The following is a 57671-nucleotide window of genomic DNA, read 5'->3' as shown; positions in this document are numbered from 1 at the left end:
GTTTTAGGTTTTATTGGTGGTACTAAAGAAAGACCTGCACCCATTTCACAAAAAGAGGCGGATCGAATTTTACAGCGCCTTGAAGACACTGACAAACCTAAACCTAAAACATTGTTTGAACCAGGCGAAGTGGTACGCGTTATTGACGGTCCATTTGCTGACTTTAACGGTGTTGTTGAAGAGCTTGATTACGAGAAAAATCGCATTAAAGTATCGGTGCTTATTTTTGGTCGTTCAACACCTGTTGATTTGGAATTTGGGCAAGTCGAAAAAGGCTAGCATTACATATTCCCTAAAAAGCCAGAGTTCTACTCTGGCTTTTTTATATCCTCTGATCTATTGCTTCTCCTGTAGTCCTCCTGCTTTTCTTCCGGTGAATTATTTTATTGATTTTTACAGGAAGGAAACAATGAGAAAGGAATGAGTCGATATTTACAAATCTAAAGACTTTTGATCTATTGCTTCTCCTGTATTCCTCCTTCTTTTCTCCCTGTAAATTATTTTATTATTTTTTATAGGAATAAAGTAATGGGCAGGGCATGAATAGAGACTTAACAATTATAACGTTTCTTGATCTACTGCTTTGTTAAAGTCGACCTGCTTTTTTTCCTTTGAATAATTTTATTATGTTTTTATAAGCAGGAGCTGATGAGAAAACAATGAGTAGATCCTCCGTTTGCTTACTGATTACGTTTGTCGCTCTTTTTTTATACAAATTAAGCATGATGTCTTGCACTACCCCCTTTGAATAATATATAATCCGCTGCCGATTTTATCTGATGAAGAGAAAATCGATTTTTTGTTAACGGGGAGCTGATTCTAATTATTAGCGTTTGAACCCATACTAAAGGTATTAAAACCATGGCTAAAAAAGTCACAGCTTTAATCAAGCTACAAGTTGCTGCTGGCGCAGCAAACCCGTCACCGCCAGTTGGTCCTGCACTAGGTCAACACGGTGTTAACATCATGGAATTTTGTAAAGCGTTTAACGCAAAAACAGATTCTTTGGAAAAAGGCGCTCCAGTACCAGTAGTTATTACTGTTTATGCTGATCGTTCTTTCACATTTGAAACAAAAACTCCACCTGCTGCTTACTTACTTTTGAAAGCTGCTGGTCTTAAGAGTGGTTCAGGTCGTCCTAACACTGATAAAGTTGGTACTGTTACTACAGCTCAACTTGAAGAAATTGTTAAGATTAAAGAAGCTGACCTTACGGCGAGTTCTTTAGAAGCGGCAGTACGTACTATTGCGGGTTCTGCTCGTTCAATGGGCTTAGTGGTAGGAGACGAATAAATGACTAAATTATCAAAACGTACTCGTCTTATCCGTGAAAAAGTAGACGTATTAAAAGAATATGACATCACTGAAGCACTTTCTTTGTTAAAAGAATTGGCTACTGCTAAATTTCGTGAAAGCGTAGATGTTGCCGTTAACCTTGGCATTGATGCTCGTAAATCAGATCAAAACGTACGTGGCGCAACGGTATTACCAAATGGTACAGGCCGTGATGTTCGTGTTGCTGTATTTACGCAAGGCGCTAACGCTGATAAAGCGAGAGAAGCCGGTGCTGACATCGTAGGTATGGAAGATTTAGCCGAGCAAGTTAAAGCCGGTCAAATGGACTTTGACGTTGTAATTGCTTCACCAGATGCTATGCGTGTTGTTGGTCAATTAGGTCAGATTTTAGGTCCACGTGGTCTAATGCCTAACCCGAAAGTTGGCACAGTTACACCTGACGTTGTTACTGCTATAAACAACGCAAAAGCGGGTCAAGTCCGCTACCGCAATGACAAAAACGGTATCATCCATACTACGATTGGTAAGGCTGATTTCGACGATGCTAAATTGCAGGAAAACCTTGAGTCATTATTGGAAGCGCTTAAAAAAGCAAAACCAGCTAATGCTAAAGGCCAGTACATTAAGAAGATTTCTGTTTCAACGACTATGGGTGCCGGCGTTGCCGTTAACCAAGCTAGCTTGACGCAGTAATTTTCTGTGAGGTGTTGATTATCGACACTTTACAAGGGCGAAGTTGTAGACTATAATTTCGCCCCTTAAATTTTGGTAGGTGTTGTCTACTAAATAAGCATTAATTTGCTTTAGACAACCCCGTCAAAGACCGTAGGTGCCAAAACGATTCTTCGTTAAAAGCTTAATTTTCCTACGTAGATGGTGATTACCCAGTATTTCCTAATTCTGGTCCTCGCCGTAACGGCCTAGGTAAACATTAGTTTACTTAGGGATAGTAAATACCGGTTTCTTATTGCCGGTGAACCAGGAGTAAAGCCAATGGCTATCAATCTTGATGACAAAAAAGCAATTGTTGCTGAAGTTCAAGAAGCTGCTAATGGCGCTCAATCAGCTGTAATCGCGGATTCTCGCGGTGTTGCAGTTGAAGCAATAACGACTTTACGTAAAGAAGCGCGTATTAACGGTGTATGGATGAAAGTTATCCGTAACACGTTAGCACGTCGTGCTTTACAAGGTACTGACTTTGAATGTGTTGCTGACACATTAGTTGGTCCATCGTTAATTGCATTCTCAAACGAGCATCCAGGTGCAGCAGCGCGTTTATTTACAGACTTTGCGAAGAAAAATCCATCGTTTGAATTAAAAGCAGCCGCATTTGAAGGTAATGCAGTAGACGTAAACATGTTAGCTAAGCTACCAACTTACGACGAAGCAATTGCCCGTTTAATGAGCGCAATGAAAGAAGCATCTGCAGGCAAATTAGTCCGCACGATTGCTGCAGTACGCGAACAGAAAGAACAAGAAGCGGCTTAATAATTGTTTACCTCTGCTATTACTTAAACATATGCAGAGCACAATTCGCACTTTTTGTATTTATAGTTATTTCAAACAGCCAAAGGCTGTTTATTAAAAAACAGGAAATTTAAAATGTCTATTTCTAAAGACGATATCCTAAACGCAGTTGCTGAAATGTCAGTAATGGACGTTGTTGCACTTATTGAAGCAATGGAAGAAAAATTTGGCGTATCTGCATCAGCTGCTGTTGCCGCTGCTGGACCTGCTGAAGCTGTTGAAGAACAAACTGAATTTGATGTAGTAATGACTAGCTTCGGCGAGAAGAAAGTTGCTGTAATCAAAGCAGTTCGTGGCGCTACAGGTCTTGGCTTAAAAGAAGCTAAAGATTTAGTTGAATCAGCTCCAAAAGCAATTAAAGAAGGCGTTGATAAAGCTGAAGCTGAAGCGCTTAAGAAAACTCTCGAAGAAGCAGGTGCTTCTGTTGAGATCAAATAGTCTGTTTTTAAACAGATTATTTGCCTGAAAAGGCAATGGCTGGTGATTTAAACGTCACCGGCCTTTTTGCGCTAAAGAAAGTGGTTTTTTTTTAAACCAAAACAGTGCATTATTTGATGCTTGATAAAAAAAGTATCACTGCTATATCCTGTCTTTTTTAAGACAGATTCGGCCATAACCAGCAAGCTGAGGAACCCCATGGTTTACTCTTACTCTGAAAAGAAACGTATTCGTAAGGACTTTGGTAAAAGTGTTCAAGTAATGGATTATCCATTCTTGTTATCAATCCAACTCGAATCTTTCCGTAAGTTTATTGATATTGATCCAACAGGTGAAACAGGCCTAGAGGCTGCATTTCATTCTATTTTTCCAATTAAAGCTTATTCTGGTAGCTCAGAATTACAATTTGTAAGCTATCGTTTGGGCGAGCCGTTATTTGACGTTAAAGAATGTCAAATTCGCGGTATCACCTACTCTGCGCCATTACGCGTTAAATTACGTTTAGTCGTTTATGATAAAGAAGCGGCGGCAGGCACAGTAAAAGATATCAAAGAACAAGAAGTATACATGGGTGAAATACCATTAATGACTGACAACGGTACGTTTGTCATCAATGGTACAGAGCGTGTTATTGTTTCACAATTACACCGTTCTCCAGGTGTGTTTTTCGATCACGATAAAGGAAAAACGCATTCATCAGGTAAAGTGTTATATAACGCTCGTGTTATTCCTTACCGTGGTTCATGGTTAGATTTCGAATTTGATCCAAAAGATAACTTGTTTGTTCGTATTGACCGTCGTCGTAAATTACCTGCGTCGATCATTTTGCGTGCTTTAGAGTACTCAACAGAAGAAATTCTAGCTATCTTCTACGATACAACAGACTTTACTATTAAAGGCGATAAGCTAGTAATGGATTTAATTCCAGAACGCTTACGTGGTGAAACGGCTACTTTCGATATCACATTACCTAAAGGTGATGTTTTAGTTGAGCAAGGTCGTCGCATTACCGCTCGTCATATTAGGTCGTTAGAAAAAGCTAAGCTTGAAAAACTAGAAGTACCTGCTGAATATATCGTCGGCAAAGTATTGTCTAAAGCTTATATTGACAAATCTACCGGTGAAGTGATTGCTGAAGCAAACGCTGAGATCACACTAGAAATGTTAGCCGAGCTAAGTCAAGCTGGGCATAAAGTACTTTCTACTTTATATATGAACGAATTTGATGTTGGTTCATATATGTCAGACACCTTGCGTGTTGACAATTCAACCAACCGCTTAGAAGCGTTAGTTGAAATTTATCGTATGATGCGTCCAGGCGAGCCGCCAACAAAAGACGCAGCAGATACACTATTTAACAACCTATTTTTTGCATTAGAGCGTTATGACCTATCAACAGTAGGTCGTATGAAGTTCAACCGTCGTGTTGGCAATGCAGATGATATTGGTACCGGTGTGTTGTCTAAAGAAGATATCATTTCTGTAATGAAAACCTTAATCGGCATACGTGACGGTAAAGGTGAAGTTGATGATATTGATCACTTAGGTAACCGTCGTATTCGCTCTGTTGGTGAAATGGCAGAAAACCAATTCCGTGTTGGTTTAGTACGTGTTGAACGTGCTGTTCGTGAGCGTTTAAGTCTTGGCGACTTAGATGCGATCATGCCACAAGATTTAATTAACGCTAAGCCGATTTCTGCTGCCGTTAAAGAATTCTTTGGTTCATCACAATTGTCACAATTTATGGATCAAAACAACCCATTATCAGAAGTGACACATAAGCGTCGTATTTCTGCTTTAGGGCCAGGTGGTTTGACCCGTGAACGTGCCGGTTTTGAAGTTCGTGATGTACATCCAACTCACTATGGTCGTGTTTGTCCAATTGAAACACCGGAAGGTCCAAACATTGGTTTGATCAACTCGTTATCGTGTTATGCACGTACTAACGATTTCGGTTTCTTGGAAACACCTTACCGTAAGATTGTTGATGGTTTAATCACTGACGACATCGATTACCTTTCTGCTATTGAAGAAGGTAACTTTGTTATTGCACAAACCACAGCTAAAGTGGATGCTGAAGGCAAATTAATTGCTGGTTTAGTGGCTTGTCGTCATAAGAACGAATTTACTTTGATGTCTGCTGAACAAGTTCAGTATATGGATGTTTCTCCACAACAAATCGTTTCTGTTGCTGCGTCACTTATTCCATTCCTAGAGCACGATGATGCTAACAGAGCTTTGATGGGTTCTAACATGCAACGTCAAGCGGTACCAACATTAAGAGTGGATAAACCTCTTGTTGGTACGGGTATGGAGAAAATTGTTGCTGTTGACTCTGGTGTAACTGTTGTGGCAAAACGTGGCGGTGTTGTTGCCTACGTTGATGCTTCACGTATTGTGGTTAAAGTTAATGAAGATGAAATGCACGCTGGTGAAGCGGGTATTGATATTTACAACTTAACTAAATACACCCGTTCAAACCAAAACACCTGTATCAACCAGCGTCCATTGTGTCGTATGACTGAACCGGTAGTGCGTGGCGATGTATTAGCTGATGGTCCTTCAACCGATATGGGTGAATTGGCACTTGGCCAAAACATGCGTATTGCGTTTATGCCGTGGAATGGTTACAACTTTGAAGATTCAATGTTGTTATCTGAGCGTGTAGCTACTGAAGATCGTTTCACTACGATCCACATTCAAGAGCTAACGTGTATCGCTCGTGATACTAAGCTTGGTAGCGAAGAAATTACCGCTGATATTCCAAACGTTGGCGAATCTGCATTATCTAAATTAGATGAAGCGGGTGTTGTTTACATTGGCGCTGAAGTTAATGGTGGCGACATCTTAGTGGGTAAAGTTACTCCTAAAGGTGAAACACAGTTAACACCAGAAGAAAAATTATTACGTGCTATTTTTGGTGAAAAAGCAGCTGATGTTAAAGACAGCTCTTTGCGCGTACCTAACTCAGTGTCTGGTACCATCATCGATGTACAAATCTTCACCCGTGACGGTGTTGACAAAGATGCTCGTGCCGTTGAAATCGAAGAAATGCAACTTAAACAAGTTAAGAAAGACTTGGGTGATGAGTTTAGTATTTTAGAAGATGGCATCTATGCACGTGCGAAAAAATTATTGTTAGGCTCAGGGTTAAATGAATCTGATCTTAACAGCATGTCTCGTGATAAGTGGTTAGTTCAAAACTTGGCTGATGAAGGTCAACAGTCTGAGCTTGAACAAATCGCTGAACAATACGACAACATTAAAGCAGACTTTGATAAAAAGTATGAAGTTAAACGTCGTAAAATCACTCAAGGTGCTGATTTAGCACCAGGCGTGTTGAAAATTATTAAAGTGTACTTAGCGGTTAAGCGTCGTATCCAGCCAGGTGATAAAATGGCCGGACGTCATGGTAACAAGGGTGTTATTTCAAACGTAGTACCTGTTGAAGACATGCCTTACGATCAATACGGTGTTCCTGTTGATGTGGTACTTAACCCATTGGGTGTACCATCACGAATGAACATTGGTCAGATCCTAGAAACGCATCTAGGTATGGCAGCACGTGGTATTGGTGAGAAAATTAACCGTATGTTGGAAGCTCAATTAGAAATTCATAAATTACGTGAATTCTTAAAAGAAGTTTACAACCTAGGTGAATCTCGCCAAGAAGTCGATATTGATTCATTCTCAGACGACGAGATTATGCGCTTAGCGGGTAACTTACGAGCAGGTCTTCCTATTGCTACACCAGTATTTGATGGTGCCAGCGAGAGAGAAATTAAAGACTTATTTAAGCTTGCCGATATGCCTGAAAGTGGTCAATTTACCTTGACGGATGGCCGTACTGGTCGTAACTTTGAGCGTCCTGTGACGGTTGGTTACATGTATATGTTAAAACTAAACCATTTAGTTGATGACAAAATGCATGCACGTTCTACGGGTTCATACTCGCTAGTAACGCAACAGCCTCTAGGTGGTAAAGCACAGTTTGGTGGTCAGCGTTTTGGTGAGATGGAAGTATGGGCACTTGAAGCATACGGTGCTGCTTACACCTTGCAAGAAATGTTAACGGTTAAATCTGATGATGTTAACGGTCGTACTAAGATGTATAAAAACTTAGTTGACGGTGATCATCGCATGGAGCCGGGTATCCCTGAATCATTCAACGTATTGTTGAAAGAAATTCGTTCGTTGGGTATCAACATCGAATTAGATCAGGATTAAGCTACCTCAAGCTACATTGCTGACTTTTAGCACCAGCTGAAGTCAGTACAGGGAGAGAACAGATAACTGTTCTCTCCGGTATTTAACTCCGACAGGAGAGAGTGTGTGAAAGATTTACTTAAGTTTCTTAAGCAACAAAATCAAACAGAAGAGTTCGATGGTATTCGCATCGGACTAGCTTCACCTGACATGATTCGTTCATGGTCATTTGGTGAAGTAAAGAAACCTGAGACGATTAACTATCGTACTTTTAAGCCGGAACGTGATGGTTTGTTCTGTGCGCGTATTTTTGGCCCAGTTAAAGACTACGAATGTCTTTGTGGCAAATACAAACGCCTTAAGCACCGTGGTGTAATTTGTGAAAAATGTGGCGTTGAAGTTACATTGACTAAAGTTCGTCGTGACCGCATGGGTCATATCGAGCTAGCAAGTCCAGTTGCCCATATTTGGTTCTTAAAGTCATTACCATCTCGTATTGGTCTATTATTAGACATGACGTTACGTGATATTGAACGTGTGCTTTATTTTGAATCTTACGTTGTTACCGAACCTGGTATGACAACATTAGAAAAAAGCCAAATTCTAACCGAAGAAGAATATCTTGATGCGTTAGAAGAGCACGGTGACGAATTTGACGCGCTAATGGGTGCTGAAGCAGTACTTGCGTTATTGCAACAGATTGACCTTGACGGTGAAGTAGCGCAAATGCGTGAAGAATTACCTGAAATTGGCTCTGAAACAAAACGTAAGAAAATCACTAAACGTTTAAAGTTAATGGAAGCATTCGCGGCATCAGGTAATAAACCTGAGTGGATGATCATGAACGTTTTGCCAATTTTGCCACCAGATTTACGTCCGTTGGTACCATTGGATGGTGGTCGTTTTGCTACTTCAGATTTAAACGATTTATACCGTCGTGTTATTAACCGTAATAACCGTTTAAAACGTCTGCTTGATTTAGTAGCACCAGATATCATTGTACGTAACGAAAAGCGTATGTTGCAAGAATCTGTTGATGCTTTGCTAGATAACGGTCGTCGTGGTCGTGCTATTACCGGTTCTAACAAACGTCCGCTTAAATCACTTGCCGATATGATCAAAGGTAAGCAGGGTCGTTTCCGTCAGAATCTATTGGGTAAACGTGTTGATTACTCTGGTCGTTCTGTAATTACCGTTGGTCCAACACTGCGTTTGCATCAATGTGGTCTACCTAAGAAAATGGCATTAGAGTTATTCAAACCATTTATCTACGGTAAATTAGAAGCGCGTGGTTTAGCCACTACAATTAAAGCGGCTAAGAAACTGGTAGAGCGTGAAGGCGCTGAAGTTTGGGATGTGTTAGACGAAGTTATTCGTGAACACCCGGTTATGCTTAACCGTGCACCCACACTACATAGATTGGGTATCCAAGCGTTTGAACCGGTACTAATTGAAGGTAAAGCGATTCATTTACACCCGTTGGTTTGTGCGGCCTATAACGCCGATTTCGATGGTGACCAAATGGCGGTACACGTACCGTTGACCATCGAAGCACAAATGGAAGCACGTACGTTGATGATGTCAACGAATAACGTACTTTCTCCAGCGAACGGTGACCCTATCATCGTACCATCACAGGATGTTGTATTAGGTTTATATTACCTAACACGCGATCGTGTCAATGGTTTAGGTGAAGGTATGGTTTTTACCGACATTAAAGAAGCTGAAAAAGCCTATCGTACAGGCTTTGCTGAACTTCATGCCCGAGTGAAAATTCGTATTACTGAGCATGTACGTAACAGCGATGGTGTTTTTGAACCGGTAACTACGCTACGCGATACTACAGTTGGCCGTGCAATCTTATGGCAAGTATGTCCAGACGGCATGCCTTATGATCTTATCGATCAGCCACTAGGTAAAAAGCCAATTTCAAAACTGATTAACCATGCGTACCGTAACTTAGGTCTTAAAGATACTGTTATCTTTGCTGATCAAATTATGTACACAGGTTTCCATTACGCGATGATCGCGGGTGCTTCAGTGGGTATCGACGATATGGTTATTCCAGCGGCGAAATACACCATCATCGAAGATTCAGAAGAAGAAGTTAAAGAAATTCAAACTCAGTTCGAGCAAGGTCTTGTAACTCAGGGTGAAAAATACAACAAAGTTATTGATATATGGTCATCTGCCAACGAGAAAATCTCAAAAGCGATGATGGACAACTTATCAAAAGAAACTGTTATTAACCGTGACGGCGAGCCAGAAGAGCAAGACTCTTTTAACTCAATTTACATGATGGCCGATTCAGGTGCTCGTGGTAGTGCTGCTCAGATACGTCAGCTAGCTGGTATGCGTGGTTTGATGGCTAAGCCAGATGGTTCAATCATCGAAACACCAATCACCGCTAACTTCCGTGAAGGTTTGAACGTATTACAATACTTCATCTCTACTCATGGTGCGCGTAAAGGTTTGGCTGATACGGCATTGAAAACAGCTAACTCCGGTTACTTAACTCGTCGTTTAGTTGATGTTGCACAAGATTTAGTGGTTACCGAACATGATTGTGGCACACTAGACGGCCTACAAATGACGCCATTAATTGAAGGTGGCGATGTTGTTGAACCGTTACGTGAACGTGTGTTGGGTCGTGTTGTAGCTGAAGATGTGGTTAGACCGGGTACGAATGAAGTTTTACTTCCTCGTAATACTTTAATTGACGAAGCTTTATGTGATTTCATTGAAGAAAATTCAATTGATCAAATGAAAGTACGTTCAATTATTACTTGTAAAACCGATTTTGGTATTTGTGCTCATTGTTATGGTCGTGATTTGGCTCGTGGTCATATGATCAACCAAGGTGAAGCGATTGGCGTTGTGGCAGCACAATCTATCGGTGAACCTGGTACTCAGTTAACTATGCGTACGTTCCACATTGGTGGTGCGGCATCTCGTGCATCAGCAGAGAACAATGTACAAGTTAAGAACACAGGTACGCTGAAATTACAAAACGCTAAATTTGTAACTAACTCTGAAGATCACTTAGTGATCACTTCACGTTCATCTGAGCTAACAGTAATTGATGAGCTTGGTCGTGAGAAAGAGCGTTATAAAGTACCTTACGGTACCATTCTTAATAAGAAAGATGGCGAAGTACTAAATTCAGGCGATATCATTGCTAACTGGGATCCGCATACGCATCCTATTATCACAGAGGTTGCTGGTAAGATTCGATTCGTTGAGCTTATTGATGGCGTAACTATGGTTCGTCAAACTGATGATCTTACCGGTTTATCAAGCATTGTAGTTACAGATGTTGGTCAACGTAATACTGCAGGTAAAGAAATGCGCCCAGCGGTTAAATTGATTGATGCTAAAGGTAATGATGTGATGATTGCTGGCACTGAAATTCCAGCACAGTACTTCTTACCGGGTAACGCGATTATTAACCTAGAAGATGGTGTAGAAGTTGGTATTGGTGATGCGTTAGCGCGTATTCCTCAAGCGTCGTCAAAAACGCGTGATATTACCGGTGGTTTACCACGTGTAGCTGATTTATTTGAAGCGCGTAAGCCAAAACTTCCCGCTATATTAGCTGAGAAAACAGGTATTATCGCTTTCGGTAAAGAAACGAAAGGTAAAGTACGTTTATTAATCACTCAACCCAGTGGTGAAGTATACGAAGAGATGATCCCTAAAATGCGTCAGTTAAACGTCTTTGAAGGTGAATCTGTACTTAAAGGTGAAGTTATTGCCGATGGTCCAGAATCTCCACATGATATTTTACGTTTACGTGGTGTGGCACCAGTAGCTAACTATATTGTCAACGAAGTACAAGAAGTATATCGTTTACAAGGTGTTAAGATTAACGATAAGCACATTGAAGTCATTGTCCGTCAAATGATCCGCAAGTGTGAGATCCTAGATGCTGGTGATAGTACCTTCCTTAAAGGCGAAATCCTGGAAGTTGCTCGTGTCAATATCTCTAATCGTGAATTAGAAGCTGCAGGTAAGCAACCGGCTGAATACGAAATGCAAATGATGGGTATTACTAAAGCATCATTAGCCACTGAGTCATTCATCTCGGCAGCCTCTTTCCAAGAAACGACACGTGTACTGACTGAAGCAGCGGTAGCTGGCAAGAAAGATAAACTTCGTGGCTTGAAAGAGAATGTTATTGTTGGTCGCTTAATCCCAGCAGGTACAGGTTACTCTTACCATCAAGAACGTGCGCGTGCTAAAAACGCCGTTCCTGTAGAAGAAGTCACTGTATCAGCTGACGACGCAGCGCAAGCATTAACGGACGCTTTGAATGCAGATTTGTCATCTTAGTAAATAGTTTTGATAAATCGGTTAAAGCAGATGATTAACCTGTCTATTGCGAGTAAAGCTTGACAGGTTAAAGCTTGACCTATAGAATTCCGCGACCCCGTATTCCCTACTTTTATGTATTGAATACGAGGTCGCGGATTTTCACGTTTATAAGGGTGTAAATTTCCCCATTGATTGGAATTTACACAAATTTAACTAATCGGGAGCTATTTAATGGCAACTATTAACCAATTAGTACGTAAACCACGTGTAAGACAAGTAACTAAAAGTAACGTACCAGCGTTACAAGCTTGTCCACAACGTCGTGGCGTATGTACTCGTGTGTATACAACTACACCAAAAAAACCTAACTCAGCATTACGTAAAGTAGCTCGTGTTCGTTTAACTAACGGCTTCGAAGTAACTTCATACATCGGTGGTGAAGGTCATAACTTACAAGAGCATAGTGTTATCTTGATTCGTGGTGGTCGTGTTAAAGATTTACCAGGTGTGCGTTACCACACCGTTCGTGGTGCACTTGATTGTTCAGGTGTAAGCGACAGAAGACAAGGCCGTTCTAAATACGGTGCTAAACGACCTAAATCTTAAGCTATTTTATTTCTTTAATTAGAGATAGAAAGCGTTAAGTAAGGCCAAATAAAATATTAAATTTTGGGTTATACCTGAAAACAACGGAGAATTAAGATGCCAAGAAGACGCGTCGTAGGGCAACGTAAGATATTGCCAGATCCTAAGTTCCATAACGAACTTTTAGCAAAATTCATCAACATCCTTATGGTTGATGGCAAAAAATCTACTGCAGAAAAAATTGTTTACGGTGCATTAGACATTTTAACTGATAAAAACACTGAGAAAACTCACCTTGAGTTATTCGAAACAGCATTAGACAACATCCGCCCACAAGTGGAAGTAAAGTCTCGTCGTGTTGGTGGTTCTACTTACCAAGTTCCAGTTGAAGTTCGTCCTGTGCGTCGTAATGCACTAGCCATGCGTTGGTTAGTTGAAGCATCTCGTAAACGTGGTGAAAAATCAATGGCTCAGCGCCTAGCTAACGAAATGTTAGATGCGTCTGACAGCAAAGGTTCAGCGGTTAAGAAACGTGAAGACGTTCACCGTATGGCCGAAGCTAACAAAGCATTCGCTCACTACCGTTGGTAGGCACTATGAATTAGCAAAAATTGCTAATTCATAGTAACAAGTGTAATGCCGTGGTTATCACCAAATATCATTATTGATATCAAGTGATAACCACAACAGTTTTATAATCTGAGATAAAGTCTCAGAAAGAGGAAGATATTGTGGCACGTATAACCCCTATTGAGCGCTACCGAAATATTGGTATTTGTGCTCATGTCGATGCCGGTAAAACGACAACAACAGAAAGGGTACTTTTCTATACTGGTCTTTCACATAAGATCGGCGAAGTTCATGATGGCGCAGCCACTATGGATTGGATGGAGCAAGAGCAAGAGCGTGGTATAACCATAACTTCTGCGGCAACAACTTGTTTCTGGAAAGGCATGCAAGCCCAGTTTGAAGACCATCGTATTAATATCATCGACACCCCTGGCCACGTAGATTTTACAATTGAAGTAGAACGTTCATTACGTGTATTAGATGGTGCGGTATTAGTATTATGTGCATCTTCAGGCGTTCAACCACAAACAGAAACGGTTTGGCGTCAGATGGAGAAATACTCTGTTCCACGCTTAGTTTTTGTTAATAAGATGGACCGCACAGGTGCAGACTTCTTATTAGTAGTTGAGCAACTTAATTCTCGCTTGAAAGCTAATGCAGTGCCGATTCAATTAGCAATTGGCGCTGAAGAAGATTTTACTGGTGTTGTCGACTTAATTAAGATGAAAGCCATTAACTGGAACGAAAGTGACCAGGGCATGACTTTTACTTATGAAGACATCCCAGCAGAGATGCTAGAGCAAGCCGAACATTGGCATGAACACCTAGTCTCTGAAGCTGCAGAAGCCTCTGAAGAACTAATGGATAAATACCTTGAAGAAGGCGATTTATCCGAAGCAGAAATAAAATCTGCGCTACGTACCCGTACGCTAAACAATGAAATTGTCCTTTGTGCTTGTGGCTCAGCTTTCAAAAACAAAGGCGTACAAGCAGTACTTGATGCTGTCGTAGAATTTTTACCTTCGCCAACAGATGTTGAAGCGATAAAAGGTATTAATAATGACAAAAACGAAACTGAAGGTCATCGTGAGGCTAATGATAAAGCACCATTTGCTGCTTTAGCATTTAAAATCGCCACTGACCCATTTGTCGGCACGCTAACGTTCTTTCGCGTATACTCAGGTGTAGTAAAAACTGGTGACAGTATATACAATCCTGTGAAAGGCAAAAAAGAGCGTTTAGGTCGTATTGTACAAATGCATGCAAATGACCGTAAGGAAATTAAAGAAGTAAGAGCGGGTGATATAGCTGCGGCTATTGGTCTCAAAGATGTCACTACCGGTGATACTTTATGTGATGTAAATCATGTGATAACGCTCGAACGAATGGAGTTTCCTGATCCTGTCATTTCTGTAGCAGTTGAGCCAAAAACTGTCGCTTCCCAAGAAAAAATGGGCATTGCGTTAGGTAAATTGGCCGCAGAAGATCCGTCATTTAGAGTCGTCTCTGATGAGGAAACGGGTCAAACCATCATCTCAGGTATGGGGGAATTACACCTCGATATTTTAGTTGAACGTATGAAACGTGAATTTGGCGTTGAATGTAATGTCGGTAATCCACAAGTGGCTTATCGCGAAACTATTCGTTCAGCAGTTGAAGTGGAAGGTAAATTTGTTCGTCAATCAGGTGGTCGTGGTCAATTTGGTCATGTTTGGTTGAAAATGGAGCCCTTGCCAAAAGGTGAAGGCTTCGAGTTTGTTAACGAAATTGTTGGTGGTAGTGTTCCAAAAGAATTTATCCCCTCAATTGAACAGGGCTGTAGAGAGCAAATGGACAGTGGTGTGTTAGCGGGATACCCGTTACTAGACATCAAAGTTACGCTTTTTGATGGCTCTTTTCATGACGTTGACTCAAACGAAATGGCGTTTAAAGTCGCTGCATCAATTGGTTTTAGACAAGGGGCGCTAAAAGCGTCACCGGTAATTCTTGAGCCTATGATGAAAGTTGAAGTTATTACGCCAGACGCAAACATGGGTGATGTTGTTGGTGACTTAAACCGTCGCCGTGGCATGATCGATGGCATGGACGAAGGTCCAGCTGGTTCGAAGATAGTGAATGCATTCGTGCCACTATCTGAAATGTTTGGTTACGCTACAGCGTTACGTAGTGCAACTCAAGGTCGCGCATCATACTCAATGGAGTTTCACGAATACAGTGAAGCACCAAAGGCTGTTGCCGACAAAATAATTGAATCTTAGTAAGGCTTTTTGAAAGTCTGGCTCGGTCTTTTGGCCGGGCTTTTAATGAACTTTAAGGTAATTGAAAAATGGCTAAAGCAAAATTTGAACGTTTAAAACCGCATGTTAACGTTGGTACTATTGGTCACGTCGATCACGGTAAAACAACTTTAACAGCTGCTATCTCTGCAGTATTAACTAAAGTTCACGGTGGTGAAGTTAAAGATTTCGCACAAATCGATAACGCTCCTGAAGAACGTGAACGTGGTATTACTATTAATACTTCTCACATTGAGTATGATACTGCTGCACGTCACTATGCACACGTAGATTGTCCTGGTCACGCCGATTACATCAAAAACATGATCACCGGTGCTGCACAAATGGATGGCGCTATCTTAGTAGTTGCTGCTACAGATGGTCCTATGCCACAAACACGTGAGCACATCTTGTTATCACGTCAAGTTGGCGTTCCTTTCATCATAGTATTCATGAACAAATGTGATGTTGTTGATGATGACGAATTATTAGAATTAGTAGAAATGGAAGTGCGTGAACTTCTTTCTGAATATGACTTCCCAGGTGATGATTTACCGGTAATTCAAGGTTCAGCACTTGGCGCTCTTCAAGGCGACGAGAAATGGGAAGCGAAAGTAATCGAACTTGCTGATGCATTAGATAACTACATTCCAGAGCCAGAGCGTGCAATCGACGGTGCATTCATTATGCCTATTGAAGATGTATTCTCAATTTCAGGTCGTGGTACGGTTGTAACAGGTCGTGTTGAACGCGGTATTGTTAAAATTGGCGATGCAGTTGAAGTTGTCGGTATTCGTGACACACAAACATCGACTTGTACTGGTGTTGAAATGTTCCGTAAATTGCTTGACGAAGGTCGTGCTGGCGAGAACTGTGGTGTGCTTCTTCGTGGTCTTAAGCGTGAAGACGTTGAACGTGGTCAAGTACTATGTAAGCCTGGTTCAATTTCTCCTCATACTAAGTTTGAGTCAGAAGTTTACGTACTAAGCAAAGATGAAGGTGGTCGTCATACGCCATTCTTTAAAGGCTACCGTCCACAGTTTTACTTCCGTACAACGGATATTACTGGTGCAGTAGAGCTTCCTGAAGGTGTTGAAATGGTTATGCCAGGCGACAACTTGAAGTTTGTTGTTGAGCTAATCAACCCAGTTGCGATGGACGAAGGTCTACGCTTCGCTATCCGTGAAGGTGGTCGTACGGTTGGTGCTGGTGTTGTATCTAAAATTATTGCTTAATTTTAGTCTCCACTAATACTTAAAAAGACGCTTCGGCGTCTTTTTTGTTTTGTGGACTAGAGGTTAGAGTTAAGCAGATATTGGCCAGTAGATGCGGGTGTTGTATCTGCTTTTATCTTAACGAGTTATCGCTTAGTTTTAGTCTCCACTAATACTTAAATGGACGCTTCGGCGTCTTTTTTGTTTTGTGGACTTATTTTAGTGAAGTGTAAGTAGGTTAATAGATGCGGGTGTTGTATCTGCTTTTACCTTAACGAGTTATCGCTTAGTTTTAGTCTCCACTAATACTTAAAAGGACGCTTTGGCGTCTTTTTTGTTTTGTGGACTAGAAGCTAGAGTTAAGCAGATATTGGCCAGTAGATGCCGGTGTTGTATCTGTTTTTACCTTAACGAGTTATCGCTTAATTTTAGTCTCCACTAATACTTAAAAAGACGCTTCGGCGTCTTTTTTGTTTTGTGGACTAGAAGCTAGAGTTAAGCAGATATTGGCCAGTAGTTGCTGGTGTTGTATCTGCTTTTACCTTAACGAGTTATCGCTTAATTTTAGTCTTCACTAATACTTAAAAAGACGCTTCGGCGTCTTTTTTTTTTGTGGACTAGAAGCTAGAGTTAAGCAGATATTGGCCAGTAGTTGCTGGTGTTGTATCTGCTTTTACCTTAACGAGTTATCGCTTAATTGTAGTCTTCACTAATACTTAAAAAGACGCTTCGGCGTCTTCTTTGTTTTGTGGGTTTATTTTAGCAAAGTAGATCGGTTGATTGTTGCTGGGTATAGCTCTTATGTGGGCAATGATAGAAAGGTGCAGTTGAACTTATCTGCTTTATCGCTATCACTTATTGAGGTTATACCAGGTTAATCAAATTGGTATTATTAAGTTTTTAAGAGACACACATAAGATAAAAGAAGGTTAGAATACACCTAAAAATAGGCAGCTTGAGTGGAAAGCTACCTATTATTTTGTGCGTTTAATCACCCATGAATTTACACCATGGCGACTTTTAGTCTGCCACAGAACTTTTGTCTAGGCTAGACGTTAAACTGGTTGACGACTTTTGACAATGAATGCGCTTGACCAGATAAATCTGCTAGACTCGCTTTCATTGTGGTTGAAACATCAACAGTATCGTCAGTTAATACCCTGACGTTTTCAATGTTTTTTGACACTTCTTCGGCTACATTCGCTTGCTGTTCCACTGCATGAGCCACTTCAAAAGTTTGACTCTGAAACTGACCAATAACCTCAGCAATATCAGCTAACACTTGTTGTACTTGTTGTGTTAATTGCACACTATTCTCTGCCTGCAGACAGCTCGACTCCATCACTGCAACAGCATTTACCGCTGTCGCTTGTAGCTCTTCAATGATACGTTGGATATTGGCGGTAGATTCTTGTGTGCGTGACGCAAGCGTGCGAACCTCGTCAGCAACAACAGCAAAGCCTCGGCCTTGTTCTCCGGCTCTAGCTGCTTCAATGGCGGCGTTTAACGCTAATAAATTGGTTTGTTCAGCAATACTGCGTATTACGGTGACAACATCACCAATGGTTTGTGTGCCTGTTTTTAACTGTTGCACAACTTGTGATGCGTCATCAACATTATTTGAAAGTTGTTGAATACCAATGGTAGCTTGGTTAACAACATCAGAGCCTAAGGCTACTTTTTCTTCAGCACTAGTGACCAGTTGCTTTGAATAATTGGTGTTATTAGATATATCGATGCTTGTTTGAGCTAACTCGGTGGCTGCAGTGGCAACAAGATCTATTTCTCGTTTTTGCGCTTCAACAATATTAGCGGTTTTTTTGCCAATTTTCTCTGCAGCGTCACTTGAAGATGATACCTCTCTAGTAATAGTGACAGTTCGGCTTACCAGTTGTTGAATTGAATCAACAAAAATATTAAATTCATCAACCAACTTGCCAATTTCATCATTTTTTAATGGCGCTATCCTTTGGGTTAAATCACCATCGCCATCAGCAATATCTTTCATGGCATTTCTAAGGCTTGTTATGCGCTTAACGAAAGGTAATACGCTTAGCCACACCACGATGGCAATCATAATAATAATCGCGACAACGATAGCAACAGAAGACCTAAAGGCGGCCTCCACTGGTTGTGATATAAGTTGCTCGGGAACTAAAAAGCCAAGCTTCCAATTCATTAAGGGGTATTCGCTTTTCACTTGATTAAAAATAACTTGATAATTTATGCCACGTAAAGAAACTTGGGTAATACCACTATCATTTTGTGCAAGGGTTGTTTGTAATTGTGAAAAGCCTGATGTGTTAGAGAAATGGCTATCGACACTGGCCATAGAATCACCTGGTTTGAAATCATTATTAAAGCCAGGAAAGAAGACTAACTTACCTGTGTCTGTCATTAAGAAGGCTTCACCTTGGTTTTTGTATTTAATCGGGGCGAGCAAATCATCACCTATAGTGGTAATTAAAATGTCCATACCGCCAATACCTAATAATTGACCATTGGGTAAATAGTAGGGAGAAGTAATGGTTGCTGAAATTGAACCGTCGTTATTGTCAACTGCGGGTTCAGTAACATACATTCTTGCTGCGCTAAGACTACTTGACCACCATGGCCGCTCATTGGTGAAATATTTTGCATCGTCATAACGACCATTGAGATCAAAATATTCATGAGTATTCTCACTACCAAAAAATACACTTTTTATTGCAGGGTCTGCTTCTGAAAAGAATTTAAAATAGCGGGTAACATCTTGGTATTGTTTATTATCATTAATATTGGACAGTCGTTTATCGTAGCTTTTAAACCAATCAATAACCAAGGGGTTGGAAAATACACTATGATTTATTTGGCCTTTTGCTACAAAGAACTCTTTCACTTTAGTGGATTGCAAAGTAACAATATTTTCTATATCAGAGATGAGTCGCTCTCTGGTGTTGTCACTAACATTGGATAAAATAAAAAATGAGGTAATGACCAGTAGCACGGCAACCGCGCTTGATATGGTAATGACCAATTGGCGCATTATCGAACGGCTAAAAAAATTGAACATACTATTTTATACCTATTTAATTAATTTTATTAAGGGGTAGAGTGTACTAGCTTCAATAATAACGCCAGCAATAACAAATGGATGAAACAATCAGAAAATATCAGCACTTAAAGAAAATAGTATCATGTGCTTTATCTTATGGCTAGATTTTGCAGGTGCTTGCTAAGGATATTTCAGGCAATAAAAAAGGATGCCGTAGCATCCTTTTATAAAAAGACTAAAAGTAAGGGAATTACTTTTTAGCTTTAGCTGCTTTCATTTCTTTTACTTCAGCAATAACGGCTTCTGCTACGTTGTTTGGACATGGAGAGTAGTGAGAGAATTCCATAGAGAATTGACCACGACCTGATGTCATTGTACGTAAAGTTCCGATGTAACCGAACATTTCTGAAAGAGGAACGTCAGCTTTAATACGAACACCAGAAATACCGGCATCTTGACCTGCGATCATGCCACGACGACGGTTTAAATCACCAATAACATCACCAACGTGATCATCAGGCGTAAACACATCAACTTTCATGATAGGTTCGATTAACTGGGCACCAGCTTTTGGAATTGATTGACGGAAAGCACCACGAGCAGCGAGTTCAAATGCAACAGCAGATGAATCGACAGCATGGAAGCCACCATCGTATAATTCAATTTCAACGTCAAGCACAGGGAAACCAGCAAGAACACCAGTATCCATCATGCCTTTGAAGCCTTTTTCAATAGCCGGGAAGAATTCTTTTGGTACATTACCACCAACAACTTTTGATGAGAATGTAAAACCAGAGTTTGGCTCGCCTGGACGGATGAAATAATCAATTTTACCAAATTGACCAGAACCACCCGATTGCTTCTTATGGGTGTAGCTATCTTCAATTTCTTGAGTAATAGTTTCACGGTAAGCAACTTGTGGTTTACCAACAGCTAATTCAACACCGTAGGTACGTTTTAGAATATCTACTTTGATATCTAGGTGAAGTTCACCCATACCAGATAAGATTGTTTCACCTGAATCTACGTCAGTTTCAACTTGGAATGTTGGATCTTCAGCAACCATTTTACCGATAGCAATACCCATTTTCTCAGTTGAACCTTTATCTTTTGGTGTTACAGAGATTGAAATTACAGGCTTAGGGAACACCATAGCTTCTAGGACGATAGGGTGCTTGGGATCACATAATGTGTGACCTGTCTGAACATTACTTTTCATACCAACAATTGCGATGATATCACCAGCTTGAGCTGAAGTAAGTTCGTTACGGTCATCAGCTTGCATTTCACACATACGGCCAACACGCTCAGTTTTTCCTGTTGCAGCATTAAGTATGGTATCGCCTTTCTTCAATGTACCTGAATAGATACGTACGAAAGTTAAAGTACCAAAACGGTCATCAGTGATTTTGAATGCTAACGCTTTGAATGTTTCATCTGCAGAAACGATTGCGTATTTACCATTAGGCTCACCTTCTTCATCAGTAAGTGGCTGTGGATCAACATCCACTGGTGACGGCAAATAATCAACAACGGCATCAAGAATATTTTGAATACCTTTGTTCTTAAAAGCAGAACCACAGTAAGTAGGGAAGAAATCCATAGTACGTGTGCCTTTACGGATACAACGTTTGATATCTTCCATAGAAGGCTCTGTGCCTTCTTCTAAATATGCTTCGAAAAGATCATCATCTTGCTCAAGAGCAGTTTCAAGCAGCATTTCGCGGTATTCTTCTACTTTATCAACCATGTCTGCAGGCACATCTGTGATTTCGAAGTTCTCTGGAAGACCGGTTTCATCCCATATCCATGCTTTACGGGTAAGTAGGTCAACAATACCAACAAACTCATCTTCTTCACCAATTGGTAAAACCATGATAAGTGGGTTAGCACCAAGTACTGTTTCAGTTTGTTTAACAACACGATAAAAATCAGCACCAAGACGGTCTAATTTGTTTACAAAGATAATACGGGCAACTTTTGAGTCATTCGCATAACGCCAGTTAGTTTCTGATTGTGGCTCAACACCACCAGAGCCACAAAATACACCAACACCACCATCAAGCACTTTAAGTGAACGGTAAACTTCAACGGTGAAATCAACGTGACCAGGAGTATCAATTACGTTAAAACGGTGATCGTTCCAAAAACAGCTTACCGCAGCAGACTGGATGGTAATACCGCGCTCAGCTTCTTGTTCCATGAAGTCAGTCGTAGATTCACCGTCATGTACTTCACCTGTTTTATGGATCTGACCCGTAAGTTTTAAGATACGTTCAGTTGTTGTGGTTTTACCCGCATCAACGTGAGCGAAGATACCAATGTTTCTGTATTTAGATAAATCTGCCATTACTTTACTCTATTTTATTGAATCACTAAAAGAAGTGGAATTGTTGAAAATTTGCGCGCGAGTATATCATTACTTAATGAAAATCGACATAAAAAATCATTTAAGTTTGTTAATTTTTGTTCAGCGCAGTAAAAAAGGTCATATATGCAGCAAATTTGGTGGTATTGAGATAACAAAGCCAAAATTAACAAACCAATAGCTCTGCTTATATAGGACTATTAAATGTGTGTTAGAAACGATTATTACGCATCAATCACGACAATGTCGGTTTAAATATCATTTTAATGTTTGCTACGTACTCGATGTAACCTAAAATACAGACTTCAGCTAGCCTATAAAGAATTATCTCCTGTGTCTTTGATTTAAACAATAAACAATAAATAATGACTCATGTTTTGACATCCTGCTTTGACAACCTGCTTTGTTTCATCTTAACCACCCAGGGTGTTGCCTTTGATGTATGCCACCATTAATCTTTTCTTGATTTGCACAAATCGGTATTTTGAAGTGGAGCGAATATATCTTCTAATACCTTTAAATAAATAGTTGAAATTATCATCGCTCCCTGTATACTACGCCTCCACGTTGAGCTTGTCTTTGCGTGTTTATCAGTTAGCGTATTAGTTTAAATTATTAATAGTTAACACACAGCAGCTCCGATATGGAGTTGAATGTTATAGCGATACTCCCCCCTTTTACATAAAAAGGTGATGGGTAGTATTTTGTTGTTCTTTAAAATGGGGATTTGTCTAAATGTCAAATCAAAGAATTCGCATTCGTTTGAAAGCGTTCGATCATCGTTTGATTGATCAATCAACAGCTGAAATCGTTGATACTGCTAAACGTACTGGCGCTCAGGTTCGTGGTCCAATTCCACTGCCTACACGCAAAGAACGTTTCACTATCTTGACTTCACCACACGTTAACAAAGATGCACGTGATCAGTACGAAATTCGTACTCACAAACGTATGATTGATATCGTAGAGCCAACTGAGAAGACTGTAGATGCATTAATGCGTTTAGATCTTGCCGCTGGTGTTGATGTTCAAATCAGCTTGGGTTAATAGGAGTTTTAACATGACTATAGGTCTAGTTGGACGTAAAGTGGGCATGACTCGCATCTTCTCTGAAGATGGCGTATCTACTCCTGTAACCGTCCTAGAAGTTGAAGCGAACCGTGTTGCTCAGGTTAAAACTGTTGACAACGATGGTTATTCGGCGCTTCAAGTTACTACGGGAAGCAAAAAAGCTAACCGTGTTAACAAGCCAACAGCCGGTCATTTTGCGAAAGCTGGTATCGAAGCAGGCCGTGGCCTGTGGGAATTCCGCTTAAATGCAAATGAAGGCGAAGGTCTTGTAACTGGCAGTGAAATCACTGTTGAGTTATTTAATGACACGAAATTAGTAGATGTTACTGGCACCTCAAAAGGTAAAGGTTTCCAAGGTGGTATTAAGCGTTGGAATTTTTCAATGCAAGATGCGACTCATGGTAACTCACTATCTCACCGCTCAAACGGTTCGATAGGTATGTGTCAAACACCAGGTCGTGTTTTCAAAGGCAAAAAAATGTCTGGTCACATGGGTGCTGCGAAAGTTACTACGCAAAACCTTGAATTGGTTCGTGTTGATGCAGAACGTAACTTGCTCCTTATTAAAGGTGCGGTTCCGGGTGCAATCAACGGTAGCGTAATCATCAAACCAGCTGTTAAAGCCTAGTCCAGGAGATTTGTGATGGAATTAGCATTAAAAGACGCTTCAGGCGCTCTTGAAGTTTCTGAAACAACTTTTGGACTTGAGTTTAATGAAGCTCTTGTACACCAAGTAGTAGTTGCTTATGCAGCTGGTGCTCGTGCAGGTACTCGTGCTCAAAAGACTCGTTCAGAAGTTAGTGGCGGTGGCGCAAAACCATGGCGTCAAAAAGGTACTGGCCGTGCACGTGCTGGTACTAGTCGTGGTCCAATTTGGCGTACAGGTGGCGTAACATTCGCTGCTAAGCCACAGGATCACAGCCAAAAAGTAAACCGTAAAATGTACCGTGGTGCGATTAAAAGCATCCTTTCTGAGTTAGTTCGTCAAGAACGCTTGATTGTGGTAGAAAATTTTACAGTTGAAACACCAAAAACTAAAGAGTTAGTAGCTAAACTAAACGCACTGGAGCTAAAAGACGTATTAATCGTTACTCCAGACGTTGATGAGAACTTGTTCTTATCAGCACGCAACTTGTATAAAGTTGACGTTCGTGACGTAGACGGTATTGACCCAGTTAGCTTGGTAGGTTTCGAAAAAGTTTTGATGACTGCATCAGCAGTTAAGCAACTTGAGGAGATGTTAGGATGATAAACGAAGAACGTTTACTGAAAGTGCTTTTAGCACCGAACATTTCTGAGAAAAGCACTATGGCTTCTGAAGTTAACAACACCGTTGTTTTCAAAGTTGCTACTACTGCTACTAAAGCTGAAATCAAAGCTGCTGTTGAGAAACTTTTTGAAGTTTCAGTTGATGGTGTTCGCACATTAAATGTCAAAGGCAAAGTAAAACGTACTGGTGCTCGTTTTGGTCGCAGAAGCGATTGGAAAAAAGCATACGTTACACTTGCTGAAGGCAGCGACATCAACTTCGTTGGCGCGGAATCATAGGAGTTTACGAAAATGGCTATAGTTAAATGTAAACCTACTTCTCCGGGTCGTCGCCACGTTGTTAAAGTGGTAAACACGGAGTTGCATAAAGGTAAGCCTTACGCACCATTACTAGACACTAAGTCTAAGTCTGGTGGTCGTAACAATAATGGTCGCATTACTGTTCGTCACATTGGTGGTGGACACAAGCAACATTATCGTATGGTTGACTTTAAACGTAATAAAGATGGTATCCCTGCAAAAGTAGAACGTTTGGAATATGATCCAAACCGTAGTGCAAATATTGCACTAGTACTTTACGCTGATGGCGAACGTCGTTACATCTTAGCCCCTAAAGGCTTGAAAGCTGGAGATTCAATCCAGTCTGGTGTCGATGCTCCTATTAAGCCAGGTAACACTTTACCATTGCGCAACACACCATTAGGTAGTGTTGTTCACGCAATCGAACTTAAACCTGGTAAGGGCGCGCAAATTGCACGTGCTGCTGGTACTTATGCTCAACTAGTTGCTAAAGACGGTGCTTATGTCACTTTACGTCTTCGCTCTGGTGAAATGCGTAAAATAGAGTCAGATTGTCGTGCTACTTTAGGTGAAATCGGCAACGCTGAACACATGCTTCGCTCTTTGGGTAAAGCTGGTGCTTCACGCTGGCGTGGTGTTCGCCCAACTGTTCGTGGTGTTGCCATGAACCCAGTTGATCACCCACACGGTGGTGGTGAAGGTAAAACATCAGGCGGTCGTCACCCGGTATCACCTTGGGGTGTACCAACTAAAGGTTACAAGACTCGTTCTAACAAGCGTACCGATAAATTTATCGTGCGTCGTCGTGCTAAATAATAGTACTTTTAATTAAAGAGGAATCACCATGCCACGTTCTCTCAAGAAAGGTCCATTTATAGACCTACACTTGTTGACGAAGGTAGAGACAGCGGTGGAAAGCGGGATTAAAAAGCCAATTAAAACTTGGTCTCGTCGTTCAATGATCATCCCTACGATGATCGGATTGACCATCGCCGTCCATAATGGCCGTCAACACGTACCTGTATTTGTAACTGATGAAATGATCGGTCACAAATTAGGTGAATTTGCACCAACTCGTACTTACCGTGGCCATGTCGCGGATAAGAAAGCGAAGAGATAGGGGAAATTAGATGGAAGCAATTGCTACACATAAATTTGCCCGTGGCTCTGCACAAAAAGCACGCTTAGTTGTGGATCAAATCCGCGGCTTGCATGTTGAAAAAGCACTTGAAATCTTAACATTCAGCAACAAAGCTGCTGCCGTTTTGGTTAAAAAAGTACTTGATTCAGCTATTGCTAACGCAGAGCACAACGAAGGTGCAGACATTGATGAACTTATCGTAAAAACTATTATGGTTGACGATGGTCCAACAATGAAACGTATTAAGCCTCGTGCGAAAGGTCGCGCGGATCGAATCCTTAAGCGTACAAGTCACATTACTGTGATTGTATCTGATAGCTAGGAGATATTAGAATGGGTCAAAAAGTCCATCCAAATGGTATTCGCTTAGGTATCACGAAACCTTTCGCGTCTACTTGGTTTGCAAGTACTAAAGATTTCGCAGCTAATTTACACGGTGACCATTTGGTTCGTGAATATTTAACTGAAAAGCTTAAGCGTGCTTCATTATCAAAAATTGTAATTGAACGTCCAGCTAAATCTATCCGCGTTACAATACACACGGCTCGTCCGGGTGTTGTAATCGGTAAGAAAGGCGAAGATGTTGAGAAACTACGTTTAGCAGTTTCTAAAATTGCCGGTGTTCCTGCTCAAATCAACATTGCCGAAGTGCGTAAGCCAGAAATGGATTCGCAGCTTGTTGCTGACAGCATCGCTAGTCAATTAGAACGTCGTGTAATGTTCCGTCGTGCGATGAAACGTGCTGTACAAAATGCTATGCGTTTAGGCGCAAAAGGCATCAAAGTACAAGTAAGTGGTCGTTTAGGCGGTGCAGATATTGCACGTGCTGAATGGTATCGTGAAGGTCGTGTTCCATTACACACTTTACGTGCTGACATTGATTACTCAATTGCGCGTGCTGATACCACTTACGGTGTTATTGGTATCAAAGTATGGATCTTTAAAGGCGAAGTAATTGGCAACATGCCATTACAAGTAGAGCAACCAGCTGCTAAGCCTAAAAGAAAACCTAACCGCAAGACCAGTAAGTAGGGGAATAAGTAATGTTACAACCAAAACGTACTAAGTTCCGCAAGCAATTTAAAATGCGTAACCGCGGTCTTGCACATGTAGGTAGTTCAGTAAGCTTCGGTACTTTCGGGTTAAAATCAATGGAACGTGGTCGTATGACTGCGCGTCAAATTGAAGCGGCTCGTCGAGCAATGACTCGTCACGTGAAGCGTCAAGGTAAAATCTGGATCCGTGTATTCCCTGATAAGCCAATTACTAAAAAACCTCTTGAAGTTCGTATGGGTAAAGGTAAAGGTTCAGTGGAATATTGGGTATGCCAAATTCTACCTGGTCGTGTTCTTTATGAAATGGAAGGTGTTTCGGAAGAGATTGCTCGTGAAGCATTTGCTTTAGCAGCAGCTAAACTTCCGTTCAAAACAACTTTCGTAACTAGAACGGTGATGTAATGAAAGCTAGTGAATTGAAAGAAAAAAGCATTGAAGCGCTAAACGCTGAATTGCTTGAGTTGTTACGCGAACAGTTTAACTATCGCATGCAAGCAAGCACAGGCCAGTTAACGCAAACTCATTTGCAAAGAAATGTACGCCGTAACATCGCGCGTGTTAAGACTATCATAACTGAGAAGGCAGGTAAGTAATGAGCGAAGCAAAAATTCGTACACTACAAGGTCGTGTCGTCAGTGACAAAATGGATAAGTCTATCACTGTCCTGATCGAACGACGTGTTAAGCACCCTATGTACGGTAAGTACATGACGCGTTCAACTAAGTTGAAAGCGCATGATGAAACTAACCAATGTGCAGCTGGTGATTTAGTTTCTATTCGTGAATGTGCACCAATTTCTAAGACTAAGTCTTGGACTTTGGTAAGCGTATTAGAAAAAGCTTAATCGCCGGCTCTAATTCACAATAAGAACTTTAAAAAGGCTCTGCTTCTGCAGAGCCTTTTTTTTTGACAAAAATTATTTATACCTTTTTTAAAACTATATTTATGCCACATCATTAATTATTAACAGCCCTTATATAGTGCATTTCCCCGTTATAGTGCCAGCAATCATTCTACAGACCCTTCCTAGCATAGTGGTTACTTTTTAGCTAAATAAAGTATCACTTTTAAATCACCGGTGTTATAATCTCGCGCCCGCTCGTTGTGAGTGGGATTTAGAAGGCAGTGACGGGTCAAATTTCTGGCCTTGAATTTAATCTTTTATGAGATAATTTAGCGGAGACATATTAAATGATCCAAATGCAATCACAACTGAACGTAGCTGATAACAGCGGCGCTCGACGTGTACAATGTATAAAGGTTCTTGGTGGTTCGCACCGTCGCTACGCACGCATTGGTGACATCATTAAAATTGCAGTGAAGGAATCAAATCCTCGCGGCAAAGTTAAAAAAGGTGATGTCCTAACTGCAGTAGTGGTGCGCACTAAGAAAGGTGTTCGTCGTTCAGATGGTTCTACCATCCGTTTTGATGAAAATGCGGCTGTAATGTTAAATGCTAACTTACAACCAATTGGTACTCGTATTTTCGGTCCTGTGACTCGTGAACTTCGTAATGAAAAATTCATGAAAATTGTTTCACTTGCACCAGAAGTACTATAAGGAGTCACGATAATGGCATCTAAGATTCGTCGTGATGATGAAGTAATCGTACTTGCAGGTAAAGACAAGGGCAAAACTGGTAAAGTGACCAAAGTTCTTGTTGAAGACAGCAAAGTATTTGTTGAAGGTATCAACTTAATCAAGAAGCACACTAAGCCTGTACCTCAGTTACAGCAGCCTGGTGGGATTGTTGAAAAAGAAGCACCTTTAAATGTATCCAACGTTGCGATTGTTAACCCGGCTACGGGCAAAGCAGATCGTGTTGGTTTTAGAGATGAAGACGGCAAAAAAGCACGTTTTTTCAAATCTAATAACGAATTAATTTAATTGGAGTAAACGATGGCGAAACTGCATGATTTATATAAAGATACAGTTGTAGCTGAATTGCAAAAGCAATTTGGTTATAAAAGTGTCATGCAAGTCCCTCGGATTGAAAAGATCACCCTTAACATGGGTGTTGGCGAAGCTATTTCTGATAAAAAAGTTTTAGAACACGCCACAAATGATCTTACTGCAATCTCAGGTCAAAAGCCGGTCACGACAGTAGCACGCAAATCAGTTGCGGGCTTCAAAATTCGTGAAGGCTATCCTATAGGCACAAAAGTAACTCTACGTGGCGAACGTATGTGGGAATTTTTAGAGCGTTTAATCTCTATTTCTATTCCTCGTATCCGCGATTTCCGTGGCTTAAACCCTAAGTCATTCGATGGCCGTGGTAACTACAGCATGGGCGTACGTGAGCAAATCATTTTCCCTGAAATCGAGTACGATAAAATCGATAAAATTCGCGGAATGGATATCACTATCACTACAAGTGCGAAGAATAATGAAGAGGGTCATGCATTAATGGCTGCCTTTAACTTCCCATTTAAGAAGAAGGTGTAGAGTTATGGCTAAAACGTCAATGAAGGCTCGTGAAGCTAAAAGAACCAAGTTAGTCGCACAATATGCTGAAAAGCGTAGTGCACTAAAAGCTATCATCTCTGGTGCTGATTCTTCTGAAGAAGATCGCTGGGATGCTGTATTGAAACTTCAAAGTTTACCTCGTGATTCGAGCAGTAGTCGTCAACGTAACCGTTGTAACATTACTGGCCGTCCACATGGTTTCTTACGTAAATTTGGTTTAAGTCGTATTAAATTACGTGAAACTATGATGCGCGGTGAAGTTCCAGGTCTTAAGAAAGCTAGTTGGTAATTCACGGGAGTAAATGGTTATGATGACTGATCCTATCGCGGACATGTTTACACGCATCCGCAACGGTCAATCTGCAGCAAAGACTGCAGTAAAAATGCCATCTTCTAAGGTAAAAGTTGCACTTGCCAACTTGCTTAAAGAAGAAGGTTACATTTCAGAGTTTACAGTTTCAAGCGATGCAAAGCCTGAGCTAACTGTAGAATTGAAATATTTTGAAGGTAAAGAAGTAATTGAAGTGATCAAACGTGTTTCACGTCCAGGTCTTCGCGTATACAAAGGAGCTCAAGAGCTTCCTAAAGTATTAGCGGGAATGGGTATCGCAATTATTTCTACTTCTAAAGGTCTAATGACTGATCGCGCCGCTCGCAATGCGGGTCTTGGCGGTGAAGTTCTTGGTTTCGTAGAGTAAAGGAGCAGAATTATGTCTCGTGTTGCAAAAGCACCTGTCGCAATCCCTGCTGGCGTTACTATTACGTTATCAGGTCAAGACATCAAAGTTAAAGGTCCAATTGGCGAGTTGTCGCATACGATCCATAGTGCCGTTGTTGTTTCTCAAGAAGAGAATGACATCATCACAAATATCGTTGCCGATACCAAAGGCGCTTGGTCTCAAGCCGGAACGGTACGCGCTTTAATCAATAATATGGTTGAAGGTGTTAGCAAAGGTTTTGAAAGAAAATTATTGTTAAACGGTGTTGGTTACCGTGCTAAAGCTGCAGGTAAGGTTTTAAACTTATCTTTAGGTTTTTCACATCCGGTCGAGCACGCAATCCCTGAAGGGATTACCGTTGAAACTCCTACCCAAACTGAAATCATACTGAAAGGTGCTGATAAACAGTTGGTCGGTCAAACTGCAGCGGACATCCGCGCATACCGTAAGCCTGAGCCTTATAAAGGTAAAGGAATTCGTTATAGCGATGAGAATGTCCGTCGTAAAGAAGCTAAGAAGAAGTAGGGTAATACTATGGATAAGAAAACATCTCGTTTGCGCAGAGCTAAACGCTCTCGTGCAAAAATTAGCGAGTTGGGTGCGAATCGTTTAGTTGTATTCCGTACTCCTCGTCATATTTACGCGCAATTGATCGCACCATCAGGTTCTGAAGTAATCGCATCAGCGTCTACTTTAGACAAAGAAGTTAGTGCTCAGTTAGAAAAAACAGGCAACGTTGAAGCAGCTACGGCTGTAGGTAAGGCTATTGCAGAACGTGCAGTAGCTAAAGGCATCACTAGTGTTGCTTTTGACCGTTCAGGTTTCCGTTACCATGGTCGCGTGAAAGCGTTAGCAGATGCAGCTCGCGAAGCTGGTCTTCAGTTTTAGGGGGTTGATAATGGCTAATCATAATCAAGAAAACTCACAACAAAGTGATATGGCTGAAAAGCTAATCGCAGTTAACCGCGTTTCAAAAGTGGTTAAAGGTGGACGTATTTTCAGTTTCACAGCATTAACCGTAGTTGGTGATGGTGCTGGTCGCGTTGGTTTTGGTTACGGTAAAGCACGTGAAGTGCCTGCTGCAATCCAAAAAGCAATGGAAAAAGCGCGTCGTAATTTAGTAACCGTAGATTTGAAGGGTACTACTCTTCAGCATGTCATTATTGGCAAGCATTCTGGTTCTAAAGTTTACATGCAACCAGCTTCTGAAGGTACAGGTATTATCGCCGGTGGCGCTATGCGTGCAGTACTTGAAGTTGCAGGCGTACAGAACGTATTGTCAAAAGCATACGGTTCTACTAACCCAATAAACGTAGTTCGCGCTACTGTATCTGCTCTTGCGAATATGCATTCGCCTGAAGCTGTTGCAGCAAAACGTGGCAAAAGCGTTTCAGATATCTTGGGGTAATTGAGCATGGCTAAAACAGTTAAAATAACTCAGTTAAAAAGTTCTATCGGTCGTTTACCGAAGCATAGAGCTACATTAAAAGGTCTTGGTTTACGTCGTATTCGTCAAACAGTAGAGTTAGAAGATACTCCCTCTGTACGCGGTATGATTAATCAAGTATCTTATATGATTAAGGTGGAGGATTAATAATGCATTTAAATACTTTATCTCCTGCACCAGGTGCTAAGAAAGCCAAGAAACGCTGCGGGCGTGGTATTGGTTCTGGCATAGGTAAAACAGGTGGTCGCGGTCACAAAGGTCAGAAGTCTCGTTCTGGCGGTAGTGTACGTCCTGGTTTTGAAGGCGGTCAAATGCCATTGAAACAACGTTTACCTAAGTTTGGTTTCACGTCACGTAAATCTTTAGTTAGCGCTGAAGTACGTCTACATGAACTAAACAACATCACAGGTGATGTTGTCGATATCTTTGCCCTTAAAGATGCTAACTTAATCACACGTAATATTGTGTTTGTGAAGATCATGCTCTCTGGTGATATCGCACGTCCAATTACCGTACGTGGTTTAGGTGTTACTAAAGGCGCACGTGCAGCTATTGAAGCGGCAGGCGGAAAAATCGAGGAATAGTACAGGTTATGGCTACACCAGGAATTGATAATAAAGCAAAAGGCGGCTTGTCTGAGCTTAAACAAAGATTGTGGTTTGTATTCGGTGCACTTATTGTGCTTCGTTTGGGAACATTTGTGCCAATCCCTGGTATTGACGCCGCTGTATTAGCTCAGTTGTTCGATCAACAAAAGGGCACCATTGTAGAGATGTTTAACATGTTCTCTGGTGGTGCACTTGAGCGAGCCTCTGTATTGGCACTGGGTATTATGCCGTACATTTCAGCTTCAATCATTATGCAATTGCTTACGGTCATGCACCCGGCAATGGCAGAATTGAAAAAGGAAGGTGAAGCTGGACGACGTAAAATCAGTCAATACACCCGCTACGGCACTTTAGTTCTAGCGACTGTACAATCAATTGCAATAGCAAGAAGTTTACCGGGAATGATGCCAGGTCTAGTAATGGACGCAGGGTTTGCATTCTACTTTGCTGCGGTAGTAAGTTTGGTTACTGGTACCATGTTTCTAATGTGGTTAGGTGAACAAATTACTGAACGCGGTATTGGTAACGGTATCTCTGTCTTGATATTCGCAGGTATAGTTGCTGGTATGCCGTCAGCTGTTGCTCAAACAGCAGAGGCGGCGCGTCAAGGTGAATTGCACTTATTAGTATTATTGCTGATTGGCGTAATTATATTTGCTACTACTTTCTTTGTAGTATTTGTGGAACGTGGTCAACGACGTATTGTTGTTAACTATGCTAAACGTCAGCAAGGCCGTAAGGTTTTCGCTGCCCAAAGCACGCATTTACCGCTCAAAGTAAATATGGCAGGTGTTATTCCACCAATTTTCGCTTCAAGTATTATCTTGTTTCCAGGCACGCTTGCGAGCTGGTTTGGCCAAGGTGAAGGTATGGTTGCTGATTTCCTACAAGAAGTATCAATTGCTATTTCTCCAGGACAGCCGTTATATGTCATGTTACTTGCTGCTGCGATAATATTTTTCTGTTTCTTTTACACGGCGCTTGTTTTCAATCCGCGTGAAACGGCAGATAACCTGAAAAAATCCGGTGCGTTTATTCCTGGGATCCGTCCTGGTGAGCAAACGTCAAAATATATCGATAAAGTTATGACTCGCTTAACCTTAGCTGGTGCGATGTATATTACCTTTATCTGTTTGGTACCTCAGTTTATTATCATGGCATGGGACGTCAATTTTTACTTTGGCGGCACATCACTACTTATTATTGTAGTTGTGATAATGGATTTTATGGCACAAGTACAAACCCATTTGATGTCTCATCAATATGACAATGTACTTAAGAAAGCAAACCTTAAGGGCTACGGTCGTTAGACTGAGTCATTAGGTAACGGAGTATATAGAATGAAAGTACGTGCATCCGTAAAAAAGATTTGTCGTAACTGTAAAATTGTTAAACGTTCTGGTGTTATTCGTGTAATCTGCGAAGAGCCAAAACATAAACAACGTCAAGGCTAAATCTTTAAGCAGTAGCATTATGCAGATAAGTCTGTATAATGCCGCTTCGATTTACAAAGAAATGCGGCCGGTTGAGTATCCTAACGGGCTTTTCAACTGGTAAATTTTAATTTAAAAGTAGGAGATGTGTTTAGTGGCCCGTATCGCTGGCATTAACATCCCTGATCGTAAGCATGCAGTAATCGCCATTACTGCGATCTTCGGTATCGGAGCAACACGTGCGAAAGCAATTTGTGTTGCAACTGGTATTGCAGAGTCAACTAAGATCAGTGAATTGGACGAAGCTCAAATTGATTTGCTTCGTGCAGAAGTGGATAAATACACCGTAGAAGGTGATTTACGCCGTGAAGTTTCAATGAACATTAAACGTCTTATGGATTTAGGTTGTTACCGTGGCATTCGCCACCGTCGCAGTCTTCCTCTACGTGGTCAACGCACTAAAACTAATGCGCGCACCCGTAAAGGTCCTCGTAAGCCAATTAAGAAGTAAGAGGAACTAGACAATGGCTAAAACACCTGTACGTACGCGTAAACGCGTAAAAAAACAAGTTGCTGACGGCATGGCTCATATCCATGCATCTTTCAACAACACAATCGTAACTCTTACAGATCGTCAAGGTAACGCCTTATCATGGGCGACTGCTGGTGGTTCAGGTTTCCGTGGTTCACGTAAATCTACTCCATTTGCTGCGCAAGTAGCTGCAGATCGTGCTGGTAAAGCTGCACAAGAGTTTGGCTTGAAGAATATTGAAGTGTTCGTTAAAGGTCCGGGTCCAGGTCGTGAATCTGCTATCCGTGCTCTAAATGCTGCTGGTTTTAAAATCACCAACATTACAGACGTAACACCGATTCCTCATAATGGTTGTCGTCCTCCTAAGAAACGTCGCGTTTAATCGCACTTTTATTAGGATTGTTGGAGAGAGAAAATGGCTAGATATTTAGGTCCTAAGTTAAAGCTTAGTCGCCGCGAAGGTACAGATTTGTTCCTTAAAAGCGGTGTTAGAGCAATTGACACTAAATGTAAAATCGAAACAATACCAGGTCAACATGGCGCCCGTCGCGGTCGTTTATCTGATTACGGTATTCAGCTTCGTGAAAAACAAAAAGTTCGTCGTATTTATGGCGTACTAGAAAAACAATTCCGCAACTACTATAAAGAAGCGGCTCGTCTAAAAGGCAATACAGGTGAAAACTTGTTGCAACTTTTAGAGAAACGTCTTGATAACGTAGTATACCGTATGGGCTATGCCAGCACTCGTGCTGAAGCTCGTCAACTCGTTAGCCATAAAGCTATCGTAGTTAACGGTGTTGTTGTTAATATTCCATCTTTCACTGTTAAAGCTGAAGATGCAGTTTCTGTACGTGAAAAGTCTAAAACTCAAGCGCGTATCATCGCTGCTTTAGAATTAGCTGAACAACGTGAGAAGCCAGTTTGGATTGAAGTAGATAACAAGAAACTTGAAGGCGTTTTTAAACGTGTTCCTGATCGTTCTGACTTGTCTGCCGAAATTAATGAACAGTTGATTGTTGAACTTTACTCTAAGTAAAGTTGCACTTTAAGAGAGGACATAATGCAGGGTTCTGTAACCGAATTCCTTAGACCACGATTGGTTGGTATCGAAACTATTAGCCCTACTCGTGCTAAAGTAACTTTAGAGCCATTAGAACGTGGTTTTGGTCACACTTTAGGTAATGCGTTACGCCGCATTCTTTTATCTTCAATGCCAGGTTGTGCTGTAACTGAAGTTGAAATTGACGGTGTACTTCATGAGTACAGTAGTAAAGAAGGTGTGCAAGAGGACATCATCGAAATACTGTTAAACCTTAAAGGATTAGCTATAAGTTTAGAAGGTAAAAATGAAGCTGTTCTTACCTTAACTAAATCTGGTGAAGGCCCTGTAACGGCAGCCGATATCCAACATGATGGTGATGTAGAAATTGCAAACCCAACTCATGTAATCTGTCATTTGACAGGTGATGGCTCTATCAGTATGCGTATAAAAGTTGAAATGGGACGTGGTTATGTTCCTGCTTCAACTCGACGTGATGCCGAGGAAGAAGATCGTGCAATTGGACGTTTGTTAGTTGATGCTTCATTCAGTCCTGTTGTAAGAATTGCCTATGACGTTGATTCTGCACGTGTTGAACAACGTACAGATTTGGACAAACTAGTCTTAGACATGGAAACTAACGGTACGTTAGATCCTGAAGAAGCAATTCGTCGCGCTTCAACTATTCTAGCTGAACAGCTAGATGCGTTTGTAGAGCTTCGTGATGTAACTGAAGTAGAGCCAAAAGAGGAAAAACCACTGTTTGATCCTATTTTGCTTCGTCCTGTTGATGACCTTGAACTTACTGTTCGTTCAGCAAACTGCTTAAAAGCAGAAGCAATTCAATATATTGGCGACTTAGTACAGCGTGCTGAGGTTGAACTTCTTAAAACACCTAATTTAGGTAAGAAGTCTTTAACCGAAATCAAAGACGTTTTGGCGTCTCGTGGTTTGTCTCTGGGCATGCGCCTAGAAAACTGGCCACCAGAAAGCATAGCTGATAACGACTAAGTCGATCATCGTTTTTTAATAGTTGAGATAAGGATTAACTTATGCGCCATCGTAAAAGCGGTCGCCAGTTAAACCGTAATAGCAGTCATCGTAAAGCGATGTTCCGCAATATGGCTAGCTCTTTAGTTAAGCACGGTTTGATCAAAACGACTGTAGCTAAAGCTAAAGAACTACGTATGGTAGTAGAGCCATTGATTACATTGGCTAAAACCGACAGTGTTGCAAATCGCCGTTTAGCGTTTGCTCGTACACAAGATAAAGAAGTAGTAGGAATTTTATTCAACGAACTTGGTGCACGTTACCAAGAACGTCCAGGTGGTTACACTCGCATTTTAAAATGTGGTTTCCGTACTGGTGATAAAGCCCCTATGGCTTATGTTGAACTTGTCGACCGCCCAGCAGTAGAAGATGCAGCTGAAGTAGTTGAAGAAGTTAGCGCAGAAGCATAATTTAGTACTTGTACTAAATTTATTCTGACGATATTAAAAGCGGAGCTTAGGCTCCGCTTTTTTGTGTGCTAAAATTACTCATCACAAGACAAGTACATTAGCTAAAACTTGACCCGCCTAGTAATACCTCGTATAACAATTGTCCATTAATAATAAGGTCAGCCATTATGTCGTCACGAAATCCTATCATCGCTGTTACCGGTTCCTCGGGTGCAGGCACTTCTACGACAACAGAATCGTTTGAGCATATTTTCCGTTCACTAGGCATTACCTCAGCAACAGTTGAGGGCGATAGTTTCCATCGCTACTCGCGCCAAGAAATGGATTTAGAAAAGCGTAAAGCGAAAGAACAACAACTTAAATTAAGCTACTTTGGCGCGGCAGCCAATGATTTTGATGCCTTAGAGAAGTTATTTAAAGACTACTCAGAAACAGGCAAAGGTAAGATGCGCCGTTATCTACATACCTTTGATGAAGCTGTGCCTTATAACCAAATGCCCGGTACTTTTACTCCATGGGAAGCATTGGGTGAGGGAACTGACTTGCTCTACTATGAGGGGTTACATGGCGGGGTTGTTACCGAGAACAATGACGTTGCCAAGCATGTAGATTTACTCATCGGGATGGTACCGATTGTCAACTTAGAATGGATACAAAAAATAATACGCGACACTGACAAGCGTGGTCATAGCCGTGAGGCGGTAACGCAGAGCATTGTTAGAAGTATGGAAGATTATATTTCATTTATCACGCCACAATTCTCGCGTACTCATATTAACTTTCAAAGAGTACCCACTGTTGATACCTCAAATCCTTTTAGCGCTAAAGCGATACCGACACTAGACGAAAGTTTTGTCGTTATTCGCTGTCGTGAATCAAGCCAATTAGATTTTCCTTATTACCTTAGTATGATCGATGGTTCATTTATGTCTCGTATGAATACCTTGGTTGTCCCTGGTGGCAAAATGGGTTTAGCGATGGAGTTGTTATTGACACCATTGATTAGAGAATTAATGCTTAGAAAGAGTGAAGCAAACAAACAACTTGACTGGATGAGTGATCTGTAGCTGTAGAGCAATGCTATATTTTGATTTGACCTTTACTTCTCCTGCCGTCCTTCCGCTTTTCCCCCTGTGAATTGTTTTTTTACAGGGAGGAAATAATGAGAAAAGAATGAGTAGAGACTTAAAAGATTATGGGCAAGCTGTAATTATATCAAGTCGATTAATACAGGCCAGTGAGTGAGGTTTAGTATTTTGATATTGTCTGTTCAATAATAATGCTGTTTTTAGCTTCAGCAGTACAATATAAAAAGCTTAAAGCACTGCTAGGGTAAAAAGAGCATTACCCCAGCAGTCAGAACGATGGAAAAATAGTTATATGTCAATAATCTCGAAATCGTGAGTAATATTAACTGACTTATTAAGCATCAATGCGACCGAACAATATTTATCAGCAGATAAACTAACCGCGCGCTCAACATGCTTAGCACCAATGTCCTTACCTTCAATAACAAAATGTAAGTGAATATCAGAAAATAATTTTGGCACAGAATCAACGCGCTTAGCAGCTATTTCAACTTTACAGCCGGTAATGTTTTGTCGTGCTTTTTCTAATATACTCACCACATCAACTGAAGAACAAGCACCTAAAGATATTAATACACTTTCTAATGGACTGGGCGCCAAAGCACCTGCGTTTGCATCTAATACCATTGTGTGGCCACTTTCAGATGTGCCCATAAACATTTCTTCGCCGATCCATTTTACTTGTGCTTTCATTAATACTTTCCTGAGTGTTAAATTCAGCTGAATTTTAGCCATTTATAATAACTTTAGCTACTAATACCAATCCCATTAAGTTATTACTCACTTGTACTAGTTAAAATAGCTCAAGGCTGTGTTGCTCTCAATCCCAATAGCCAGCTATTGCTCAATCGAGCGCCTTACCTTGAGTTATTTTTCCTGCGCACAACAAGATCACAAACTTAATGGAACAGGTATAACTCCATTGAAATTTATTGCCGTAATAAGATAGGTCTAGGATAGGTAAACCTAAGTCTATCGATGTTCTATAAATAAAATCTTTTAAGTCAGCGTACAAACTGGTAGCTACTATATAAATTTCGTTGTTGGCTGATTGTCAATAAAATGATGGCAAAATGGTGAGTTTCACTGTAAATTTATCGCCACAAATTTGTAGTTTTTTCCATTTCTAAATTAAAGGTGAAAAAGTTGTTGTTCAATAAATACTTTCGTTTACACACCCTAGCTATCGCTATAGGTACATCATTTACTTGTTTACCATCTTTTGCTGCTACGACAGCGTCTGTTGATGAAAATTTAGAAACTATTGCCGTACTCGGCTCTCGTGTTTCAAGTAGAACAGCAACTGAGTCAAGCTCCCCAATCGATATTATTTCCAGTGAGTCACTGACCAAAGGTGGTTTTAGCGAGTTGGGTCAAAGTCTTCAGGCGATGGCTCCGTCATTTAACTTTAGTAGAACACAAGTATCAGACGGTTCTGATTTATTTAGACCGGCAACACTTCGAGGCCTACAGCCAGATCAGACTTTAGTATTAGTTAACGGCAAGCGACGTCATAATCAAGCAATTTTTGGTTTAAATGGTACCGTTGGTGCCGGTGCTGCCGGTACCGATATGAATGCAATACCCATGACAGCGCTAAAAAATGTACAAATATTACGTGACGGTGCTGCTGCGCAATACGGCTCTGATGCTATCGCAGGTGTTATTAATCTTGAGCTTAAAGATAGTACAAACGTGACATCGGGCTTTATCCAAACAGGTGCCGCTGGCGAAGGTGACGGTGATGTCTTAGCCGCAGGGTTAAATACTGGTTTTGATCTAGGCAACGAGGGCGGATTTATTAACTTAACCGCTGAATATAGAGATTACGACGGCACTAATCGCGCTGAAAAAGATACCAGCGGCAGTTCAAACACACCACCAGGTACTTTATCTAACAAGGTACGATGGGGCCAAGGAAACGCTGAATCTAGATTTCAGTCATTTTTTTATAATGCTATGTTGCCGTTAGAAAATATCGAGCTTTATGCTTTTGGCGGCTATTCAAATAGAACCGCTTTAGGTAATGGTTTTTATCGTAGCTTTAATGAAGCTGAAAAGAATGTACCACAAGTTTATCCGGATGGTTTTTTACCGCGCATTGATAATGAAGCACAAGATATATCAACGGCATTTGGTGTAAGGGGCGAGCTAAGTGATGATTGGAGTTTTGATGTTTCAGCTACCTATGGCGAAAATGAATATGACTTTTATTCTAACAATACTATCAACGCTTCTTATGCTGCTGAATATTTAGCACTGAACCCGACAGCAAGCGAGCAAGACATTGCCAATAATGCTGGACCAACATCAGGTTACTCTGGTGGCTTTAGGTATGATCAATTAACCTTTAATGCTGACATTTCAGGCCTTATTGAAATGGCTAGTGGTGAAACCCTGTTTGTTGCTTTTGGTGCTGAATATCGCCAAGAAAATTATGAAATTGTTGCTGGTGAAGTAGCCTCTTATGCTTGTGGTGCAAATAATAGCTCAACATCTTCTCCCTCTGTAATCGACAGTAATACTTTTGCGGCTTGTGGTTTTCAAGCGTATCCAGGCTTAAGACCAGATGCAGCAAATGATGCAGACCGTCACAGTTATGCGTTATATCTCGATCTTGAACAGCAAATAACAGAGCAATGGAACTTAGGCGCAGCTTTGCGTTATGAAGATTTTTCTCAGGCGGGTAGCAAGCTGATTGGCAAGTTATCAACGCGTTATGAGCTAACAGAAAGTTTAGCCGTCAGAGGAGCGCTATCAACAGGTTTTAGAGCACCGTCACTGCAACAAAGTGCATATACTGCCTACACCACCAATTTAGGTGCAGGTGGCGTGTTATTGTCATCATTCACCGCAACAGCGGGTTCAGCATTTCCTTCAGCGTTAGGTGTAGAGGGTTTGCAGCTTGAAACATCGAAAAACTTAAGCCTAGGGCTGGTATACGATGTTAACAGTGCGCTATCGGTATCTTTAGATGCTTATCGAGTAAAGATTGATAACCGTATTACTTTAGGCAGCCTGCTAAACGCTAGTGATGTGTCATTCAACACTGAGGCAGTAGCTGCATTAAACGCTACAGGAGCAGTACAAGGTAACTATTTCTCAAATGCAGTTAATTCCACCACCCAAGGGCTTGACCTTGTTATTAGCTATCAGGCCGAGTTATTAGCTGGCAATTTAAACGTAACACTCGCCGGTAATTTAAATGAGACTGACATTGATAGTGTCAATTCCCCAGCTGGTATTCCAGCAAATGTTGCGCTAGACGACTTACAACGTAGCTTTTTAACGGACGGACAACCAAAACAACGTGCTACTTTGACCTTTGATTATAGCAACGAAGCATGGAGTGGTGTTGTCAGAGCCAATTACTATGGTGAAACTGACATTATGTATTTTGGTAATGATCATATCGGTCTACCGGGGTTTTTATCACCAACAGGTAGCTTTAAACCGAGCAGTGTTGTCGAGTCAGCGGTATTAATTGATGTTAATTTAGCGTACCAACTTAGTGATACCTTACAATTATCTGCCGGCATAAATAATTTATTTGACAAGACACCCGATGAACTTGGTGAAGATGAAGTATTAAACTTTATTACCAATGGCGCATTTAAATACCCAGTAAGAGCACTACCTTATGGCTTTGACGGTATGACTTATTACGCAAGGGTAAACTTTAGTTTCTAGTTGAGAAAGTTAAATTTTATTATCATTAAAGCACTACACCCTAGTGCTTTTTTATTTAATAACGCGCATAAGCTAAAGTTTGAATAAGCGTATGGTAAATAACTGAGATTAATCCAGGGATTTATTGAAGAAGTGGCCCACCCGACAGGAATTGAACCTGTGACCACACGCTTCGGAGGCGTGTACTCTATCCAGCTGAGCTACGGGTGGTTTTTGACTTGTGCTACATTGATATAACAAACAATAAATTGTCATTCAATATCAATAAAATTATCTTAATAATCAAATTGATTGTTAAAGCTTTATTATTCAACATCCCTTTGAGAGAGCGTGCTCTGTCTAGCTAAACTATATCAGCATATTGAAAAGATTTAAGCGCGGCAAATATTATAGATTATCGCCGTTTATGTCTAGAGGATTACTGAATTTATTACGTAAAAGATTAACTTATGAGTAATTTCTGTCAATTAGCCTTAAATTTGCTATTAACCTGCTTACATAACAACGCGTTTACGCGGCTTGCACTATGTTGCGAACAGGCCGATATATTAATATATTGTTAATATAATGGCGGAAAAAGATGTACTTTCGTCATGAAGATGCCTAAAGTGAAGGCTATAATATCTTTTATCTCAAGACCCTATAAGTAAACACTTGGCTATGAAACGATTCTCAATTGTATTTACTCTATCACTTATTTTAATGGCGAAACCATTATTGGCTCAGACATATGATACACAAATTATCAATGCTGAACTTTATCGTGACACTATTGAACGAACGGGAAAGCTTGATTACAAGAGAGCCTTGAGCCTTTCATTTAAAACGAGTGGCTACTTAACGTTGCTCAGTGTTGATGAGGGTGAGCAATTTAAGAAAGGGCAGTTGTTAGCGTCGCTTGATACTACAGAGTTAACAGAACAGAAAAACTCCAACTATGCACAAATGACACAAGCAAAACGTGAAGTGAAACGCATTAGTGGTTTAATGGCTAATAAGCTAGCTTCTGAGCGTGATATGGACACCGCCATCACTCGAGTAGCAACTACTGAGGCGGCCTATCAAGTCGCTGATTATAATTTAGTCAAAGCGAAAATATACGCACCATTTTCAGGGGTTGTTTTGGCTCGCGACACAGAACTTGGTGAGTTCCAAAGTCCAGGCCATCAAGCACTGAAAGTTGCCAAGCTAGACTGGGTGGTAAAAGTGGCATTAACCGGGCAAGAAATTAGCCAAGTTCGATTAGATCAAAAAGTTAGTGTTGCCTTAAGTGAAATCGGTATTGTTAAAGGCGTTATTAGTAAAATACCTGCTATGGCTAGTGACAGCAGTCACTTATTCATTATTGAGGTTTTGTTACCAAAAGTAAAAATAATGTCAGGTATGATCGCGGGGCAACTTGCCAGTGTTAGCATTGCCTTTGAAAGTGAAAAATTTGTTTATCAGTTGCCAATAGGGGCACTTGTTGCCGTTGATGAAGAAGGCAAAGCCATTGTTATTGTCCAGTCACCAGATAATTCAGTTTTTAAAGAACATAGCTTCCAAGTCTTCCAGATAGACAATGATTATGTCTACTTAAAAGCTGTGCGTAATGACCAAGCTTTAAAAATAGTCACTAAAGGTTGGCAAAATATTGTCGTGGCTGGAAACTAGTTATTATGCAGCTCCCTCGCATCGCCATAAAAAATGCCCAGTTTACTTTTACTATTGTTGTGCTGATGGTACTTGTCGGCATTGTTTCATATTTTCATATGCCTCGTTCTGAAGACCCTCAATTTGATATTCCAATTACCTTGCTGGAAATTATCTACCCAGGCGCGTCACCTACTGATATTGAAAGCTTAGTAGTTGACCCACTCGAAGAAGAATTTTCTGATATTGAAGGCATAAAAAAAATTGAGTCACAAATTAAAAATGGTGGCGCGCGCATCGAGGTCACTTTTTTATATGGGAGCGATCCAAATACCGCTTACAACGAAGTTAAACAAGCGGTATCAACGGTCAAGCCAAGCTTACCTGAAGGTGTACAAGATGTTTTAGTGTTAAAAGCGACACCCACCAGTGTGGCTATTATTCAGTTAGCTCTTTGGAGCGAAACAACTGACTACAAAAGTATGGAATTTCATGCAAAACAGCTCGAAAAACGTTTGGAAGCTATTGAAGCGGTAAAAAAAGCCGATATATGGGGTTATCCAACACAAGTTGTCGCTGTAGATTTAAACCTTGCGATGTTAAAGCATTACGGTATCAGCATACCCACCATTAATAACGTGCTACAAAAACGGGCTATTAACATTACACCAGGATTTGTTGACGCTAATACACGGCGATTTAACGTTAAAACGAGTGGTAACTTTCAACATATTGACGAGCTTAATAACACCGTTGTGTTTTCTAATGAAAACGCGGTTATTCGTTTAAAAGATGTCGCCGATGTTGGTTTTTCTAGTAGAGAGCCTAGCTATTTGGCTTACTATGATACTAAGCCCGTGATATTTTTGACGGTAGAACAAAGGCTGAATACTAATATATTTGCGCTCACTGAGGCCATTGATGAAGAAATTCTAGCCTTTAAACAAACCCTACCTGACACCATTAAAACAGCCATGCTGTTTAAACAATCTGACGGTGTAAAAAATCGCGTTAACGGCTTTTTTGATAACTTATGGCAAGGCTTAATACTTGTTGGAATAATGGCATTAATATTTTTAGGCATACGCGAAGCTATTGTAGTGATTATTGCCATCCCTTTATCTTTTTTAATTGCAATTGGTTGGCTTGATTTTGCAGGTTTTGGTCTGCAACAAATGTCTATCGTGGGGTTAATTATTGCCTTAGGTTTGTTAGTTGATAATGCCATTGTTGTCACCGAGAGTATTCACCGGGAAAAGAAAAACGCACCAACTTTGGCACAAGCCTCGGCCTTAGGCACCAGTAAAGTCGGCTGGGCTATTACGAGTGGCACAGTAACCACCATGTTGGCTTTTTTACCTATGCTGATGCTAGCGAGCGACACAGGTGATTTTGTGCGTTCGATGCCCGTGACGGTGGTGTTAGTACTGTTGGCCTCTTTGTTGATTGCCTTAACACTTACGCCATTACTGGCTAGTAAGTTTTTTAGCCAAAAACCGAGTAAAGTTAAAACGCTACAACATTATGTCAATATTTTTGCTGAGCGTTATTATGTTGGGTGGCTAGGTCGTTTAATGAATGCAAAACTTATTATACTAGTAGTCGCCTTCGTTGCCTTATTTGCTATGGCATCTCTTTTTGGGCAAGTAGGTGTGAGCTTATTTCCTAAAGCTGAGAAAGCAATGTTGTTAATTGACGTTGAAACACCGGCTAATTCATCATTAGATTATACCAATGACGTTATGCACTCGATGACAGCGTTTATTAAAACTCAACCCACTGTAGATAAAGTTGCCCTTAATGTTGGTAGCTCTAATCCCCGAATTTACTACAACGAAATCCCTAAACGTGGTGTCGCAAGTTATGGTCAAGTGCTATTGGTATTACAGTCATATGATGAAACCGCAGTAAATACTTTGGTTAAGGTGCTACGAGCAGAATTTTCACAGTGGCATCAAGCAAAAATTACTGTCAAAGAATTTACTCAAGGCCCAGTAACTGATCAGGCCATTACCGTTAGATTGATCAGCGAATCGTTATCTGATCTTGAAGATGTTGCCAGTGATTTAGCGACTCAAATGGCAGCAATTCAAGGAGTGATTAATCTCGATAATCCTATTGGTATTGCTAATACCGAATTAGTCTTAGCGATAGACTATGATAAAGCAGCACTTTCAGGCATTGAGATAAACCATTTAGATAATAGTATTCAAACCGCACTTTCGGGTACATTTATTGGTCAGTTTAATGATGTTAATGGTGAAAACTACCCTATTTTAGTGCGTCGGCCTAAAAGTGGTTTAACCGGACTTTCTGATATAACGATCGTTAATCAACAAGGTGAAAGTATTCCTTTAGGGCAATTTGTTAAGATAAAATTACAGAAAGGTCGGACAGATTTTTTCCATTATCAAAAGTTACGTATGGCACGTGTGTCAGCTGATGCAGCCCAAGGTTATTCAGTGCAAGTGATCACCAACGAGGTGGTTAACTACTTAAACAACTACGCGTTGCCAGCAGGTATGTATTACCGCTTAGGCGGAGAAGAAGAGTCTCGACAAGAGTCTTTTGCTGGGCTGTCACAAATTATGCTAATAACAGCGATTGGTATTTTTGCTATTTTAGTCTTGCAATTTAAATCATTTTTACAGCCACTGATTATTTTTACTTCAATACCTTTTGCTATGGCAGGCGCAGTATTTGGCTTATATTTAACTAACTTATCATTTTCTATGATGGCTTTTATTGGTTTAATAAGCCTCTTTGGTATTGTAGTTAATAATGCCATTATTTTAATCGACACCACCAACCGAAATTTATCGACAGGTTTAGATAAAAAACAAGCTATTTTATCTGCCAGTGCCACGCGTTTTACGCCAATATTATTAACAACCATTACTACTATTGGCGGTTTATTACCCTTAACACTTTTTGGTGGTAGTTTGTGGCAGCCGTTGGGTGTGGTTATTATTTCTGGCTTATGTGTTTCGGCCATCGCGAGTTTTATCATCGTACCCATACTCACCGAATTATTTACAAAAACAGGCTTTTCAAGAAAGATCAAAGCATAATTTATGGATTTTATTGGTTTATTAGGTTTCTCTTTAGCCGTGGTGGTTTATGCACTACTCGCACTGCTAATTATTGCTGCCCGCAACCGAAGCTTAGTTGCACGCGCGGTATTATTTTGTACCTTAGTAACGTTAAGCAGTAATGTAGTCGCTGCCTTGCAAATTAAATTAGCTTATAGCCTGCAATGGGCGATGTTAGCAGATGGTTTTAAAATAGCCTGTTGGTCGTTATTAATTATTTTATTTAATACTGAGCATCGCAATTTTAAAGCGCTGGTCAGTAATTATTATGTGCGACAGTACGTCGGTGTTTGGCTACTTTTGATCTTGGGTTGTTGGTTGACAACTTACTGGCTAGATTACGCTTACGAATATATATTTCTGCTGTTTATCGTGCTTAATTTGTCGATATTGGTCTTGCTTGAACAGCTTTATCGCAATGCCAGCCTACCAGTGCGTTGGGCTATTTGGCCGTTAGTTGTTGCTCTTGCCAGCGTCGCTATATTTGACTTTGTGCTGTATGCACAAGCAACCATGGTTGATGGCATTGATTTTAACTTTTGGTTTAGCCGGGGTTTCTTAGCGCTATTTGTGGCACCACTTTTATTAATTAGCATCCGCCGTATTAACAATGGCGAAGTACGCATTTTTGTTTCTCGTCACGTTGTTTTTTATAGTTCTATGTTAATGATAGCAGGTGCTTACTTACTGCTAATGTCATTCACAGGTTATATTATAAATTACCTAGGTGGAGAATGGGGAGGTTTAGTCAGCATTGGATTTTTAATGCTCAGTGGTATTGTCCTCGTTGCTTTGCTCATTACAGAATCGTTACGCCGTCGCGTTAAAGTTTTTATTGCTAAAAACTTTTTTGCCAATAAATATGAATATCGTGACGAGTGGTTAAACCTAATTGAAAAAATTGAAACGACCAGCGGTGAAAGCCATTATCAAATGGCAACGCACATTATGATGTCCAAAGTTGATGCATCACGTGGAGCGATTATTAAAAAATTTTCTAACCAACAATATCAAATTCAATACAGCCATGGTATTGAAATAAATGATGAAATAGAAAGTCAGCTCTCAGAGGTTGGACTATTTTGCCACCAACAAGGTTGGATAGTTGACATCAACGAATACGAAAACGCCCCTTTGCTTTATCCCGAGTTAACCTTAGATATAGCGTTATTTCGGAGCAAAAACATTCAAATTATAGTGCCAATATTTATTGGTAAAGCATTTTATGGCTTATTTTTGCTTGCGGATGAAAATGAACTTAAAGGACTAAATTGGGAAGACAGAGATTTATTATTTGCCATATCTAAACAACTTGGCAATTTTATTTCACTCTATGAGGCCACCGATAAACTCAGTGAATCAAAGCAATTTGACGCCTTTAATCGAATGTCAGCATTTTTGGTACATGATCTGAAAAATGTTCAGGCGCAATTAACTTTAATTACTTCAAATGCCGAAAAGCATCGAAATAACGCTGACTTTATTGATGATGTTTTTGAAACGGTTGAGTCAGCAACACTAAGACTAGAAAAAGTGTTGTCTCAACTGCGAAAAAAACAGATTGAGCAGTCTTCTCATCGCCAGACAGATTTAGCGGCAATTGTTAAAAAAGTGCTTTTACAATGTAATTCAAGCTTACCAGGGGTTGAGTTTGAGCAACATGGTAGTTGTGTTACCTTTATAGACAGCGAGTCTTTTCAATCAGTTATGCACCATTTAATACAAAACGCACAAGAAGCAACAACGAAAAACGGTTGGATAAAAGTATCCCTTGTTGAAAAAAAACGTACCATTAGAATTATCATTGCAGATAATGGCTGTGGAATGACTGAAGAATTTATTAAAAGTCGACTGTTTCGACCTTTTGATTCCACCAAAGGCAATGCTGGCATGGGCATTGGTGTATTTGAAGCAAAGCAATTTTTTGAAAATATGGCGGGTATTATCAAAGTGGCAAGTACGCCCAAACAAGGTACAGTTTTTACTATTGATCTGCCATTAAGAGTAGCGGGTGCAATAAGTGGTCAAGATTTATTATAAGGATCCAATCAGCATGGAAAAGTTGTTAATCGTAGACGATGATAAAGGAATCCAAAAGCAATTAAAATGGAGTTTATCTGATTACGATGTTGTACTGGCAGGCGATCGTGAAAGCGCGATCGCTGCAGTTCGCCGTCATGAACCTAAAGTTATTACCTTAGATTTGGGCTTACCACCAGATGCAGCTAATGCGTCAGAAGGCCTCGCTGCACTGCAGGAAATGTTAACCATTGCGCCACATAGTAAAGTTATTGTTATAACGGGTAATGATGATCGAATCCATGCGTTAGCAGCCATTTCTGCTGGCGCCTATGACTTTTATCAAAAGCCAATTGAAACTGACGTGATTAATGTCATTGTTGCTCGTGCATTTAGTTTGGCGGCGATTGAGGCAGAAAACCGTAAAATGCGTGCGGTTGCTGGCAGTGACATGGGTATTATTGGTAACAGTGAGAGTATTGAACGTTTGCGCATGATGGTAAAACGTATTGCTCCAACAAGCATAACCGCTTTACTGTTGGGTGAAAGTGGCACCGGTAAAGAGGTAGCGGCTAATGCGGTGCACTTAGCTAGTGATCGTAAAAATAAGCCTTTTATTGCGATAAATTGTGCCTCTATTCCAGAGACATTATTGGAAAGTGAATTATTTGGTTTTGAAAAAGGCGCTTTTACTGGCGCGCATCGAACCACCAAAGGGAAAATTGAATGTGCCGAAGGCGGTACATTATTTCTCGATGAAATTGGTGATATGCCCTATAGTTTGCAAGCCAAGTTGTTACGCTTTTTACAAGAAAAAAATATAGAACGCCTTGGCGGCCGACAAGAAATTTCAGTTGATGTCAGAGTCGTCTGCGCGACTAATCAAAATCTTGAACAAATGGTTGCTGATAAGACCTTTCGAGAAGACTTGTTTTATCGTGTCAGTGAAATTACTTTAAATATTCCACCGTTACGTGATCGAGATGAAGACGTGATCATCCTTGCACAGTACTTTCTTCAACATTATGCTATGGAATATAAGCGTAACGTTAAAAGTTTCTCTGAAGACGCATTAAGCGCGATTAAAGCGCATAAGTGGCCAGGTAATATACGTGAGTTACAAAACAAAGTGAAAAGTTCGGTTATTATGACCACGGGCACACAGGTAACCGCGATAGACCTAGGTTTCTTTGATCATCAAAATAAAAGTTTTGAACTCTCACTTAATTTACGGGTAGTGCGCGAGCAAGCTGAATCAATCGCCATTCAAAAAGCTTATACACTATCTGACGGCAACATGTCCAAAGCAGCTGATTTACTGGGTGTAACTCGGCCAACACTTTATTCATTAATAGAAAAGTATGCCTTAAAAATTAATGGTTAAACATTACAGCCAATGCGTTATTAACCAAAAAATAAAAACCGGCTTAAGGGCGGTTTTTATTTTAATCTACTTGGCATTAAGTCAGGAACTCAGTTTCAAGGTGTAATTCTCAACTGCAGATCGGAATTCATGTCGAAAACAGTTAAATTTCATTTAACTTGATGGACTGAAGTCCAAGCTAAATAATGCCTACAGGTGACAATGTCGCGTAGGGTAATTGTTTTTTGTAGGTCGGACTTCAGTCCGTCAACCGTACAGCGGGCAATTAACCTGATGGGCCAAAAAACATCTGTAGCGGATATTATTTTCTCGCTCGGCATTTATGCCAAAAACGGTTAAATTTCATTTAACTTGATGGACTGAAGTCCAACCTACATAAGGTCTACGGGTGATAATGTCGCGTAGGGTAATTGTTTTTTGTAGGTCGGACTTCAGTCCGTCAACCGTACAGCGGGCAATTAACCTGATGGGCCAAAAAACATCTGTAGCGGATATTATTTTCTCGCTCGGCATTTATGCCAAAAACGGTTAAATTTCATTTAACTTGATGGACTGAAGTCCAACCATACATAAGGCCTACAGGTGACAATGTCGCGTAGGGTAATTGTTTTTTGTAGGTCGGACTTCAGTCCGTCAACCGTACAGCGGGCAATTAACCTGATGGGCCAAAAAAAATCTGTAGCGGATATTATTTTCTCGCTCGGCATTTATGCCGAAAACGGTTGAATTTCATTTGACTTGATGGACTGAAGTCCAACCTACATAAGGCCTACAGGTGATAATGTCGCGTAGGGTAATTGTTTTTTGTAGGTCGGACTTCAGTCCGTCAACCGTACAGCGGGCAATTAACCTGATGGGCCAAAACATCTGTAGCGGATATTATTTTCTCGCTCGGCATTTATGCCGAAAACGGTTAAATTTCATTTAACTTGATGGACTGAAGTCCAACCTACATAAGGTCTACGGGTGATAATGTCGCGTAGGGTAATTGTTTTTTTTAGGTCGGACTTTAGTCCGACAACCGTTGAATGGGCGATTAACGTGATGGGCCAAAAAACCATAAAGCGGGTTATTTTTTGGTGCTCTCGTCAGTATTGGTGTAAATACGGCTTTTATGTTTGAGTATTTTATCAACGTAACGGGCCATTTTTATTTTGTGTTTTATATTACCCTCCAGTATTTCTTCTACTTCTCGTAATATCTCTTTAATACTTTCTACTTTTTCTGAAGAATTAACCACAACTTGGCTTGGCTCATTGCTGGCTAGCTCTGCGGTATTAAGTGAGCCAGTAAGTTCTACTTCCATTTCTTGTGCAACTTCATTAATCGCATCAAGGTCTATACTTTTAAGTTCTTCTAAAAAGCCAAACAAAAGTAACCTGTCGACAAATATATTTATCTTGCGTGGCACACCTAATGTTTTCTCATGAATGAGGTCAAATGCCGCATCACAAAATAAGTCATCTTTAATGCAAGCGGCTTGGTGTAACCGATGATTTATGTATTCTTTCACCTCTGCTTTTGATAGCGGTTTTAAATGTGCAGAAGCGATAATTCGTTGGCGAAACTGCTCCATATTAGGCGCTTGTATAATGCTTTTTAGTTCTTCTTGGCCAAGTAAAAAGCTTTGTATTAAAGGTTTATTATCTAGCTGAAAATTAGACAGCATACGCAATTCTTCAACGGTTTCACTCGGTAAATTTTGCGCTTCATCAACAATTAATAAGGCTCTTTTTCCTTGTTGATGTAATTGGATCAGAAATTTTTCAATAGCTTGTAGTAAATCTGCTTTGCTATTACCGATAACAGAGATATTAAATTCTGAAGCGACTAATTCTAGTAACTCTTGAGGATTCAGTTTAGTAGTAACAAGCTGAGCTGCTACGATACTTTTATCACCTAAATTATTTAATAAATTGCGGGCGATAGTGGTTTTTCCAGTACCTATTGGCCCAGTAACCACAATAAAGCCTTCACCTTGATCCAAGCCATATTGAAGGTATGACAGAGCTCTTTGATGATGACTAGAAGCAAAAAAGAATCTCGGATCGGGGCTTAATTGAAATGGTCTTTCTTTAAAACCATAATAACTTTCATACATACGACTAGAAGCCTTTGGTAATTTTGGCGCTAATGCGGCCTTCTTCATAATTGAGCGGAGCATTGCCAGAGCTTCTATTTAGATAGCTCACAGCGACATTAAAAGACAATGCACTATTTAACGATGTTTCGTAGTTTAATTGGTAACGTCGATACCTATCGGTACGCTCTAGCTCGGTAGTAATTTGCAAGCTAGTTTCAGTATAAGATAAATCAATACTGACACTAGAACGACCACTCACTTTTCGCGTTATGCTGACACTTGCTGCGCTTAATTCGTCTTCGATACGGGTATCGAGATTTTCGCGATTTTGCCGACTCGTATTAACATTAATCGTTGTGCGCGGTAGCGTCAGTGTAGAGTTCCAGCTCAGTGTTTTATTAAGTGAAAAAACGTTATCCTCTATTAAAGTAAAGTCTTGAATTGGAAAGATCACAAAGCCCTGATCGTCTGGCTCATTAGGGTTATCAGGAGCAATATTGTCACCCTCATTGAGAATACATTCTTCGATCAGTAAAGCATTAGTATTAGGGCAGAAATAAAACCCAATGATGTTAGCAGCAAAATTATTACGGGTTAGGGTCTGAATATCTTCAACATAACTAATGGTGTTGGTTAAACGTCTATTTCTATGAGTTAAATCAAGTCCATAACTATTACCATAAAAGCGTTCAGAAAAGTTTGCTGACAGTTTGGTACGCGTTGATGGTTGCCATAGAACCGCAGCATCAACATAGGCTTTTTGTTCATCGCCATCAATATCGAGTTTGTCGCCAATCGGCTGGTTATACGACGTATCAAGACGCAGTCGTGGAGAAATTAACCAGCGTACACCTAAGCCGTATGAATTTGATTCTATCGAACGATTTGAATTATTTAAATTACCGCTATTGTCTTCATTGTAATAACGAACAAAAGGATTGATTTTATAGTCAGTTATTAACCCTATTATGGCTTCACTTTGGCTCTGTTTACCCTTTAGATTATTATTTTCTTGTTCTTGATAATTATGATCTAAGCTCCAAAATATATGTCGAGCGCTTGTGCCGTTGGTACTGCTGAGCTTGGCAACCACGCCTTGACGATTACCGATATTATCTTCTGAATTGGTTTGACGATAGCCCAACGTAGAATCTAAGACGAAATCACTATTACTGACATTATATTCAAGGCCAGCATTATAGGTTTCTACTTGCACAGTATCGGCTGAGACAATATCTGCTAAGGCATTTCTACTGCGATTACGGGCTTGGTTTGAAATGTTCATAGTACCGAAAAGTACAATACCATTAGGCCAGAGCTGTAACCGTAAATCACTCGCTATTGTGTGGTAGTCATTATCAAGTTCGTGATTATGACTATAAAGCGCATAATTACTTTGCGATGACAAATTGAATTTTGCTTGTTGTGCACTATAACTGGTTTTTATATTAACCCCAGCTTGGCTTACTAAGCTAGATTGTTCATTGCGAGCAACTAAACCAACATTGTCAGTATAGGTTTCATTAAGATTAATGCTCGGGTCAAATTGCCAATCACCTGAAAAAGTAAAATTAGAGTAAATCAATGCAAAAAAAACAGTAGTGAGTTTAGTTCTGTGTGCCATACCCATAGCCGTAATAGCCATACAAATCCTTATGAGATCTTATTGCTTTATTAAGTACCAGCCCCAAAGCTAAATTTTCGTTGAGGTGTTCAGTTGCCGCCTGTATATCAACAATTGAGGTTTTTGATTCCTCAACAACAATCAGTGCTTGGCCCATTAAATTTGCTAATACTAGTGTCTCTGTGACACCAATTAATGGTGGGCAATCAAAAATAACGATACGATCAGGATAACGATTAGCCAACTCATTAGCTAATATGGCCATTTTTTCACTGGCTAATAATTCGTTAGACAAATGGTGCAGTTTCCCTGCGGGTATTAATTTTAATTTATCAATATCGGTATTGTAAATTATATCGCTTACTTGCTCTGTTTTACCGAGTAAATAATCAATTATACCCAACTGTTCTTCGATACCTAACTCACGCATAACACTAGGTCGCAGCACATCTGCATCGATCAGCAACACCGTTTTATCTTGTTCAAGCGCTATGCTTAACGCTAAGTTAATCGCGACAAAAGTTTTACCTTCGTTAGGTTTAGCACTACTGACCATAATTAAATTGCTGTGGTGTAATGTTTTCGCCGCATTGCCAAAAGCATTATTTAGCAAGATACGCTTGATTTGGCGGAATTCGTCTTTGATACTTTTTCGGGTCCCGTTATCAATTAAATAACCGCGCTCTGCTAAACCTATTTTATCAAGGATTAATTCGTTCTTTGGGCTTGTGGCAAAAGTCTCTTTGACGACCTCTTCACCTGAGGGATATTGAGCCACTTTAACCGAGGTTTCCAAGCTTTTCTGCTGTTGTTTTGCTAGCGCTTTTTCGATAATACTCATAAATTATAAAATCCCTTTGATCGGCGCTAATATCACGTTTGGCGCAATGGCATAGAGCATAAAAAATGCCAGCATGATGATGAGCACGGTATTAGAAATAATAAAAATCAGGGTTTTTCGTTTATGCCAACGCTGCAAGCCAAGATTTTCTGTAGCTGACACCACACCAAAGACAGGAATGCCGGTAATTTTTGCTACTTGGCTACTAGAAGTAACCACGGGATTAATCTGACTAAATAACAGTGATAAGCCAACACCAATGCCAAAAGCAAAAATAGTTGAGCCCACTAAAAATAGCATGCGTTTGGGGCCAACGGGCGTAGTAGGGGCTCGAGGTGGGTCAATAACTTTAAATTGTATCGGGTTAGTTGTTTCATTAGCTTGTTGAGCCAACTGTGCCGTTTCTTTACGGTTGAGTAATTGTTCATATTTTTCTTTTGTAATGTTATAACCACGATTCAATGAAGTTAATTCTGCTTCAATTTCTGGCAAAATGTGAACTTTACTCTCCAGATCCTTAACTTGCTGGCGATAATCATTGGCTCGAACGGTAGTTGATGCCACTTGATTTTCCAATTGATTCACTTGTATTTGTAATTGTTGAATCACGGGGTTCTGGCTGCTTAAAAGTTCACTGCCATCGTTATTTTTAGTGCTACTTAAATAGTCATCAATTTCATCACTGCGTTTATTGTTTAAGTGAGCAAGTCTGCGTTTAACTTCTTTAACATCGGGGTGCATTTCAGTGTAACGTAATTGTAGTGAATCTAAAGTTACGGTTAATTCAGCAATTCGACCATCGTAAGTGGTTTGAATACTATAGGAATTCTTAATGTTATTTTGAGCATTACCGCCACTAGACGGAGACGAGTTTAATTGTGCTTTCGCAGACTTTAATTGCGTTTCTAACTCACGCAAATTTAAATCGATTACTTTTAGTTGCTCTTTTACAAGATTTAACTTTTGATAATAACCGCCATATTGACCGGGTAAAACACCACTATATTTTTGTTTGAAATCGGTCAACCTAGCTTCAGATGCTAATAAACGATTTTCATAGTCTCTGATCTGGGTATCTAAGAATTTCTGTGCTGAGTTGGAATCGTTTCGATTTTCACCTAAAGTATTCTCAATAAAAACGGTTAATGCAGAATTAACTACATTTTTTGCCATTTCAGGGTCTTTATCTAGATAAGAGATAGTAAAGATATTTTCTCTGCGACCACCGGTTTTTCTAATCGTAATATTAGATTTCAAGCGATTGATTAATGCCTCATAAGCTTCAGGCGTTGTCGCTTGCACATCTAAATCTGTCATTCGCGTTATACGTTCTAAATTTGGGCGACTTAACAGCGTTTTAATCATTAAACGAATTTGCGATTGGGGGTCTGTTTTAACCGTTAACCCTTTTAACAACGGACCAAGGATACTTTGAGTATCTGCGTATATACGGGCCTCAGACTCATAAACATTATCGAGTTGGGCAATATAAACCCAGGCTAATGGGCATATTAACCAAGTTGATATAATAATAAAGCGACGCTTAAGCCAAATCCCTTTAAGATAATCTATAATTTGTTCTATTATTTCTTGCATTCCCGACCTCTAAAACAGGTAAATAAAGTTATTATGTTTAAAACCATGTTTCAGGTATTACGATAATATCGCCAGGCAATACATCAACGTTAGCCGATATTTCCCCATTTTTAATTAAGTCTTCAATAAAGATATCATATTGTTTTTGTAGACCATTTTCTATTCGAACTAATATTGCCCCGTTACCATTGGCAAATTCGGTTAAGCCGCCAACACGGATCATAACGTCTAATAAGGTCATATGTTGAATGTAGTTTACTGCTTTGGGCTGGGCTGCTTCACCAATAATGCGAATTTGTTCGCTGAAGGGGCCAACAAAATTATTGACCGTTACGGTCACAACGGGCTCTCGCAAATAGGTAGCAAGTATTTTTTCAATTGAGCGGGCAAGTTCGGTTGGTGTTTTGCCGGATACAGGAATATCTTCAACCAGCGAAGTGGTGATCATACCATCAGGGCGAACAATAAACGTGCCAGAAACTTCAGGATTACGCCAAACAAAAATATTGACCACATCACCAGCACCAATTAAATATTTGTATGAGTCAACATCAACAGTGTTGGACTGATGAAGCTTGGCGGGGGGTAATGTAGCTGAACTACATCCGGTTACAATATAACCCAGTGTAATAAATATAAGTGCTTTAAATGTATTAGTTATGCATTTTTCCATGGTATTAACCTTCTTATTTACAACCGTTTTTTATATAAGCAAACAGATTGTATTTGATTTTTACATCTGATGCACATTATTTAATATATTGTAAAGATATTGTAAATCAAGTACTTTAAATATACTAACGTTTGCACATACTAATTTTTACATTTAGCAATGAATCAACACGAATAAACACCTTAGAAAATAAAAGCATTTCATGCTGGTTATTTTTTTCATTAAAAAGGAACTTTCCAACCTTATGTCGAGCCCTAAATTTCGCGATTTATCTGCGGGTAGCAAATCTTTAATCTTAATTGAGTTTTTCTGTTTTGCTGGCGCACTTTTGCTGAGCTTATACTTAAATAGTTTATTTCATTTTGTTGCTTACGATGCTCAAAGCATCGCGTTAAACATTTTGTTTATCCATGCAGTTGTTTTTGCTTTAATGGTTCAGCTTTCATGCTTGGCAATGGGACTTTATAACTCAAAATTAAGAGAAAACTTGCGAGGCGTGATGAGAAGGTTACTGGTGTCGGTCGCTATTAGCTTCTTTATCGTTTCTTTGCTTAACCCTATCTATGGTACTGGCGCATTAGCTATTGAGTTACTGGCTATGGCGTCCTTAATAAGCTTGTTCATGGTAAGTGCTGTGAGGTATTTAACACTACGCATAGACTTCTTCGGTTTCAATAAACGCAATATTCTTGTGTTAGGAGGAGGCGAACGCGCTTCAATTATAGAAAAACGCATGCGCCGTGATGTCGACCGACAAAACTTTTTTATGCATGGCTTTGTAGTGCTTAACGGTGATGCTGACCAGGGTATTATCAATGAAAATATCATCAAATTAGAGACTTCATTAGTCAGTTACGCGTTAGAGCATCAAATTGATGAAATTGTTGTCGCCAACGACGAGCGTCGAGAAAATCTACCAGTTGATGAACTTTTTGCCTGTAAAATCAGGGGCATTGAAATAACAGAAATTCTTGATTTTATAGAGCGTGAAACCGGTCAAATTGCCGTTAATTTAATTTACCCAAGTTGGGTTATATATTCTAATGGCTTTGCATCCTCTAATCATCTACGTAACACTTTAGACTGGATATTTAACGCCAGCATGGGCTTTATTTTACTGATAGTTACTTGGCCTATTATGCTCATGACGAGCTTATTAATTAAGTTAGATGAGGGATTTAAAGCGCCTGTTTTTTATTCCCAAGAGCGTGTCGGCGTTGATGGCCAAGCCTTTAGTATTGTTAAGTTTAGAAGTATGCGACTTGATGCAGAAAAAAATGGTGCTCAAATGGCCTCAGAAAACGACGACAGAACCACAAGAATTGGCAAGTTTATTCGCAAGTATCGCATTGATGAACTACCGCAAATATATAATACCAATTACATTAAATTTGTGATCTAATGGTAGTTATGAAATATATTACTAAAAAACAATTATCTGAGAAATTGGAGCTTATTAATTTAAAGGCACTTATTGCTCAAGAAACCAATGGCAGAATGAGAATTCGCCTATTAGCTTTATTGCACATTAAGGATGGAGCTGACAGAACTCAAGCTGCCAAACATGTAAAAGTAAGCAGG

Annotated in this window: 54 protein-coding genes and 1 tRNA gene (1 of these 55 running past the window's edge); 46 read left to right on the top strand and 9 right to left on the bottom strand. The window is 40.2% G+C overall.

All coding sequences use genetic code 11. From position 1 onward, the window contains the following. From nusG to tuf, 11 genes are all read left to right on the top strand, one after another. Positions 1–279 carry the 3' end of a transcription termination/antitermination protein NusG gene (nusG, locus tag ESZ39_RS00275; protein ID WP_146877799.1) on the top strand. It extends 300 nt beyond the left edge of the window, so 279 of the gene's 579 nt are visible here — the last part of the coding sequence; its start codon lies off the left edge, out of view; it ends in the stop codon at positions 277–279. A 582-nt stretch (positions 280–861) separates the two neighbouring features. Then, complete coding sequence (gene rplK / locus ESZ39_RS00270; RefSeq protein ID WP_146877798.1) at positions 862–1293, top strand: 50S ribosomal protein L11; 432 nt, start codon at positions 862–864, stop codon at positions 1291–1293. After that, positions 1294–1989 (top strand): 50S ribosomal protein L1, encoded by a 696-nt coding sequence (gene rplA, locus ESZ39_RS00265; protein ID WP_146877797.1) that lies wholly within the window; start codon positions 1294–1296, stop codon positions 1987–1989. Positions 1990–2289: 300 nt separating this feature from the next. Further along, positions 2290–2784 carry a 50S ribosomal protein L10 gene (rplJ, locus tag ESZ39_RS00260; protein WP_146877796.1) on the top strand — a complete coding sequence of 165 codons (495 nt, stop codon included), beginning with the start codon at positions 2290–2292 and terminating at the stop codon, positions 2782–2784. Positions 2785–2898: 114 nt separating this feature from the next. Further along, entirely contained in the window at positions 2899–3261 is a 363-nt protein-coding gene (gene rplL / locus ESZ39_RS00255; RefSeq protein ID WP_146877795.1) for a 50S ribosomal protein L7/L12, read from the top strand. 198 nt (positions 3262–3459) lie between these two features. After that, entirely contained in the window at positions 3460–7488 is a 4029-nt protein-coding gene (gene rpoB / locus ESZ39_RS00250) for a DNA-directed RNA polymerase subunit beta (RefSeq protein WP_146877794.1), read from the top strand. 105 nt (positions 7489–7593) lie between these two features. After that, positions 7594–11799 (top strand): DNA-directed RNA polymerase subunit beta', encoded by a 4206-nt coding sequence (gene rpoC / locus ESZ39_RS00245; protein WP_146877793.1) that lies wholly within the window; start codon positions 7594–7596, stop codon positions 11797–11799. Positions 11800–12012: 213 nt separating this feature from the next. Next, entirely contained in the window at positions 12013–12387 is a 375-nt protein-coding gene (gene rpsL, locus ESZ39_RS00240; protein WP_011045492.1) for a 30S ribosomal protein S12, read from the top strand. A 96-nt stretch (positions 12388–12483) separates the two neighbouring features. Beyond that, complete coding sequence (gene rpsG / locus ESZ39_RS00235) at positions 12484–12957, top strand: 30S ribosomal protein S7 (protein ID WP_146877792.1); 474 nt, start codon at positions 12484–12486, stop codon at positions 12955–12957. A 140-nt stretch (positions 12958–13097) separates the two neighbouring features. Next, positions 13098–15194: an elongation factor G gene (fusA, locus tag ESZ39_RS00230; protein WP_146877791.1), complete on the top strand. Its 2097-nt coding sequence runs from the start codon at positions 13098–13100 to the stop codon at positions 15192–15194. 68 nt (positions 15195–15262) lie between these two features. Continuing rightward, complete coding sequence (gene tuf, locus ESZ39_RS00225; protein ID WP_146877790.1) at positions 15263–16447, top strand: elongation factor Tu; 1185 nt, start codon at positions 15263–15265, stop codon at positions 16445–16447. Between the two features lie 1027 nt (positions 16448–17474). On the opposite strand, the gene ESZ39_RS00220 is transcribed toward tuf, so the two are convergent. Continuing rightward, on the bottom strand, positions 17475–19478 hold the full coding sequence (locus ESZ39_RS00220; protein WP_146877789.1) for a methyl-accepting chemotaxis protein: 2004 nt from the start codon (positions 19476–19478) through the stop codon (positions 17475–17477). Between the two features lie 232 nt (positions 19479–19710). After that, the gene (gene fusA, locus ESZ39_RS00215; RefSeq protein ID WP_146877788.1) at positions 19711–21810 is read right to left on the bottom strand and encodes an elongation factor G; all 2100 of its coding nucleotides are present in this window, start codon (positions 21808–21810) and stop codon (positions 19711–19713) included. Positions 21811–22563: 753 nt separating this feature from the next. Here fusA (ESZ39_RS00215) and rpsJ point away from each other — a divergent pair. The 29 genes from rpsJ to ESZ39_RS00070 all read left to right on the top strand — a co-directional run bounded on the left by rpsJ (position 22564) and on the right by ESZ39_RS00070 (position 37435). Continuing rightward, positions 22564–22875 (top strand): 30S ribosomal protein S10, encoded by a 312-nt coding sequence (gene rpsJ / locus ESZ39_RS00210; protein ID WP_070375080.1) that lies wholly within the window; start codon positions 22564–22566, stop codon positions 22873–22875. 13 nt (positions 22876–22888) lie between these two features. Next, positions 22889–23527 (top strand): 50S ribosomal protein L3, encoded by a 639-nt coding sequence (rplC, locus tag ESZ39_RS00205; protein ID WP_081151037.1) that lies wholly within the window; start codon positions 22889–22891, stop codon positions 23525–23527. A gap of 15 nt (positions 23528–23542) precedes the next feature. Further along, positions 23543–24148, top strand: a complete 606-nt coding sequence (rplD, locus tag ESZ39_RS00200; protein WP_146877787.1) for a 50S ribosomal protein L4 — start codon at positions 23543–23545, stop codon at positions 24146–24148. Beyond that, a complete protein-coding gene (gene rplW / locus ESZ39_RS00195; RefSeq protein ID WP_146877786.1) occupies positions 24145–24447 on the top strand; it encodes a 50S ribosomal protein L23 in 303 nt (100 codons plus the stop codon). Before rplD ends, rplW begins: the two co-directional genes overlap by 4 nt. 12 nt (positions 24448–24459) lie before the next feature. Continuing rightward, entirely contained in the window at positions 24460–25284 is an 825-nt protein-coding gene (rplB, locus tag ESZ39_RS00190) for a 50S ribosomal protein L2 (RefSeq protein WP_146877785.1), read from the top strand. Positions 25285–25312: 28 nt separating this feature from the next. Next, positions 25313–25588 (top strand): 30S ribosomal protein S19, encoded by a 276-nt coding sequence (gene rpsS / locus ESZ39_RS00185; RefSeq protein ID WP_146877784.1) that lies wholly within the window; start codon positions 25313–25315, stop codon positions 25586–25588. Positions 25589–25598: 10 nt separating this feature from the next. Continuing rightward, positions 25599–25931, top strand: a complete 333-nt coding sequence (rplV, locus tag ESZ39_RS00180; RefSeq protein ID WP_146877783.1) for a 50S ribosomal protein L22 — start codon at positions 25599–25601, stop codon at positions 25929–25931. Positions 25932–25942: 11 nt separating this feature from the next. Further along, positions 25943–26641, top strand: coding sequence for a 30S ribosomal protein S3 (gene rpsC, locus ESZ39_RS00175; RefSeq protein WP_146877782.1), 699 nt, complete (start codon positions 25943–25945; stop codon positions 26639–26641). Positions 26642–26652: 11 nt separating this feature from the next. After that, positions 26653–27066: a 50S ribosomal protein L16 gene (gene rplP, locus ESZ39_RS00170; RefSeq protein ID WP_146877781.1), complete on the top strand. Its 414-nt coding sequence runs from the start codon at positions 26653–26655 to the stop codon at positions 27064–27066. After that, on the top strand, positions 27066–27257 hold the full coding sequence (gene rpmC, locus ESZ39_RS00165; RefSeq protein ID WP_146877780.1) for a 50S ribosomal protein L29: 192 nt from the start codon (positions 27066–27068) through the stop codon (positions 27255–27257). Before rplP ends, rpmC begins: the two co-directional genes overlap by 1 nt. Then, a complete protein-coding gene (gene rpsQ / locus ESZ39_RS00160) occupies positions 27257–27508 on the top strand; it encodes a 30S ribosomal protein S17 (RefSeq protein WP_146877779.1) in 252 nt (83 codons plus the stop codon). Before rpmC ends, rpsQ begins: the two co-directional genes overlap by 1 nt. 347 nt (positions 27509–27855) lie before the next feature. Next, on the top strand, positions 27856–28224 hold the full coding sequence (gene rplN / locus ESZ39_RS00155; protein ID WP_070375069.1) for a 50S ribosomal protein L14: 369 nt from the start codon (positions 27856–27858) through the stop codon (positions 28222–28224). Positions 28225–28236: 12 nt separating this feature from the next. Further along, positions 28237–28551, top strand: a complete 315-nt coding sequence (gene rplX / locus ESZ39_RS00150) for a 50S ribosomal protein L24 (RefSeq protein WP_146877778.1) — start codon at positions 28237–28239, stop codon at positions 28549–28551. 12 nt (positions 28552–28563) lie between these two features. Further along, positions 28564–29109 (top strand): 50S ribosomal protein L5, encoded by a 546-nt coding sequence (gene rplE, locus ESZ39_RS00145; RefSeq protein ID WP_146877777.1) that lies wholly within the window; start codon positions 28564–28566, stop codon positions 29107–29109. Between the two features lie 4 nt (positions 29110–29113). Next, positions 29114–29419 carry a 30S ribosomal protein S14 gene (gene rpsN / locus ESZ39_RS00140; RefSeq protein ID WP_146877776.1) on the top strand — a complete coding sequence of 102 codons (306 nt, stop codon included), beginning with the start codon at positions 29114–29116 and terminating at the stop codon, positions 29417–29419. A 19-nt stretch (positions 29420–29438) separates the two neighbouring features. Beyond that, positions 29439–29828, top strand: coding sequence for a 30S ribosomal protein S8 (gene rpsH, locus ESZ39_RS00135; protein ID WP_404842454.1), 390 nt, complete (start codon positions 29439–29441; stop codon positions 29826–29828). Between the two features lie 12 nt (positions 29829–29840). Then, on the top strand, positions 29841–30374 hold the full coding sequence (rplF, locus tag ESZ39_RS00130) for a 50S ribosomal protein L6 (protein WP_146877774.1): 534 nt from the start codon (positions 29841–29843) through the stop codon (positions 30372–30374). A gap of 9 nt (positions 30375–30383) precedes the next feature. Beyond that, a complete protein-coding gene (rplR, locus tag ESZ39_RS00125; protein ID WP_146877773.1) occupies positions 30384–30737 on the top strand; it encodes a 50S ribosomal protein L18 in 354 nt (117 codons plus the stop codon). 10 nt (positions 30738–30747) lie between these two features. Beyond that, on the top strand, positions 30748–31257 hold the full coding sequence (rpsE, locus tag ESZ39_RS00120) for a 30S ribosomal protein S5 (RefSeq protein WP_146877772.1): 510 nt from the start codon (positions 30748–30750) through the stop codon (positions 31255–31257). A gap of 6 nt (positions 31258–31263) precedes the next feature. Continuing rightward, entirely contained in the window at positions 31264–31443 is a 180-nt protein-coding gene (gene rpmD, locus ESZ39_RS00115; RefSeq protein WP_146877771.1) for a 50S ribosomal protein L30, read from the top strand. Between the two features lie 2 nt (positions 31444–31445). Next, positions 31446–31880 carry a 50S ribosomal protein L15 gene (rplO, locus tag ESZ39_RS00110; protein ID WP_146877770.1) on the top strand — a complete coding sequence of 145 codons (435 nt, stop codon included), beginning with the start codon at positions 31446–31448 and terminating at the stop codon, positions 31878–31880. An 8-nt stretch (positions 31881–31888) separates the two neighbouring features. Further along, on the top strand, positions 31889–33214 hold the full coding sequence (gene secY / locus ESZ39_RS00105) for a preprotein translocase subunit SecY (RefSeq protein WP_146877769.1): 1326 nt from the start codon (positions 31889–31891) through the stop codon (positions 33212–33214). A 30-nt stretch (positions 33215–33244) separates the two neighbouring features. Beyond that, positions 33245–33358 (top strand): 50S ribosomal protein L36, encoded by a 114-nt coding sequence (rpmJ, locus tag ESZ39_RS00100; RefSeq protein WP_146877768.1) that lies wholly within the window; start codon positions 33245–33247, stop codon positions 33356–33358. A gap of 133 nt (positions 33359–33491) precedes the next feature. Beyond that, positions 33492–33848 (top strand): 30S ribosomal protein S13, encoded by a 357-nt coding sequence (gene rpsM / locus ESZ39_RS00095; RefSeq protein WP_081151060.1) that lies wholly within the window; start codon positions 33492–33494, stop codon positions 33846–33848. A gap of 13 nt (positions 33849–33861) precedes the next feature. Beyond that, positions 33862–34251, top strand: coding sequence for a 30S ribosomal protein S11 (gene rpsK, locus ESZ39_RS00090; RefSeq protein ID WP_076420861.1), 390 nt, complete (start codon positions 33862–33864; stop codon positions 34249–34251). A gap of 33 nt (positions 34252–34284) precedes the next feature. Further along, the gene (gene rpsD, locus ESZ39_RS00085; protein ID WP_146877767.1) at positions 34285–34905 is read left to right on the top strand and encodes a 30S ribosomal protein S4; all 621 of its coding nucleotides are present in this window, start codon (positions 34285–34287) and stop codon (positions 34903–34905) included. A gap of 24 nt (positions 34906–34929) precedes the next feature. Next, complete coding sequence (locus tag ESZ39_RS00080; RefSeq protein WP_146877766.1) at positions 34930–35919, top strand: DNA-directed RNA polymerase subunit alpha; 990 nt, start codon at positions 34930–34932, stop codon at positions 35917–35919. A gap of 41 nt (positions 35920–35960) precedes the next feature. Then, the gene (rplQ, locus tag ESZ39_RS00075) at positions 35961–36368 is read left to right on the top strand and encodes a 50S ribosomal protein L17 (protein WP_146877765.1); all 408 of its coding nucleotides are present in this window, start codon (positions 35961–35963) and stop codon (positions 36366–36368) included. Between the two features lie 167 nt (positions 36369–36535). Next, positions 36536–37435: a phosphoribulokinase gene (locus tag ESZ39_RS00070; RefSeq protein ID WP_146877764.1), complete on the top strand. Its 900-nt coding sequence runs from the start codon at positions 36536–36538 to the stop codon at positions 37433–37435. Between the two features lie 309 nt (positions 37436–37744). Here ESZ39_RS00070 and ESZ39_RS00065 read toward each other — a convergent pair whose 3' ends face one another. Continuing rightward, positions 37745–38149, bottom strand: a complete 405-nt coding sequence (locus ESZ39_RS00065; protein WP_146877763.1) for an OsmC family protein — start codon at positions 38147–38149, stop codon at positions 37745–37747. Between the two features lie 498 nt (positions 38150–38647). Between ESZ39_RS00065 and ESZ39_RS00060 the strand changes: the two genes are divergently transcribed. Continuing rightward, positions 38648–41146 carry a TonB-dependent receptor plug domain-containing protein gene (locus ESZ39_RS00060; RefSeq protein WP_411266846.1) on the top strand — a complete coding sequence of 833 codons (2499 nt, stop codon included), beginning with the start codon at positions 38648–38650 and terminating at the stop codon, positions 41144–41146. 133 nt (positions 41147–41279) lie between these two features. Here the strand turns inward: ESZ39_RS00060 and ESZ39_RS00055 are convergent. Beyond that, positions 41280–41356: transfer RNA gene (locus tag ESZ39_RS00055), tRNA-Arg, on the bottom strand. Between the two features lie 450 nt (positions 41357–41806). On the opposite strand from ESZ39_RS00055, the gene ESZ39_RS00050 reads away from it, so the two are divergent. Genes ESZ39_RS00050 through prsR form a run of 4 tightly spaced genes read left to right on the top strand, consistent with a single transcriptional unit; the run spans position 41807 to position 49273 of the window. Further along, a complete protein-coding gene (locus ESZ39_RS00050) occupies positions 41807–42799 on the top strand; it encodes an efflux RND transporter periplasmic adaptor subunit (RefSeq protein ID WP_146877762.1) in 993 nt (330 codons plus the stop codon). A gap of 5 nt (positions 42800–42804) precedes the next feature. Continuing rightward, positions 42805–45849 carry an efflux RND transporter permease subunit gene (locus tag ESZ39_RS00045; protein ID WP_146877761.1) on the top strand — a complete coding sequence of 1015 codons (3045 nt, stop codon included), beginning with the start codon at positions 42805–42807 and terminating at the stop codon, positions 45847–45849. 3 nt (positions 45850–45852) lie between these two features. Then, positions 45853–47910 (top strand): XrtA/PEP-CTERM system histidine kinase PrsK, encoded by a 2058-nt coding sequence (gene prsK / locus ESZ39_RS00040; protein ID WP_146877760.1) that lies wholly within the window; start codon positions 45853–45855, stop codon positions 47908–47910. A gap of 13 nt (positions 47911–47923) precedes the next feature. Then, positions 47924–49273: a PEP-CTERM-box response regulator transcription factor gene (gene prsR / locus ESZ39_RS00035; protein WP_146877759.1), complete on the top strand. Its 1350-nt coding sequence runs from the start codon at positions 47924–47926 to the stop codon at positions 49271–49273. Positions 49274–50342: 1069 nt separating this feature from the next. Here prsR and ESZ39_RS00030 read toward each other — a convergent pair. Genes ESZ39_RS00030 through ESZ39_RS00010 form a run of 5 tightly spaced genes read right to left on the bottom strand, consistent with a single transcriptional unit; the run spans position 50343 to position 56090 of the window. Next, entirely contained in the window at positions 50343–51374 is a 1032-nt protein-coding gene (locus tag ESZ39_RS00030) for an XrtA/PEP-CTERM system-associated ATPase (protein WP_146877923.1), read from the bottom strand. A gap of 4 nt (positions 51375–51378) precedes the next feature. Continuing rightward, a complete protein-coding gene (locus ESZ39_RS00025) occupies positions 51379–53001 on the bottom strand; it encodes a TIGR03016 family PEP-CTERM system-associated outer membrane protein (RefSeq protein ID WP_146877758.1) in 1623 nt (540 codons plus the stop codon). Next, the gene (locus ESZ39_RS00020) at positions 52964–53821 is read right to left on the bottom strand and encodes an XrtA-associated tyrosine autokinase (protein WP_146877757.1); all 858 of its coding nucleotides are present in this window, start codon (positions 53819–53821) and stop codon (positions 52964–52966) included. The genes ESZ39_RS00025 and ESZ39_RS00020 overlap by 38 nt, the downstream gene beginning before the upstream one ends. A gap of 3 nt (positions 53822–53824) precedes the next feature. Next, complete coding sequence (locus tag ESZ39_RS00015) at positions 53825–55417, bottom strand: XrtA system polysaccharide chain length determinant (protein WP_146877756.1); 1593 nt, start codon at positions 55415–55417, stop codon at positions 53825–53827. 37 nt (positions 55418–55454) lie between these two features. After that, a complete protein-coding gene (locus tag ESZ39_RS00010) occupies positions 55455–56090 on the bottom strand; it encodes an XrtA/PEP-CTERM system exopolysaccharide export protein (protein ID WP_146877755.1) in 636 nt (211 codons plus the stop codon). 244 nt (positions 56091–56334) lie between these two features. On the opposite strand from ESZ39_RS00010, the gene ESZ39_RS00005 reads away from it, so the two are divergent. Further along, positions 56335–57492 carry a TIGR03013 family XrtA/PEP-CTERM system glycosyltransferase gene (locus tag ESZ39_RS00005; RefSeq protein ID WP_146877754.1) on the top strand — a complete coding sequence of 386 codons (1158 nt, stop codon included), beginning with the start codon at positions 56335–56337 and terminating at the stop codon, positions 57490–57492. The last annotated feature ends 179 nt before the right edge of the window (positions 57493–57671 follow it).

The organism is Colwellia sp. C1TZA3, from assembly GCF_007954265.1.
Classification (GTDB): domain Bacteria; phylum Pseudomonadota; class Gammaproteobacteria; order Enterobacterales; family Alteromonadaceae; genus Cognaticolwellia.
This window is presented reverse-complemented; position numbering and strand designations above follow the sequence as displayed.

Coding starts and splice junctions, on each gene's coding strand:
- ESZ39_RS00065 (WP_146877763.1), bottom strand. CDS start 38,149: ATGAAAGCACAAGTAAAATGGATCGGCGAAGAAATGTTTATGGGCACA.
- rplB (WP_146877785.1), top strand. CDS start 24,460: ATGGCTATAGTTAAATGTAAACCTACTTCTCCGGGTCGTCGCCACGTT.
- rpsC (WP_146877782.1), top strand. CDS start 25,943: ATGGGTCAAAAAGTCCATCCAAATGGTATTCGCTTAGGTATCACGAAA.
- rplL (WP_146877795.1), top strand. CDS start 2,899: ATGTCTATTTCTAAAGACGATATCCTAAACGCAGTTGCTGAAATGTCA.
- ESZ39_RS00080 (WP_146877766.1), top strand. CDS start 34,930: ATGCAGGGTTCTGTAACCGAATTCCTTAGACCACGATTGGTTGGTATC.
- rplP (WP_146877781.1), top strand. CDS start 26,653: ATGTTACAACCAAAACGTACTAAGTTCCGCAAGCAATTTAAAATGCGT.
- rpmD (WP_146877771.1), top strand. CDS start 31,264: ATGGCTAAAACAGTTAAAATAACTCAGTTAAAAAGTTCTATCGGTCGT.
- ESZ39_RS00015 (WP_146877756.1), bottom strand. CDS start 55,417: ATGCAAGAAATAATAGAACAAATTATAGATTATCTTAAAGGGATTTGG.
- rplE (WP_146877777.1), top strand. CDS start 28,564: ATGGCGAAACTGCATGATTTATATAAAGATACAGTTGTAGCTGAATTG.
- rplX (WP_146877778.1), top strand. CDS start 28,237: ATGGCATCTAAGATTCGTCGTGATGATGAAGTAATCGTACTTGCAGGT.
- ESZ39_RS00050 (WP_146877762.1), top strand. CDS start 41,807: ATGAAACGATTCTCAATTGTATTTACTCTATCACTTATTTTAATGGCG.
- rpsK (WP_076420861.1), top strand. CDS start 33,862: ATGGCTAAAACACCTGTACGTACGCGTAAACGCGTAAAAAAACAAGTT.
- rpsJ (WP_070375080.1), top strand. CDS start 22,564: ATGTCAAATCAAAGAATTCGCATTCGTTTGAAAGCGTTCGATCATCGT.
- rplV (WP_146877783.1), top strand. CDS start 25,599: ATGGAAGCAATTGCTACACATAAATTTGCCCGTGGCTCTGCACAAAAA.
- rplK (WP_146877798.1), top strand. CDS start 862: ATGGCTAAAAAAGTCACAGCTTTAATCAAGCTACAAGTTGCTGCTGGC.
- rplQ (WP_146877765.1), top strand. CDS start 35,961: ATGCGCCATCGTAAAAGCGGTCGCCAGTTAAACCGTAATAGCAGTCAT.
- ESZ39_RS00070 (WP_146877764.1), top strand. CDS start 36,536: ATGTCGTCACGAAATCCTATCATCGCTGTTACCGGTTCCTCGGGTGCA.
- rpoB (WP_146877794.1), top strand. CDS start 3,460: ATGGTTTACTCTTACTCTGAAAAGAAACGTATTCGTAAGGACTTTGGT.
- prsR (WP_146877759.1), top strand. CDS start 47,924: ATGGAAAAGTTGTTAATCGTAGACGATGATAAAGGAATCCAAAAGCAA.
- rpsD (WP_146877767.1), top strand. CDS start 34,285: ATGGCTAGATATTTAGGTCCTAAGTTAAAGCTTAGTCGCCGCGAAGGT.
- rplR (WP_146877773.1), top strand. CDS start 30,384: ATGGATAAGAAAACATCTCGTTTGCGCAGAGCTAAACGCTCTCGTGCA.
- prsK (WP_146877760.1), top strand. CDS start 45,853: ATGGATTTTATTGGTTTATTAGGTTTCTCTTTAGCCGTGGTGGTTTAT.
- ESZ39_RS00020 (WP_146877757.1), bottom strand. CDS start 53,821: ATGAGTATTATCGAAAAAGCGCTAGCAAAACAACAGCAGAAAAGCTTG.
- rplC (WP_081151037.1), top strand. CDS start 22,889: ATGACTATAGGTCTAGTTGGACGTAAAGTGGGCATGACTCGCATCTTC.
- fusA (WP_146877788.1), bottom strand. CDS start 21,810: ATGGCAGATTTATCTAAATACAGAAACATTGGTATCTTCGCTCACGTT.
- rplD (WP_146877787.1), top strand. CDS start 23,543: ATGGAATTAGCATTAAAAGACGCTTCAGGCGCTCTTGAAGTTTCTGAA.
- rpsL (WP_011045492.1), top strand. CDS start 12,013: ATGGCAACTATTAACCAATTAGTACGTAAACCACGTGTAAGACAAGTA.
- rplO (WP_146877770.1), top strand. CDS start 31,446: ATGCATTTAAATACTTTATCTCCTGCACCAGGTGCTAAGAAAGCCAAG.
- rpmJ (WP_146877768.1), top strand. CDS start 33,245: ATGAAAGTACGTGCATCCGTAAAAAAGATTTGTCGTAACTGTAAAATT.
- rpsE (WP_146877772.1), top strand. CDS start 30,748: ATGGCTAATCATAATCAAGAAAACTCACAACAAAGTGATATGGCTGAA.
- rplN (WP_070375069.1), top strand. CDS start 27,856: ATGATCCAAATGCAATCACAACTGAACGTAGCTGATAACAGCGGCGCT.
- ESZ39_RS00005 (WP_146877754.1), top strand. CDS start 56,335: ATGTCGAGCCCTAAATTTCGCGATTTATCTGCGGGTAGCAAATCTTTA.
- ESZ39_RS00045 (WP_146877761.1), top strand. CDS start 42,805: ATGCAGCTCCCTCGCATCGCCATAAAAAATGCCCAGTTTACTTTTACT.
- rpsQ (WP_146877779.1), top strand. CDS start 27,257: ATGAGCGAAGCAAAAATTCGTACACTACAAGGTCGTGTCGTCAGTGAC.
- ESZ39_RS00220 (WP_146877789.1), bottom strand. CDS start 19,478: ATGTTCAATTTTTTTAGCCGTTCGATAATGCGCCAATTGGTCATTACC.
- rplF (WP_146877774.1), top strand. CDS start 29,841: ATGTCTCGTGTTGCAAAAGCACCTGTCGCAATCCCTGCTGGCGTTACT.
- rpsH (WP_404842454.1), top strand. CDS start 29,439: ATGATGACTGATCCTATCGCGGACATGTTTACACGCATCCGCAACGGT.
- rpsN (WP_146877776.1), top strand. CDS start 29,114: ATGGCTAAAACGTCAATGAAGGCTCGTGAAGCTAAAAGAACCAAGTTA.
- ESZ39_RS00030 (WP_146877923.1), bottom strand. CDS start 51,374: ATGTATGAAAGTTATTATGGTTTTAAAGAAAGACCATTTCAATTAAGC.
- ESZ39_RS00010 (WP_146877755.1), bottom strand. CDS start 56,090: ATGGAAAAATGCATAACTAATACATTTAAAGCACTTATATTTATTACA.
- rplA (WP_146877797.1), top strand. CDS start 1,294: ATGACTAAATTATCAAAACGTACTCGTCTTATCCGTGAAAAAGTAGAC.
- secY (WP_146877769.1), top strand. CDS start 31,889: ATGGCTACACCAGGAATTGATAATAAAGCAAAAGGCGGCTTGTCTGAG.
- rpmC (WP_146877780.1), top strand. CDS start 27,066: ATGAAAGCTAGTGAATTGAAAGAAAAAAGCATTGAAGCGCTAAACGCT.
- rplJ (WP_146877796.1), top strand. CDS start 2,290: ATGGCTATCAATCTTGATGACAAAAAAGCAATTGTTGCTGAAGTTCAA.
- ESZ39_RS00025 (WP_146877758.1), bottom strand. CDS start 53,001: ATGGCTATTACGGCTATGGGTATGGCACACAGAACTAAACTCACTACT.
- tuf (WP_146877790.1), top strand. CDS start 15,263: ATGGCTAAAGCAAAATTTGAACGTTTAAAACCGCATGTTAACGTTGGT.
- rpsS (WP_146877784.1), top strand. CDS start 25,313: ATGCCACGTTCTCTCAAGAAAGGTCCATTTATAGACCTACACTTGTTG.
- rplW (WP_146877786.1), top strand. CDS start 24,145: ATGATAAACGAAGAACGTTTACTGAAAGTGCTTTTAGCACCGAACATT.
- rpsG (WP_146877792.1), top strand. CDS start 12,484: ATGCCAAGAAGACGCGTCGTAGGGCAACGTAAGATATTGCCAGATCCT.